Origin of the sequence: Streptomyces sp. NPDC016469, assembly GCF_040632905.1 — a bacterium.
Taxonomy (GTDB): domain Bacteria; phylum Actinomycetota; class Actinomycetes; order Streptomycetales; family Streptomycetaceae; genus Streptomyces.
On the sequence record NZ_JBEYCQ010000016.1, the window covers coordinates 97,420 to 154,676 of the forward strand.

Consider the following 57,257-nt stretch of genomic DNA (forward strand, 5'->3'; position numbering starts at 1 on the left):
GCACCGTGCGCGCCGCCGAGGGCGGCACCCCGGTCGCGGACGCCATGGTCATCGTGACCGATGTCCGCGGCGATGTGCTGGCCACCGGGAAGTCCGCCGAGACGGGCGACTTCACCTTCGGCGAGCTGGTCCCGGGCGCGGTGACCGTCGCGGTCAACGCGGCCGGCTTCCGCCCGCTGGCCCTGCCGGTCGAGATCGGCGGCCAGGGGGTCACCCGGGTCGACGCCGCGCTCCAGGCCGGTGCGCTGGTCCAGGGCGTCGTGCGGGCCGGTGCGAGCCGCCGCCCGCTGCCCGACGCCCGGGTCACGCTGGTCGACGCGGCCGGCAACGTGATCGCCACCTCGACGACCGGGGAGGACGGGGCGTACGCCTTCGCCGACCTGGACGCGGGCGAGTACACGGTCATCGCGACCGGCTACCCGCCGGTGGCCGGTGCCCTGACGGTGGCCGGTCGCGGGGTCGACGGCCACGACATCGAGCTCGTCCACCCGGGCGAGTGACCCACGCGGGCCGGGGTGGATCCCCGGCCCGTACAAGACCCCCGGCGGGGCGGCGCTCTTCGAGCGGAGGCGCCGCACCGCCCGGTGGAAATGGGCCCCGGCGGCGGGGACGGCAGGCAGGGGACGGCCTGCCGTCCCCGCCCCGGGGCCCGACTCATTGAATGCCCCGGTCCGGTGGACGGACGGGTCATGAGCAAGGAGAGAGAACGGGATGGGACTTCGCGCACAGGTACGGACGCGGGACGGCTGGGCCGTGCAGCACGCGGTCGTGACGGTCACCGACATGACCGGCACGCAGGTGCTGCGCGCCGCCGCCGACGAGGCCGGGGCGGTACGCGCCGACACCCCGCTGTCCGCGGGCGCGTACACGGTGATCGTGACCGCGGTCGGGTACGCCCCCGCCGCCTCCACCGCCCTCGTCACGGCCAGCGGCACGGTCGAGGCGGGCACGGTGGTGCTCAACCGCCAGGGCGGCGTCGAGCTGCCGCCGCCGGGCACCTGGTCGCTGGACCCGGCGCACTCCTCGGTGGGCGCGGTCGCCCAGCACCTGGGGATCTCCAGCGTGCACGGCCGGTTCACCGCGTTCGGCGGGCGCGTCGAGATCTCCGAGGACCTCCAGAGCTCCCGGGTCGAGGCGGTCATCGACGCGGCGAGCATCGACACCGGCAACGGCATGCGGGACAAGCACCTGCGCTCCCCCGACTTCCTGGACACCGACCGGTTCCCCGAGATCACCTACCGCTCCGGCGGACTGACGCCGGCCGGGCCCGACCGCTGGACCGTGCACGGCGAGCTGACGATGCGCGGCGTGACGCGCCCCATCGACCTCGACCTGAGCTACCTCGGCACCGGGCCCGACCCGTGGGGCGGGGTGCGGGCGGCGTTCCGCGCGACCGCCGAACTGCGCCGCGAGGACTTCGCCATGAACTACAACCAGGTGGTCCAGGCGGGCATCGCGGCGATCGGCACCACGCTCCGCGTCGAGCTCGACATCCAGGCCGTGCAGGGCGATTCCCTGCCCGCCGCCTGACGGCTCCCCGCCGTAGGGTCGGTTCCATGGCACCCAACATCGCGACCAACACCGCCGTGGACATCGACGCACTGCTGGACTTCGTACGGCCCCGGCACCGGGCGATCCTGCTGACCACCCGGGCCGACGGCCGCCCCCAGGGCTCCCCGCTCACCTGCGGCGTGGACGACGCGGGCCGGATCGTGGTCTCCACGTACCCCGAGCGCGCCAAGACCCGTAACGCGAAGCGCGACGCACGGGTCAGCGTGATCGTCCTGTCGGACGACTGGAACGGGCCCTGGGTCCAGATCGACGGGTCGGCCGAGGTCATCGACGCACCGGACTCCGTCGAACCGCTGGTCGAGTACTTCCGGAACATCTCCGGCGAGCACCCCGACTGGGACGAGTACCGGGCGGCGATGGTGAAGCAGGGGAAGTCGATCATCCGGATCACCCCGGAGCGCTGGGGCCCCGTCGCCACCGGCGGCTTCCCGGCCCACCTCGCCCCGTGATCTCCCCCGCCCTGCTCGACCGGGCCCGGATCGTCGCCGGGCCCGAGGTCGGCGAGGCCGCCGTGCGCGGGCTGTCGTCGGCCACCGGGCGGCCCGTCGTACGCGGCCCCGGTGAGGGCCCCTTCGTGTACGTGGGTGCCACGCTGCCCGACGCGGTGCGCGGGGCGGACCTGGTCTGGTTCCACAGCGTCAACGCGGGCACGGACGCCCTGCTGCGCGCACGGCCGTGGCCGGACGGCGTGCCGCTGACCCGGACCGTGGGCCGGATGGGCGAGCGGATCGCGCAGTACGTGCTGGGCTGGGTGCTCGCGGAGTGCCAGTCGGTCCCGGAGTTCGCCGCCCAGCACGCCCGCGCCGAGTGGCGCCGCATCGACTCCGAACTCGTCGCCGGACAGACCGCCGTGGTGCACGGGATCGGCCGCATCGGCTCCGCCGTCGCCACGCTGCTCCGGGCCTGTGGCATCCGGACCGTGGCCGCCGCCCGCACCCCGCGTCCGGTGCCGCCCGGCTTCGACGCGGTGGTCCCGGCGGACGAACCGGTCGCCGCCCGCTGGGTGGTCGCCGCGCTCCCGCTGACCGGGGCGACCAGCGGCTACTTCGGGGCGGACCGGTTCGCCGCGATGGGCGGGGCGACGTTCCTCAATGTGGGGCGGGGCGCGACGGTGGACCTGGGAGCACTGGAAGGGGCGTTGCGTTCCGGGGCGGTGGGGCGGGCGGTGCTCGATGTGCTGGCCGACGAGCCGGCGGCGCCCGGGGACGCGTGCTGGCGGCTGCCGCGTACGGTCGTCACCTCGCACTCCGCGGGGATCACGGCGGACGAGGACATCGTCACGGACTTCGCGGCGTGCCTGCGGGAGCTGGCTGCGGGGCGGGTCCCGGCCCTCGCCGTGGACACCTCCCGGGGCTACTGAGCGCGCTCCCGCATCGCGTCGATCCCCGCGATCAGCAGGTCCAGCGCGAAGGCGAAGTCACGCTCGCGCGTCTCCTCCACGGTGGCCCCGCCGCGCGCCGCCGTCAGGCCCGGCGAGTCCTCCACGAAGCCGTCGAGCCGGGGCTGCTCCTGGATCGCCGCCACCGCCTGCCGGACGTACTCGTCCTGGGTGAGCCCCGCCTCCGCGCTCCGCCGCGCGAACCGGCCCTCGGCCGTGCCGAATCCGTACACGAACTGGAAGACCGCCGACAGCGCGCCGCCCCGGTCCTCCGGCGGCAGCCCGGTCGCCCGGATCACGTCCTGCACGGTGCGGGTCACCAGCAGCGCGTGCGGGCCGAGGTTGAGGAACCGGCCCGCGAGCGGCGAGACCCAGACGTGCCGCACCAGCAGCCCCCGGTACGCCGCCGCCACCGCGCGCAGCCGGTCCTGCCAGGGGGCGTCACCGGGTGGCGGCGCGATCTCGCTGTAGACCGCGTCGAGGGCCAGTTCCAGCAGGTCGTCCTTGGTGTCCACGTACCAGTACAGGGACATCGCCGTCACGTTCAGCTCGGCCGCCAGCCGGCGCATGGAGAACTTCGCCAGGCCCTCGGCGTCCAGCAGCCGGACCGAGGCCGCGGTGATCCGGTCCCGGTCGAGCCCGGCCGGCTGGTCCGTGCGGCGGGAGCGCGCGGGCTGCCGGGTCTCCAGCCACACGCTGGACCGGACAGGGTTCTTCCTGCGGTCGGCCGCGGACACCATGGCGCACTCCCTCGTCTCGCCGGCGGGACGGACGGGCCGGCCGCGTACCGCGTGTGCCCCTGAAGCGGAGGCGTACGGTCCGGCGGGCCCGGCCCGATGCTATGCCGCTGTCGTGGCCTGATCGGCCGGGGATCGGGGTGGTTGGGGCGTACAAGTGTCCGCTCATGGGTACGGTGCCGGTCGCCGCATCGGATACGACCTGCCCCGGAAGCTGGAGTGATATGTCACTGCGTCGTCGTACGGTGGAAGTCCTGGTAGCCGCTGGGTTGTCGGTGGCCGCGCTCGCGCCTCCCGCGACGGCGGCGGGGCACGGGCAGGCGCCCGGGCAGTCGGTCCCGCTGCGCGTCGCCACGTACAACATCCATGCCGGGTCGGGCATGGACAACGTCTTCGATCTCGACCGGCAGGTGGCCGCGCTGCGCGCCCTGGACGCGGATGTGATCGGGCTCCAGGAGGTGGACGTCCACTGGGGCGACCGCAGCGAGTGGCGGGACCTGGCGGCCGAGCTGGGCCGGCGCCTTCGGATGCACGTGTCCTTCGCGCCGATCTACAGCCTCGACCCGGTGCAGGAGGGCGGGCCGCGGCGGGAGTTCGGCGTCGCCGTGCTGTCCCGGTACCGGATCGTGAGCGCCGAGAACCACGATCTGACCCGGCTCTCCACGCAGGACCCGAACCCGGTCCCGGCGCCCGCGCCCGGCTTCGGCGAGGTGGTGCTGAAGGTGCGCGGGCTGCCCGTCCATGTGTACGCGACGCACCTCGACTACCGGGGCGACCCGTCCGTACGCGTCGCCCAGGTCGCGGACACGCGGCGGATCATGGCGGAGGACCAGGCGCACGAGCGGCGGCCGGTGCGGCAGATCCTGCTCGGCGACTTCAACGCGCCGCCGACCGCGCCCGAGCTGGCGCCGCTGTGGAACGAGCTGACCGACATCGAGCCGGGCGGCCCGACCTACCCGGCGCGGAATCCGGTGCAGCGGATCGACTACGTGGCCGTTTCGAAGGACACCGTGCGGGTACGCGGCGCGGCGGTGGCCGAGACTCTTGCCTCGGACCACCGCCCTGTCGTGGCCGATCTGTTGCTGCGGCGCTGAGTTCGCGAACCGTCAGCCGGCCGTCTTCGGCTGGGTGAGGTCGTAGAAGGTGGCGCTGCCCGCTGTCACCTCCTTGTAGTTCTTCTCCACCCAGGAGGAGATCTGCGAGGCGGTGCCACTGCCGCCCATGCCGCCTCCGCCCATGCCGCCGCCCGAGACGAAGTAGTGGATGCGGCCGTCCTCGACGTACTTCTTGAACTCCGCGAGCGTCGGGGACGGGTCGCTTCCGTTGAAGCCGCCGATCGCCATGACGGGCTCCTCGGTGGCGAGTTGGTAGCTCGCGGCGTTCTGGGAGCCGATGGCCGCGGCGGCCCAGGTGTAGTCACCGGCGTTCTTCTCCAGGAGCGCCTTGGCCTCGGAGTCGACGGACGCGCCGTTGAGGAGACCGCCCATGCCGCCGCCCGGGCCGCCGCGTTCGCCCATGCCGGGGAAGGTGCCGCGACGGCCGTTCTGGCTGGAGCCGCCGGTCTGGGCGTTTCCGCCGTTCTGCGTGGGGGGCTGGTCCTGGTTCCGGCCCGTCCCCTGGCCGGGCGGGGTGCCGGTGGGGGGTTGGCCCATGCCGGTGCCCTGATTGGTGCCGCCCTGCCCCGGGGGCATGCCGCCGGGTCCGCCGCCTCCCGGGCCGCCTCGGCCGCCCCCGCCGCCCGGTCCGCCGCCCATGCCGCCCGAGGACGGGCCGGCCGTGACGATGGAGCCCTGGTGGCCCGTGTTCAGGGTGCTCATGGTGTACGCGGCCGGCCCGGCGAGCGACGCGGCGAAGCCCAGCACCACGGTGAGCAGCGCCAGTTGCCGGCCGAGCCGCCCAGCGAGCAGCAGGCCCACCGCCGCCACGAGGCCGGTGACGAGGACGGCCGTCCGCAGCCACGGCTGGTAGTCCGGGGTGCGGCCGAGCAGGACGTGAGCCCAGTACGCCGTCACCGCGACGGTCCCCGCGAGCACGGCGCCCGCCCACCAGCGGGCCCGCTCCTCCCACAGGACCGTGACGCCCATGCCGATCAGCGCGGCCAGATAGGGGGCCAGGGCCACCGTGTAGTACTGGTGGAAGATCCCGGCCATGAAGCTGAACACCGCGGCCGTCATCAGCAGCGAACCGCCCCACGCGAGGAACGCCGCCCGGGCGGTGTCCGTCCGCTTCACTCGCCAGGTCAGCCGGATTCCGGCCACGAGCAGGATCAGGGCGGCGGGCAGCAGCCAGGAGATCTGGGCGCCCACCTCGGAGTCGAACATCCGGCCGATGCCGGTCTCACCCCACTGACCACCGCCGCCCCGGCCGCCCCCGCCACCGACGCTGCCGGTCTCCTCGCCGTTGATCCGGCCGAGCCCGTTGTAGCCGAAGGTCAGCTCCAGGAACGAGTTGTTCTGCGACCCGCCGATGTACGGGCGTGAGGAGGCGGGCCACAGTTCGACTGCCGCCACCCACCAGCCGCCCGCGACGACCATGGCGAGCGCGGAGAGACCGAGCTGCCCGAACCTCTTGCGTACGGACACCGGTGCGAACACCGCGTACAGCACGGCCAGCGGCGGCAGGATCAGGAACGCCTGGAGGGTCTTCGACAGGAACGCGATTCCCACCGCGACGCCCGCCCACACCAGCCACTTCGTGCGGCCCTTCTCCATCGCGCGCAGCACGCAGTAGACCGTGACGGTCATCAGCAGCGCGAGCAGCGCGTCCGGGTTGTTGAAGCGGAACATCAGCGCGGCGACGGGCGTCAGCGCGAACACCGCCATGGTGATGAGCCCGGCGGCGGCACCGAACCTGCGGCGCACGGCCGCGTACAGCACCCCGGCCGTGGCGGCGGCCATCACCACCTGCGGGGCGAGGATCGCCCAGGAGCTGAGCCCGAAGAGCCGCACCGACAGGGCCATGGGCCACAGGGTGGCCGGCGGTTTGTCGACGGTGATGGCATTGGCCGCGTCGAGCGAGCCGAAGAAGAACGCCTTCCAGCTGCGGCTGCCGGCCTGCACGGCGGCGGAGTAGAAGGAGTTGGCGTAGCCGGAGGCGCTGAGGTTCCAGAGGTAGGCCAGCGTGATGACGAGCAGCAGGGCCAGGAAGGCGGGGCGTACCCAGGGCGCGTCCTCGGCCCGGCCGCGCCAGATCCGGCGGGGCAGGGAGGCACCGGCCCGTGCGTGCCCCGGGGGGGTGTCCGGCCGGGCGGCCGGAGCGTAGGCAGGATCGAGCGTGGTCATCGGGCGTCCCTCGGGTCGGGGGTGGTTTCGGTGGGAAGGGGTACGGGAACGGCGGCGTCGTGCGCGGGGTCTGCCGGGTACGACGCGGTCGGCCCAGGAGCCGTCGCCGCGTTTCCCCGCTCCCGGTCCGGGAAGACCCAGGCGCGGAAGAGCAGGAAACGCAGCACCGTCGCCGCGAGGTTCGCCGCGATGAGCACCGCGAGCTCGGTGCTGTGCGAGGGCGAGCCGGAGGCCGCGCCCAGGGCCGCCAGCGAACCGCTGGTCAGGGCGAGCCCGATGGCGAACACCACGAGTCCCTGCGCCTGGTGACGGACCGCGCCGCCCCGGCCACGTACCCCGAAGGTGAGCCTCCGGTTCGCGGCGGTGTTCGCGACGGCCGAAACGAGGAGCGCGGCCCCATTGGCGAGCTGGGGACCGGTGCCGAGCCGGAAGAGGGAGTACAGCGCCAGGTAGAACAGCGTGGACAGGGCGCCCACGACACAGAACCCGACGAGCTGCCGGGCGAGCCCGCCCGGCACCCCGCCGATCGCCCGGTCGCGCGGATCGTCCCCGAAGGGCCGCGCCAGCCGGTCCAGCGGAAGCGCGCCGACTGCCAGCGCCCGCCCCACCCGCCACACGCCCTTCAGGTCCTCGGTGGCGGTCCGGACGATGTGGACCGTGGAGTCGGGGTCGTCCACCCAGTCGACGGGCACCTCGTGGATGCGCAGCCCGGCCCGTTCGGCGAGCACCAGCATCTCGGTGTCGAAGAACCAGCCGGTGTCCTCCACCATCGGCAGCAACCGCTGCGCGACCTCCCGCCGGATCGCCTTGAACCCGCACTGCGCGTCGCTGAACCGCGCGGCCAGCGACGAACGCAGGATGATGTTGTACGCCCGCGAGATGAACTCCCGCTTCGTCCCCCGCACCACCCGCGAACTCCGCGCGAGCCGCGACCCGATGGCGAGGTCGGAGTGCCCGGAGATCAGCGGCGCCACCAGCGGAAGCAGCGCGTTGAGGTCGGTGGACAGATCGACGTCCATGTACGCGAGCACCGGCGCGTCCGAGTGCGTCCACACGGTCCGCAGCGCACGGCCGCGCCCCTTCTCCTCCAGCCGGAAGGACCGCACACCCGGCAGCGACCGCGCGAGCCGCTCCGCCACCTCGGGCGTCCGGTCGGTGCTCGCGTTGTCGGCGACGGTGATCCGGAAGGCGTACGGGAAGGTGCGGGCCAGGTGCTCGTGCAGCCGCAGCACGCACGGTTCGAGGTCCTTCTCCTCGTTGTAGACGGGCACCACCACATCGAGCACGGGCACACCCGCCGCACCCCCCACCCCGGCCAGGACGTGGTCCCGGGCCGGCAGGGCGCTCCAAGGAGTCTCAGTTCGCATGCCGTCGACAGTCGCGAACGGCGCTGTCACAGGCGTGTGGTGAGGCTGTGGCGCGCCTGTGGAACCGGCGGACGCATGCGTCGGCGGCGGCTGCGGGCGCAGCCGCCGTGGGCGCGGGCCGCACGCCGGCGGAGGCCACAGCGGCAGCGGTGAACAGCAACGAGTCCGGGGCGCTGGGCCTGATCGTGACGTACTGCGGTGACAACGGCTTCGAGACGCTGACCCGCTGGACGGGAGCCACGGATGTCCGGCGCCCCGCCTGCCCGGCCCTGGTCATCCGGCGGGAGCCGTCCACGCCCCCGCCACCGGCAGCCGCACCGCGAACACCGTCTCCCCCGGCACCGACCGCACCTCCACCGCGCCGTCGTGGGCCGTCACCACCGCCTGGACGATCGCGAGGCCGAGGCCCGTGGAGCCGGCGTGGCGGGAGCGGGAGGCGTCGCCCCGGGCGAAGCGTTCGAACACGTGGGGGAGGAGGTCCGGGGGGATGCCGGGGCCGTCGTCCTGGATCTCCAGGGTGACCCAGGGGGCGGCGGGGCCGGCCAGGACGCGGGCGGTGACCGTGGTGCCCGGCGGGGTGTGGGTGCGGGCGTTGGCCAGGAGGTTGACCAGGACCTGGTGGATGCGGGTGGGGTCGGCGCGGACCGTCGCCGGGGCGTCCGGGAGGTCCAGGCGCCAGTGGCGGGCGGGCTCGGCGCGGTCCGCCGCGCGGGCGTCGCTCACCGCGTCCACGACCAGCGGCGAGAGATCGGTGCTCTCGTACGAGAGCGGGCGGCCCGCGTCCAGGCGGGCGAGCAGGAGCAGGTCCTCGACCATGCCCGTCATCCGCTGCGCCTCCGCCTCGATGCGCCCGAGCGCGTGCCGGGTGTCCGGACCGGGGTCCTCGCCGCCGCGCCGGGTGAGTTCGGCGTAGCCGCGTATCGAAGCCAGCGGGGTCCGCAGTTCGTGACTGGCGTCCGCGACGAACTGGCGCACCCGTGTCTCGCTGCGCTGCCGCGCGTCCAGGGCCGAACCCACATGCCCCAGCATCCGGTTCAGCGCCGCGCCGACCTGGCCCACCTCCGTGCGCGGGTCCGCCTCGGCTCCCGGGACGCGTTCGAGGAGGGCCACCTCTCCGCTGTGCAGGGGCAGTTCCGAGACCCGGGTCGCGGTCGCCGCCACCCGGCGCAGCGGCCGGAGCGCCACACCGACCATCGCCGCGCCCGCGATTCCCGCCGCGACGAGCCCCGCGCCGGTCACGCAGACCTCCACCAGGATCAGGGTGCCCAGCGCGCGGCTCACCTCGGTGGTGGGGATGCCGACGAGGACCGTGCCGCCGTCGCTCGTGGGCACCGTCCGCACCCGGTAACCGCCCAGGCCGGGCAGCTCCACGTCGTGCGCACGGTCGTCCGCCGCGACACCGGCCGCCACCACGGCGTCCCGCTGGGCGGCGGTCAGCGGTTCGGTGTTCTCGCCCGCGTCGAACCCGCCGTCCTTCACGACGGCCGAGTCCGTGATCTCCCCCCGCTCGACCAGCGCGCCGAAGGTCTCCAGCGGCTGGCCGCCCATGCCGATGAAACCGAGCGGATCATGCGCCGGGGACGTTTTCGGCCCCCTGGGCGCGGGAACACCCGGCACCCGCTGCGCCCGGACCGCGATGTCCCGCAGCTGGTCGTCGAGTTTCCCGTACATGTAACTGTGGAACGCGATCGCGGTGACCGAGCCGATCACGGCGGCCACGACGGCGATCAGTGTCACCGCCGAGACCACGAGGCGGGTACGCAGGGTCCACGGCCGCCGCACTCCGCTACTCACCGGGCTTGATCAGGTACCCCGCCCCGCGCCGGGTGTGGATCATGGGTGTGCGGCCCGCGTCGATCTTCTTGCGCAGGTAGGAGATGTACAGCTCGACCACGTTCGCCTGGCCACCGAAGTCGTAGTTCCAGACCCGGTCCAGGATCTGCGCCTTGCTGAGCACCCGGCGCGGGTTGCGCATCAGGAACCGCAGCAGCTCGAACTCGGTCGCCGTCAGGTGGATGTTCCTCCCGCCCCGGCTCACCTCGTGGCTGTCCTCGTCCAGCATCAGGTCGCCCACGACGAGCTGCGACTCGCTGCGCGCCGCCGCCGTCCCCGACCGCCGGATCAGGCCGCGCAGCCGGGCCACGACCTCCTCCAGGCTGAACGGCTTGGTGACGTAGTCGTCGCCGCCCGCCGTGAGCCCGGCGATCCGGTCCTCCACGGAGTCCCGCGCGGTGAGGAACAGCACCGGCACATCGGACAGTTCCCGCCGCAGCCTGCCGAGGACGGCGAGTCCGTCCATGTCGGGCAGCATCACGTCGAGGATCACCACATCGGGCCGGAAGGCGCGGGCCGTACGCACGGCCGCCGCACCGTCCCCGGCACTGCGCACATCCCAGCCCTCGTAACGAAGCGCCATCGACAGCAGCTCCGTGAGCGAAGCCTCGTCGTCCACGACCAGCACCCGCACAGGGGTACGGTCCGGCCTGAGCAGTTCGGTACGCCCCTGGGGCGAGGTCGTCGTCGTCATGACGCCAGCCTGTGAGACGGCTCTGAGAGAGTTCTTTTCCGTTTCTGTGAATTCCCTGAGAAAGCCGCGGCGGGGATCTCAGACGCCGAACAGCGCCTTCGCGTTGTCGTGACAGACGGCCCGCAGCCAGTCGTCACCCAGGCCGAGCCTTTCCAGGGCGTGCAGTTGATGGGCGTACGGGTACGGGATGTTCGGGAAGTCCGTGCCCAGCAGCACACGGTCGCCGAGGTCCGCGAGGCGCCCGTGCTCCGCCGGCGGGAACGGGCTGAACTCCTCGACGAAGTCCGTGAACGCCATCGTCGTGTCGAGCCGGACCTCCGGGTACGTCTCCGCGAGCGCCAGGAACTCCGCGTACTCCGGCATGCCCATGTGCGCCACGATCAGCGGCAGCCGGGGATGACGGGCGAGGACGCGGCCGATGGGACCGGGACCGGTGTGCTTGCCGGGGGCCGGGCCCGAGCCGCAGTGGGTCACGACCGGGATGCCCGCCTCCGCGAGCAGGCCCCACACCGGGTCGAGCAGCGGGTCGTTCGGGTCGTACGCGCCGACCTGGAGGTGCGCCTTGAAGACCCGGGCCCCCGCCTCGACGGCCTCTCGTACATAGCGCCCGGCGTCCGGCTCGGGGAAGAACGTCGCGGTGTGCAGGCAGTCCGGCGTCCGGGCGGCGAATCCGGCCGCCCAGTCGTTCAGCCAGGCCGCCATCCCCGGCTTGTGCGGGTACAGCATCGACGTGAAGCGGAGCACCCCGAACGAGCGGAGCAGGGCGAGCCGTTCCGCCTCCTCGTGCCGGTAGGCGATCGGCCACTCCATCCCGGTCAGCGGGCCCGCCGAGTCGAAGTACGCCCACACCTTGCGCAGGACCCGCTCCGGCATGAAATGCGTGTGCACGTCGATGAGTCCGGGCAGCCCGAGCCGCTGCCGGAACCGCATCACGTCGTCGTGATCGTCACCCATGCGGCCGACCCTCTCAGAACAGCCCGTCCTGCGCCGCGCCACCCCCCACCACGACGGTCGGCACGCCGACCCCGGCGGCGCCCGCCCCGGCCGCCGTCAGCGTCCAGCCGGTCATCAGCCGCGTGTCCACGATGACGACGCCCTGACCGCCCGCGTCCAGGTGGAGGTCGGGGCCGGCCGCCGCGACGAGCCTCCCCGCCACCGCGCCGCCGTCCACCAGCCCGGCCACCGCGCGGACGGGGCCGGACCCCGCCCCCAGCCCGAACACCCCCGCGTGGTCGACCGCCGCGAACGGCAGCCGCTCCAGCGCCTCCGGCCACCCGGCGCCCTCCAGGGCCGCCGCCTCGCCGTACAGCTCCGCGACCTCGGCGGCCCGCTCCGCCGGGTCCGGCAGGGACGCCCGCACCTCCCGCTTGCGGGCGTACGGGATGCGGTCCGGAACCCCGAGCGCCGCCCGCAGCACCTCCTCGGCCCGGCGCGCCGCCATCAGCGGCCCCCGGCCCAGCCAGCTGAAGACCACCGCGCCCTGCTCCCGCAGCCGTGCCGCGCCTCGCTCCTCGGCGGTGATCCCGACCTTCACCATGCCGGGCCCGAACCACGCGAGGTACACCCGGTACGTCCGGGGGTCGTCCGGGATCGTGTCGGCGGCGACCGAGTGCGCCCGGTCGAGCCGCCCGCACTCCGGGCAGCGCCCGCCCGTGGAGCCCGCCGGGACCACCGCACCCAGCGGGCACGCGTTGCCCCGGGCCCCGGAGCAGCGCCGCTCGCCGGACGCCCGGAAGCCGAACTCCTTTCCGTACGCCAGGACGCTCGCCCGCGTCCGCGTCCCCTTGCGCCAGCCCAGCGCGGGGCCGTCGGAGCCCTCGGGCCAGCGGAGGCCGGTGCACTGCCATTCCATACGCGGACTCCCGGGCTGATGGAAACGGTCGATTGCGAACCGGGCAACGGTCCCACACCTGGGTCCGGGACGTGATGTGGGTCACACTGGAGGCAGTGGGTGCGCGATCTGCATCCCTCCGAGGTGTTCCCCCATGACCAGCATCGACAACACTGCCCTCGACAGCCTGCGTACGACTCTCCGAGGAACAGTCACCACTCCGGCGGACGCGGACTACGACGAGAGTCGCAGCCTGTACAACGCCATGATCGACCGGCGCCCCGCCGCCATCGCCCGGTGCACCGACGCGGCGGACGTACGGGCCACGCTCGCCTTCGCCCAGGACGCCGGACTCGAACTGGCCGTCCGTGGCGGCGGACACAGCGGCCCCGGCCTGTGCCTGGTCGAGGACGGGCTGACCCTCGATCTGTCGCCGATGCGCTCGGTGCGCGTCGACCCCGAAGCGCGGACGGCACAGGTGGGCGGAGGCGGTCTGCTCGGCGATCTCGACCACGCCACGCACACGTTCGGCCTGGGCGTACCGGCCGGAATCATGTCGACCACCGGCGTGGGCGGCCTCACGCTGGGCGGCGGCCACGGCTATCTGACCCGCGCGTACGGCCTCACGATCGACAGCCTGGTGTCCGCGGACGTCGTCTTGGCCGACGGCAGCTTCGTGACCGCCTCCGAGACGGACCACCCCGATCTGTTCTGGGCGCTGCGGGGCGGCGGCGGCAACTTCGGCGTTGTCACCTCGTTCACCTACCGGCTGCATCCGGTGGACACGGTGGGCGCCGGAGTGACCGTGTGGCCGGTCGAGCGCACGGGCGAAGTACTGCGCTGGTATCGCGACTTCCTGCCCGCGGCGCCGGAGGATCTGTACGGGTTCTTCGCCCTCCTGACCGTTCCGCCGGCTCCTCCGTTCCCGGCGGAGATCCATGGCCGGAAGATGTGCGCCGTGATCTGGTGCAGCACCGGTGACCTCACGGACGACCGGCTGGAGGAGACCCTCTCGGTGGTCGGCGATCCGGCACCACCGGCCTTCCACTTCACCAGCCCCATGCCCTACCCCGCGCTCCAGTCGATGTTCGACGACCTGATCCCCAAGGGACTCCAGTGGTACTGGCGCGGCGACTTCTTCGACTCGATCTCCGACGCGGCGGTCGAGGTGCACGAGAAGTACGGCCGCGCTCTTCCCACCGGCCTGTCGACCATGCACCTGTATCCGGTGGACGGTGCGGCCCACCGGGTCGCCTCCGACGCGACGCCATGGGCCTACCGGGACGCCGAGTGGTCCGGCGTCATCGCGGGTGTCGACCCCGACCCCGCCAACGCGGAACCGATCCGTCAGTGGTGCGTCGACTACTGGACCGAACTGCACCCCCACTCCATGGGCGGTGCCTACGTCAACTTCCTCGGCGAGGCCGAGGAACCGGACCGGGTCCGCTCCACCTACCGCACCACGTACGAGCGCCTGGCAGCCGCCAAGCGCACCTACGACCCGGACAACTTCTTCCGCGCCAACCAGAACATCGCGCCGGCCACCATGTGACACCCCGCGCGTGGCGGCCCCGCCCGGCGGCACCGTTCCCCGGCGCTCTCACACCCGGCCGCTACGATCCTGGCATGACCCCGACCATGCAGGACGTGGACCGGTTCGAGGCGGCCAGGCCCCGGCTGGAGGCCATCGCCTACCGCCTCCTGGGCTCGGCGAGCGAGGCCGAGGACGCCGTGCAGGACACCTACCTGCGCTGGCAGGCCACCGACACCGGGCGGATCGAGGTCCCCGAGGCGTGGCTGACGAAGGTCCTCACCAACCTCTGCCTCAACCAGCTCACCTCCGCCCGCGCCCGCCGCGAGACGTACGTGGGCGCCTGGCTGCCCGAGCCGCTGCTCACCGGGGACCCCATGCTCGGCCCCGCCGACACGGTGGAACAGCGCGAGTCGGTCTCGTACGCCGTGCTCACGCTCATGGAGCGGCTGACACCGGGCGAGCGGGCCGTTTACGTGCTGCGCGAGGCGTTCGGCTATCCGCACCGGGAGATCGCGGAGATCCTGGACCTGAGCGAATCCGCCGTGCAGCAGGTGTACCACCGGGCGAAGAAGCACATCGCCGACGGCCGGACGCGCACCGAGGTGGACGAGGCCGCCGCCCGCCGGGTCATCGAGGAGTTCCTGCTCGCCGCCGCCGGCGGCCGTACCGAACCGCTCGTGGAGCTGCTGACCGCCGACGCGATCTCCATCGGCGACGGCGGCGGGAAGGTGCCCGCCCGTGCCAAGGCGTTCGAGGGCGCGAAGGCCGTCGCGACGTTCATGCGCGGCCTGCTCAAGCCGGGCAAGGCGAAGACCGCGTTCACCGGCGGCTCCGTCGAACTGCACATGACACACGCCAACGGTTCCACCGCCGTTCTGGCGGTCGTCGGCGAACGGATCATCGGCGTCATGTGTGTAGAAGTCACTCCGGAGGGAATCGCCTCGTTCCGCAACCAGGTCAACCCGGACAAACTGGAACGCGCGACCCGGCAGTGGGCCGCCATGGAACACGGAAAGCCGCTGCTCACGGCCTTCTGAGTACGTAGTGACGCGGGTCACATCACTCTCCTGTCAGGAAAGCGCGGGCTACCCGGTTCAAGGGGCGAGAAACCACCCCGCAGGGGCGAACCCGCGCGAGACAGGAGCAGGCACATGCAGCAGCACCGCATCATCGTCCTCGGAGCCGGATACGCCGGAGCCATCGCGGCGGGCCGCGTCGCCAGGCGGCTGCGCCGCGAGGACGTCACCGTCACCCTCGTCAACGCGGAGCCCGACTTCGTGGAGCGCGTCCGCATGCACCAGCTCGCGGCGGGCCAGGACCTCAAGCTCCGCCCCTTCACCGAGATGTTCGCCGGGACCGGCGTGGAGCTGAAAGTCGGCCGCGTCACCGCCGTGGACGTCGACCGCAAGGCCGTCACCGTCGAGAGCGCGGACGGCGAGGAGGAGTTGGCGTACGACTCCCTCGTCTACGCCCTCGGCAGCGCCTGGAACACTCAGGGCGTCCCCGGGACCGCCGAGCACGCCCACGAGATCGCGAGCCGCCCGGGCGCGCTCCGGCTGCGCGACCGGCTGGCCGCCCTCGCGCCCGGCCAGTCCGTGCTGATCGTCGGCGGCGGCCTGACCGGCCTTGAGGCGGCGACCGAGTTCGCCGAGGCCCGCCCGGACCTCGACATCGCCCTCGCCGCGCGCGGCGGGCTCGGCGACTGGCTCTCGCCCGCCGGCCGCCGCCACGTCCGCAAGGTCGTCGACCGGCTCGGGATCACCGTCCACGAGCACACCGCCGTCGCGGAAGTCGGCGCCGGTTACGTCACCACGGCCAAGGGCACCTCGTTCCCGGCGGCGGTCACCGTCTGGACGACCGGCTTCGCGGTCCACCCGCTGGCGGCGGCCACCGCCCTGGAGACCTCCGAGACCGGCCAGATCGTGGTCGATGCGACCATGCGCTCGGTCTCGCACCCCGATGTGTACGCGATCGGGGACGCGGCCCTCGTCGCCGGCCCCGGCGGCAAGCCGCTGCGGATGTCCTGCGCCTCGGGCGTCCCCACCGCCTGGCAGGCGGCCGACGCCCTCGCGGCCCGCCTCACCGGCACCAAGATCCCGTCCACCCCGCTGCGCTACTTCAACCAGTGCGTCTCGCTGGGCCGCAAGGACGGCCTCATCCAGTACGTCACCGCCGACGACCGCGCGGTCAAGGCGGCGCTGAAGGGCCGGATCGCCGCCGTCTACAAGGAGCTGATCTGCAAGGGCGCCGCCTGGGGCGTGGCGAACCCGACGACCGGCATCCCGGTCCGCCGCCGGCCGGTCACGGTCGCGCAGCAGCCCGGAACGGCCTCCCGGGTGGCGGCCGCGGAGCGGTGAGGTGCGGGAGCGGGCGGCTCCCCCTCGGGCCCTCCGCGCATCGCACTGCGCGACCCTCTGGCCGAAGTCAGCCGGGGGCCCGAGGGCCCGGGGTCTGTTGCCGAAGCCGCCCCTCCGGACTCAGACCAACCCGTCCCATCCCCACCGAGGGGTCGGCCCGGGGTTCCCGAGGTCGGTGCCGACGGGATCGGCGGAGACGTCTCGGGCGATCCGGGTCCCCCGGTCGAAGTACTCGATGACGCGCCGCCGGAGCAGTTCATCGTCCGGCAGCTCCTTGGCGACGGCCTCGCTCATCAGCTCCATCCAGCGCACCCGCTGTTCCTCGGTGATGGCCATGCCCAGGTGGGACTTCAGGAGCGCCTGGTGCCCGCCGAGATCATCCGTGTACCGGGTGGCGCCCCCGAAGACCTCGTCGAGCCAGACGGCGACATGCTCGATATGCGTACGGCTGAAGACGGCGAACACGGGCGCCAGCAGCGGATCGCTCAGCACCCCGTCATAGAACGCGTTGCTCAGCCGCCGGAGCCCTTCGATCCCCCCGACGGCCTCCGCCAGCGTTTCCGCCCGCACCGCGTCGCCCCTTCCCCCGGAGACGACGGCGGTCCGCTCGTAGTGCTTCATCTCCTCGATGTCCCCGATGAAAGGCCGCACGGACGCCAGGAAGGACGGAAACCACGGGCCCCCCCGGAACCCCTGCTCATGGCCCTCCAGGGAGGTCCACTCGATCCGCAGGATGTACCGCTCCGGCTCCTCCACCCCGTGGCCCAGCTCGTACGCCAGGCACTCCGGCGCCCTGTCCAGCTCCCCGGCAGCCCTGGCACAGGCCCCCTCGAAGGCAACCCGCCGCTCCGGCTCCGCAATGCGATACCGGATGTACTCGATGACCACGAAATCCCCCAGCCACGTCAGCGAAGGATCCAGTCTCCGTCGCGCCGCCGACGACCCGGAGGGCTTCCCCCGAAAGGTAACTCCGCAACCAGTGAGGCGAGTTGGAGTACTGGGGCCACTCACCGGAGCCAGAAGTCCGAGCCGGCTGCCAAGCGGCCGGGGTTCCGCACCCGCAAACGCCGAAGGCCCTCAGGATTTCTCCTGAGGGCCTTCGGGCTGCTGTGCACTCGGCAGGATTCGAACCTGCAACCTTCTGATCCGTAGTCAGATGCTCTATCCGTTAAGCTACGAGTGCTTGTGCTTCCGGGGTTTTTTCTGCCCCGTCGGCGTTGCGAGAACAACATTACATGACCTGCGCCGGGACGCGAAATCCATTAGCCGCACCCGGCCTGAGCTGGGCAAACGCCGGGAGCCTGGCCGGGAACGGCCGAAGCCCCGGTCCTGGGGACCGGGGCTTCGGTGTGGAGCGGAGGCGGAGGGATTTGAACCCTCGATGGGGGGTAAGCCCCAAACCGCATTAGCAGTGCGGCGCCATAGACCGGACTAGGCGACGCCTCCATCCGCAACGCCCGCGCGAGCGCGAGTGGTGCGTGCAGATGATGACACAGCTGCACGCCGCGCCACCAATCGCGGCCTACGGTACTAGGCGGTCGACCGCGAGGGCAAAGCGGTTGCCGTGCGCAACGCCGGGGCGGGTGGCGCGTTAGGCAGGGCGGGGGCGCCGCCCCCGCAGGTTCTTCCGCCACAGGAGTCCGCCATGATGCGCCGTCTCGCCCTGACCGCAGTCGCGTCCCTCGCCGCACTGTCCGCCGCCGCGCCCGCCGCCACCGCCGCGTCCGGGCCCTTCCCGCTGCCGCTCTCCCTGCCGCTCCTCCAGGACGACGGCGACGGAACGCGGCTCACCGTGGTCGTCGCCGGGTCTGGGAACCCGGAGGCCGACGGCCGGTACGAGCTGGAGTGCGGGCCGGCCGGTGGGAGCCACCCGGTCGCGGCGCAGGCGTGCGAGCGGCTGGATCAGCTGGAGGGGGAGGGCGCGGACCCGTTCGCGCCGGTTCCCCGGGACGCGATGTGTACGCAGCAGTACGGCGGGGAATCCACCGCCCGGGTCACCGGCACCTGGCACGGCCGTCACGTCGACGCCTCGTTCAGGCGTACCAATGGGTGCGAGATCGCCCGGTGGAACGGTCTGCGGCCGGTCCTGCCGAACGTGCGGTGAGCGGGCCCGAGGCCCGCCGGCGGGTCGCCGCGGGGCGCGCTGCGAGTCGGAGCCGTACAACGTACGCACCAAACCTTGGTGAGAGCTCCCCCTCATCCGCAGCCCCACGCCCCTCCCCTGCCTTTAGACTCCTTCAGTGACAGCCTGAGGCCCGAGGGGCAAGATGGGGCCGCTGTCGGCAAGGTGCAGTAATCAGGGAGGAAGCGTCGTCGTGAGCAGCAGGCCATCCCGAGGCGCTGCTCGCCTCGCAGCCATACTCGACGCCCTTCCGGACGGGCTCCTGCTCGTCAACTGCAACGGTACGGTCGTCAACGCCAACACCATCGCCCTCGAAATGTTCGAGTCGCCGGGCACCGCGCTCGTCGGCCGCGGACTGCTCGATCTGCTGCCGGAGTTCGACTCCAAGCTGATCCCGGGGTCGATGCGCCGGCCAGAGGCTGCGGACGAGCGAGGCCGTACCAAGCCCACGCGCATGGTCGCGCGCCGTACCGACGGCCACGAGTACCCCGTCGAGGTGACCAGCGCCAGCCTGGAGGACGGGCAGGCGGCGTACAAGGACGTCCAGGGCTCTTACGGGGGCAGCTACACCGGTGACGAGCTGCTGATGCTGGTCGTGCGCGACCTGTCCGGCACCGTCGACACCGAGGCCGAGCTGGCCCGCTCGCAGCGCCAGACCGAGATGATCCTGCGCGCCGCGGCCGAGGGCGTCGTCGGGACGGACACGGACGGCCGGGTCGTCCTGGTCAACCCCGCCGCCGCGCAGATCCTCGGCTTCCGGGCCAGCGATCTCGGCGGCCAGGAGCTGCACCCGCTGATCCTGCACTCACGCGCGGAGGGCGAGCCCTTCCCGTACGAGGAGTCCCCACTCGCCGACACGCTGAAGTCGGGACGCAAACATCGGGTGCGCGGACAGGTTCTGTGGTCCAAGAGCGGGGAACAGGTGCCGGTCGACCTGACCACCGCGCCCGTCCGCGACGGCGACCAGCTCGTCGGCGCCGTGATGACGTTCACCGACCGCCGGCCCTACGAGGAGCTGGACAAGCGGCGCAAGGACGAGATCGCCGAGCTGACCGCGAGCCACACCACCGCGGTCAGTGAGCTCACCGAGCGGCACACCGCCGAGCTCGCCGCCCTCAAGGAGGCCCACGCCTCCGAGCTGGCCGACCGCACCGAGCGTTACGCCTCCGGGCTGGAGGAGCAGGCGGAGCGGCTGGCCGACCTCACCGCCCGGCACACCCAGCTCACCGCCGTGCTCGGCGAGTCGCTGCGCGGCCCCCTGGAGGAGCTGCGCGGCGAGCTCTCCACGCTCGCCGCCGACCCCGCCGGCCAGCTGTGGCCGGAGGCGAACCAGATCCTGCACCACCTGGCCGCGGGCTACGCGCGCATGACGACGCTCATCGACAACGTGCTCGGCTACCAGCGCCTCGACGCCGGCGCCGAGGCGCTGGTCAAGACGCGGGTGCTGCTCGACGGCGTCGTCACCGCCGGAATCGACGCCTCGGTCGAGCTGATCGGTCCCGGCCGCGCCCAGTTCGCGGTGCACGCCCCGCCGATCGAGGCCGAGGTCGACGCCGGACGTCTGGTGACCGCCCTCGCCCACCTCGTCGCGGACGTCGCCGGCGTCGACTCGACCGGCAAGGCCCGTCTCGTGCCCGGTGGCGGTTACGTCGACTCGACCGTCGTGGTCGCCGCCGCCCAGCGCGGTGACGTCGTACGCATCGAGGTGCGCGGACCGTTCGCCGGGGGAGACCCCGTGCACGTACCCATCGTGAGCGGCATCGTCCGCGCGCACGGCGGTGTGCTCCAGACGCACGAGATGCCGGGCATGAGCGGCAGTGCGTACGTGCTCGAGGTGCCGATCGGCGCGGGTGCGGGGACGGTGACGACGCCGGAGGTGGAGGCAGCTCCCCCGGTGGCGCCCGAGCCCCTTCCCCTCGGGGAGACCGGTCATGCGGGCCCTGCGCCGGTGGCGCCGGTGGTGTCGGACGCGCCCGAGGCGGGTAGGGGCCGGCGCCGTGCGCGGCGTTCCTCCACCGACGCCTTCCTGGACAGCCCCATGGGCGGCTCCGACGGCAGCGGCGAGTTGGAGGCGGCCCCCGGGGACACCGGCGCGGCCGCCCCGACCGGGCGGCGGCGTGCGCGCCGTGCCGCCCCCGCCGCCGAGGTGGCGGGCCCCAACGAGCTGATCCCCGCCCAGCAGGCCGAGGGCTCCGGACGCCGTCGTGGGCGGCCCAGCCCCGCCGAGACGGGCGCGCAGGCGGCTCAGCCCGTCCCGGGTCAGGCTCTCGCGCTGCCTGCGGCCGCTCCGTCGGAGGGGTCCGTGGTGACCGCCGCGGAGGGTGCGCAGGGTGGCCGGCCGCAGCGCGGGCACACGGTGCCCCCGCAGGGCGTTCCGGCCGGGGCGCAGGTCCCGGTCGCGGTCGGCGGGCACCGGGGGAGCCCGGGGGACGAGGGCCGCCTAGCCCTTCCCCCCGTCGTGAACGCCGTCGAGTCCACGGCCCCCGCGGCCTTCTCGAACCTCGATGACGCCGCCCGACCGGCTCCCGGCCCGGTGGCCCCCTCGCCTTCGCCGGGGCTGCCCGCGCCCGCACCGCAGCCGACCGGGCGGCGCCGCCGCGCCCTGGCGGCCGCCCAGGAACGGGCCGCCGCCGCCGAGGCCGGACCGCGCGTCCCCTTCGCCCTCCCGCCCGCCGACGCGGACCGGGTGGACCCGGGTGCCGGGGGGCCGGACGGGTCCTTGGGCGCGGGGGTCGCGGGTGCGGCCGGGGTGCCGGGGGGCGCGGGGGGAGCATCGGCTCCTGTCGGTACGCATGAGGGCGGCGCGTCCGGTTCGTACGACTTCGGCGCGGGTACGCGCGAGGCCCCCGACTCCGGTTCGTACGACCTCGGCGCGGGTACGCGCGAGGCCGGGCCCGCTGCGTACCAGCCCGGGGCCGGGCTGAACCGCACGCCGGGCGCCGTCCCCGGAGCCCCCACCGTCCCCGCGCAGACCGGCGCCCCGGCGAGTGCCCCGGCCGACGCGCCGGCCGACGCGCCGGAGCACGCTCCCGTGCCGCCGCAGGCCCAGTCCGCCCCCAGCGGTCGGCGCCGCGCCCGCCACGGGGACACGGGCCCGCAGGAGGTGCAGCCCGCACCGTTCGCGCTGCCCGCCCCGGCCGCACCGCCGGCCCCCGCCGCACCGTCCGCGCAGACCGCGCCGCCCGGCCCGCCCGCCGAAACCGCGCCGCCCGCCCCCGCCGACCCCAGGCTCGGCACCCCCGGCACCCCCTTCGCGCCCGCCGCCCAGCCGGAGCAGCCCGCCTCGGGCGCCGACCGGCCCACGCCGCCCGCGCACCCCGGCGGCTGGGGAGACGACGACGCCTCCGGGCAGGGGCCCGCCGCACCCGTCGCCGCGCCGGAAACGCAGAGCACCGGACGTACGACCCACACCACCGGGACGGCCGCCCCCGCCGGTCCCCCGGCCCGCCCCCGTACGCTGGCGCCCGCGCCCGACGCTCGGCGGCAGCCGCTGCCCGCCGAGGCGCCGATGCCGGGGGCGCCGGACTCGACGCAGGGGCGCGCGTTCAGCGTGCGCACACTGGGCCAGGGCGTGCCGTTCGCCCAGCACATCGCCCACCAGCAGAACCAGACCCTGGGCGGCGGCAGCAGCGTCGGCCGGCGCCGCAAACTGGCCGCACCGCCGGAGCCCCAGCCCGGACAGGACGAGCGCCCCGCGCCGCCCACCCCGGCCCCCGCGCCCCCGCAGCCCGGGCCAGCGGCGCCCGCCGCCACACCCCCCGCCCCCACCGTGCACGGGCAGGGGTCGGGGCAGCTGCTCTCCGCGCCCGCGGCCGAAGGGCGCGCGTACGCCATCGGCGCGCCCGACGAGGACGCGGCCGAGGGACCGGAGCCGCTGGACGGCCCCGGTGGCGCGGTCGAGGTCGCCAACCGCCCGTCCCCGCAGCCCGTTGACGACGAGCTGCCCCCCGAGCCGCTCGACAACCCGCGCCGGCTGCTCGTCTGGCCCGCGCCCGACGTCTCCACGCAGCAGGCGCTCAGCGACCGCGGTTACCGGCCGGTGATCGTGCACTCGCGCGAGGAGGTGGACGCGCAGATCGCGGCCTTCCCCGCCGCGCTCTTCGTAGACCCGTTGACCGGGCCCATCACCCGAAAGGCGCTCCAGTCCCTGCGGCAGGCGGCCGTCGCCGCCGAGGTGCCCGTACTGGTGACCGCCGGCCTGGGGCAGGCGTCACGGGAGGCGGCGTACGGTGCCGACCCTGCCGTGCTCCTGAAGGCGCTCGCGCCGCGCGACAGCGAACAGCACCCGCCGCGCGTCCTGCTGATCGAGGAGCACCAGGACATCGCCGCCGCGCTGACGGAGACGCTGGAACGGCGGGGCATGCAGGTCGCCTGCGCCGCGACGGACAGCGAGGCCGTCGCGCTGGCGACCCGGATGCGGCCGAACCTGGTGGTGATGGACCTGATGCAGGTACGCCGCCGCCGGGCCGGGATCGTGGACTGGCTGCGCGCCAACGGCCAGCTGAACCGCACCCCGCTGGTCGTGTACACCTCGGCCGACATCGACCAGGCGGAACTGCCGCGCCTCGGCTCGGGCGAGACCGTGCTGTTCCTCGCGGAGCGCTCCACGAGCGACGAGGTGCAGTCCCGCATCGTCGACCTGCTCGCGAAGATCGGCACGAACTGACCGGCGTACAGAGGCATATGACGAGGGCGGTACGGGAAGGCACCCGTACCGCCCTCGTCCTTTCCGCACAGAGCCTCAGAGCTGCGTGATGTCCAGCTCGCCCTGCGCGTACTGCTTGCGGATGACCTTCTTGTCGAACTTGCCGACGCTCGTCTTCGGCACGGCCGGAATGACCGACCACCGCTCCGGCAGCTGCCACTTCGCGATGCCGGACTCGGCGAGGAACGCCCGCAGCGCCTCGTAGTCGGCGGTGGCGCCCTCCTTGAGGACGACCGTGGCGAGCGGACGCTCACCCCACTTCTCGTCCGGGACGGCCACGACCGCGGCCTCCGCGACGTCCGGGTGGGCCATCAGCGCGTTCTCCAGCTCGACGCTGGAGATCCACTCGCCACCGGACTTGATGACGTCCTTCGCCCGGTCGGTCAGCGTGAGGAAGCCGTCCTCGCTGATCACTCCGACGTCACCGGTCTTCAGCCAGCCGTCCTCGCTGAACTTGTCCGCGGGCCGCAACGCCTCGCCGTCCGCGCCGCCGTAGTAGGCACCGGCGATCCAGGCGCCGCGCACCTCCAGCTCACCGGCCGACTCGCCGTCCCACGGCAGCTGCTCGCCGGCCGGGCCGACCAGGCGCGCCTCGACGCCGGCCGGGAAGCGGCCCTGGGTGACGCGGTAGGGCCACTCCTCCTCCGGGGTCAGTCCGGCTGGCGGGTTGGCCATCGTGCCGAGCGGCGAGGTCTCCGTCATGCCCCAGGCGTGACAGAGGCGGACGCCCAGCTTGTCGTACGCCTCCATGAGGGAGGGCGGGCAGGCGGCGCCGCCGATCGTGACGTTGGCCATGGAGGTGAGGTCGCGCGGGTTGGCGGTGACCTCGGCGAGCAGGCCCTGCCAGATGGTGGGCACCGCGGCAGCGTGCGTCGGGCGCTCGCGCTCGATCATGTCGGCGAGCGGGGCGGGCTGGAGGAAACGGTCCGGCATCAGCATGTTGACGCCGGACATGAACGTCGCGTGCGGCAGTCCCCAAGCGTTTACGTGAAACTGCGGGACTACGACAAGGGTGGTGTCCTTGTCGGTCAGGCCCATCGACTCGGACATGTTGACCTGCATGGAGTGCAGGTAGATCGAACGGTGCGAGTAGACGACGCCCTTCGGGTCCCCCGTCGTGCCGGAGGTGTAGCACATCGCGGCGGCCTGGCGCTCGTCCAGCTCCGGCCAGTCGAAGCTGGTGGGACGGCCGGCGAGCAGCTCCTCGTAATCGTGCACGCGCACCGTCGCGCCGTCCAGGACGGAACGGTCGCCGGGACCCGAGACGATCAGGTGTTCCACCGACGTCAGCTGGGAAAGCAGCGGCGCGATGAGCGGCAGCAGGGAGCCGTTGACGATGACGGCCTTGTCGTCGGCGTGCTCGACGACCCAGACCAGCTGCTCGGCGGGGAGGCGGAGGTTCAGCGTGTGGAGAACGGCACCCATGGACGGGATGGCGAGGTACGCCTCCACGTGCTCCGCGTTGTTCCACATGAGCGTCGCGACACGCTGGTCGGCGTCGATGCCGAGCTCGTCGCGCAGGGCGTTGGCGAGCTGGGTGGCGCGACGGCCGATCTCCGCGAAGCTCCGCCGGTGCGGCTCCGGCTCTCCAGTCCAGGTCGTGACCTGCGACTTCCCGTGAATCGTCATCCCATGCGTCAGGATGCGGGTGACAGTCAGCGGTACGTCCTGCATGGTGCTGAGCACGGCGTCCTCCCGGTGGGCGCTACGCGGCAGTAGGGTTCCGCTGATTCTGCGCACATACCGCTTGGTATGTCACTACTCCCGGGAGTACGAATCGGTGTCGCCCCGCAATGTCACACCGCTCGGGGCCAGGTCGGAACACTCCGTTCCGCCGCTACGGAGGCCAACGCTCAGCGGTCCGAGATCAGCTCCGGGTCCTGGCGGAGCTTGCCGAGCGCCCGGGAGACCGCGCTCTTGACCGTGCCGACGGACACCCCGAGCACCTCGGCGGTCTGCGCCTCGCTCAGATCCTCGTAATAGCGGAGGACGACCATCGCCCGCTGACGGGCCGGCAGCTTCAGGACCGCGCGCCACATCGCGTCGTGCAGCGACTGCCGCTCCGCGGGGTCGGGGCCCGGAACGGCCTCCTGCTCGGGCAGCTCGTCGCAGGCGAACTCGTCGACCTTGCGCTTGCGCCACTGCGAGGTCCTGGTGTTGAGCAGGGCCCGGCGGACATAGCCGTCGAGGGCACGGTGGTCCTCGATCCGGTCCCAGGCGACGTAGGTCTTGGTGAGCGCGGTCTGCAGCAGGTCCTCGGCGTCGCTCGGGTTGGCGGTGAGCGAGCGCGCCGCCCGCAGCAGCACCGGACCGCGCGCCTGCACGAACGACGTGAACGAGGGGTACGGGAGGTGCGGCGCCGCCGGCGTGCGCGCGGCGTGCGCGGCACAGCCGGAGGCGCCCGGCGTGCGCACCGACGCGTGAGCGCGTACCGGTGCGGCTCCCCTGTGGGTGCGCGTACGGACTGGCGTGGTCATGGCTCCACGCTAGAAGCGGGGCCCGCCTCCCAAATCGCCCCCAGGTCCCGAAACCGCGTCCGCCTCAGGGTGTAGGACCGGGTCCCCCTCCACCTCCTGTAGGTGGAGGGGGACGTACCCGGTCCTCAGGGTCGGCCCCGAGGCAGACGGCGGACGGCCCGCCCGTTCGCCGGAGTGGCGTACGGGCGGGCCGCCGGGTGCGTCCGTCGCGGTCCGGCCCCCCGACCGGGCTGCGAACGGTGCGGGCTCACCAGAGGTTCGTGAAGTTCACCGCCAGGTTGTACGTGGACTGGTCGATGTCGGTGAAACCGGACCCGTTCACCTGCGCGGAGTTGCTCTGGTTCGACGCCCCGGCGCCCGTCGCCTGCTGCTGCGAGGTCGAGGAGTTGCCCGCGTTGTCCCGGCCGACCCCGCTGCCGCTGATCGTGGCCACGCCCGCGTTCGACCCGCTGCTCGCGAACGAGCCGTTGTCCGCCTGGGCCACTCCGCCGAGGAGAACGGCGGCCAGAGGCAGCGCGGCAACGACGGCGAGGGCACGAGCGGTACGGATGCTTGCCATGTCTGTTCCTCCAGGAACCGGAAGTAGGGCTGAGGCTGAACCCGGGCCGGCGGCCGACCGCCCGGTGCTGATCACGACGTCGCGGACGAAAGCTGCCCACCGCCGTCCCGGCGAACCACCCAACGCTTCCGGTTCCCCCGCAAGCGTGAGGAACCCGAACCAAACCCCTGACCTGGGGCGAACTATGCGCCCAGCGCCCGCATGAGCGACTTCGGAAGAGGGAAAGGCGGAGGCGGACCCGACCGGATTCGAACCGGCGTCCTCACGGTTTTGGAGACCGCGCGCGACGACCTCTGCGCTACGACCCCGCCCCCTCCGGCCATCCTAGAAGTCCCCCACCCATACGAACGGCCCCCGACCGATTCGCCCGGTCGGGGGCCGTTCACTGCGGTGGGTGTGGGATTTGAACCCACGGTGACTCGCGCCACGACGGTTTTCAAGACCGTTCCCTTAGGCCGCTCGGGCAACCCACCCCGCGTCGGTGCGGTCGGTGAGGACCGGTCCGGCGCGGGAACAGCCTAGCCGGTCAGCTGTCGCCCTTGCGCTCCCCCAGGGTGACTTCGGCCGTCGCCGTCTTGCCGTCGCGCTCGTAGGTCAGGGTGACCCGGTCGCCCGGCTTGTGGGTCCAGATCTCGCCGATCAGTGTGGGGCCGCTGTCGACGACGGTGTCGTTGAACTTCGTGATGACGTCGCCCGCGCGCAGCCCCGCCTTGTCTGCCGGGCCGCCCTTCGTGACCGCGTCCGTGCCGCCCGTGCCCCGCTCCGCGATGACCGCGCCGCCGCTCTGCTCGTCCATCGTCACCGTGGCGCCGATGACGGGGTAGACCGGCTGGCCGGTCTTGATCAGCTGCTGCGCGACGGTCGTCGCCTGGTTGATCGGGATCGCGAAGCCGAGGCCGATGGAGCCCGCCTGGCTCTGGCCGGAGCTGCCGGTCGACTGGATCGCCGAGTTGATGCCGATGACCGCGCCGCCCGAGCTGAGCAGCGGGCCGCCGGAGTTGCCCGGGTTGATCGAGGCGTCGGTCTGCAGGGCGCTCATGTACGAATTGCTGCCGCCGTTGCCGTCACCGGAGGCGACCGGGCGGTTCTTCGCGCTGATGATGCCCGTGGTGACCGTGTTGGACAGGCCGAACGGGGCACCGATGGCGATCGTGGAGTCGCCGACCGCCACCTGGTCCGAGTTGCCCAGCGGCAGCGGGGCCAGGGACTTCGGCGGGTTCTTCAGCTTGATGACGGCCACGTCGTAGCCCTGGGCCCGGCCGACCACCTCGGCGTCGTACTTCTTGCCGTTGGAGAACGTCGCCGTGAGCTGGCCGCTGTCCGCCGCGGAGGCCACCACGTGGTTGTTCGTGAGGATGTGGCCTTCCTTGTCGTATACGAAGCCGGTGCCCGTACCGCCCTCGCCGTCACCGCCCTGCGCCTCGATCGTCACGACGCTCGGCAGCGCCTTGGCGGCCACACCGGCGACCGTGCGCGAGTCGCGCTTGAGATCCTGCGGGTTCGCCGAGGCGGAGACCGTGGTCGAGCCCGAGTCGTCGTTGCGGTCCGCGGCCCAGTACCCGAGGGCCCCGCCGATGCCGCCCGCCACGAGCGCCGCCACCACCACGGCGGCCACCAGACCGCCCGCACCGCGCTTGCGCGGCGCCTCGGGCGTGTGCGTTCCGCCGGGCGGGCCCCACACCGGGCCGCCGCCGCTGCCGTGCGCCCCCTGGGCGTACGCCGGAACGGCGGGCGGCGGCGGAGGCCAGCCCGCGTCGGCCGCGGACTGCGGCGGGGGCGGAGGCGCGTACTGCGGGTTCGTCGGGAAGGCGGCCGTCTGCGCGGTCGCGGGGTCCGGCGACGAGGGGACGGGGGCGGGCGGCTGGTCCGGCGCCTGCGTGACCGGCTGCTGCCGTGTGACCGTCTCGTCCGGGTGGGAGGCGGCGGGGGGCGCGTCCTCGGGGCGCGCCTGGGGAGCGTCGGCCGGCACGGGAGGTACGGACGGGGCGGCCTCGGCCGCGTTGCCCTCGTTGCCCTCGTTCTCGGTGCTCACAGCTCTTTACTCCTCGGTTCCACATCAGTCATTCGGCAAGAGATCCGCTGTGTACGTGTCAGCACTCAGCTTTTCCCATGACACGTCAGGCCACTGTAAGCAGGACCTGTGCATCTGCGCACGACCCTTACATCGGACAAAACGGCCTCGCGTCGCAAGGTGTGCACACCCGTGTTCCCGCGGTGACACCATGACCCGGGTGAACCGAGCACGGCAGCAGCACCCCATGCGCCATCCCATCCAGGTCATCGCCCACCGGGGCGCGTCCGACGACGCCCCCGAGCACACCCTCGCCGCTTACCGGAAGGCGATCGAGGACGGTGCCGACGCCCTGGAGTGCGACGTACGCCTCACCGCCGACGGCCACCTCGTCTGCGTACACGACCGCAGGGTGAACCGTACGTCCAACGGCCGCGGCGCGGTCTCCGCCCTGGAACTGAACGCCCTCGCCGCCCTCGACTTCGGCTCCTGGAAGGACCGCGACGACACGGAGTCACCGGACTGGGACCCGGTGCCCGGCGAGCTCACCTCCGTACTCACCCTGGAACGGCTGCTCGAACTCCTCGTGGAGACGCGGGCGTCCGGGAGGCCGCTCCAGCTGGCCATCGAGACCAAGCACCCCACCCGCTGGGCGGGCCAGGTCGAGGAACGCCTGCTGCACCTGCTGAAGCGCTTCGAGCTCGACGTACCGCCGCCGGACGGCACCCCTTCGCCGGTACGCGTCATGAGCTTCTCGGCCCGCTCGCTGCACCGCGTCCGGGCGGCCGTACCCCATCTGCCCACCGTGTACCTGATGCAGTTCGTGTCGCCCCGGCTGCGCGACGGACGGCTGCCCGCGGGGGCGCGCATCGCCGGACCCAGCGTCCGGATCGTGCGCAGCCACCCCGGCTACATCGAACGTCTCCACCGGGCCGGGCACCGGGCGCACGTCTGGACGGTCAACGAGCCGGAGGACGTCGAGCTCTGCGTACGGCTCGGTGTCGAAGCCATCATCACCAACCGCCCCAAGCAGGTCCTGGCCCAGCTCGGCCGTTCGTGACATCGGCGCACCCGGGCACGCCTCGGCGTATCTGCGTATGAACGCATCAGCCCATCTGCCCATCAGGAGATCAACTACAGGGAGTACACCGGCGCACTCGGACTGTGCCTGTTCGTGACGAGTGCGTCACTGACAGCCCCTTCGCCGGTTTCCGGCACAGCTGGGGAGGGCATCCACTCCGTGGCGTGGGGGCAAAGGAGGTCTCGGGGGTGGCGTTGGTGGTGGCACAGGAGGTGCCCACGTCGTCGAGCATGGCCGTTCCCCATGGCCCTGCGGGCGTGGGCCAGGCGCGGCACCGGATGCGCGAGCAGTTGCGCAGCCACGGGGTGTCGGATTCGGTCGTCGACGATGCGGTGCTGATTCTTTCCGAGCTGCTCAGTAATGCCTGCCGGCACGGCAGGCCGCTGGGCCGGCAGACCGAGACGGGAGACGGCGACGTGCGCGCCGCCTGGCGCGTCGACAGGACGGGCGGACTGACCGTCGAGGTGACGGACGGCGGCGGCCCGACCCGGCCGGTTCCGGCCACCCCCTCGGTGACCGCTCGCGGCGGCCGGGGACTCAACATCATCAGCGCCCTGGCCCAGGAGTGGGGCGTACGGGACGACGCGCCGGGCGAGGTCACCGTCTGGGTGCTCGTCGACGGGGGCCATGGCCGCCACGGCGACCGCCCGGGCGGGCGGGGCAGCGGGCGGCCGGCCGGGATGACCGGATTGCCGAGCCCACCGAAGGCCACTGTCGTGCCGGGGCTCGAAGGGCTGGATTTCACCGGTGCGTTCGACGACGCATTCGATGATGCGGGCTGAACACCCTCGCGAGGCCACGCGGTTCGCCTACGTGGCCTGAGCCGGCGGGCACGGCGGTGGTGCCCCGGCAGGCGGCGGGGCGGTTAGGCTCGCGGGCCAGACCGCACTGTCGCAATCGGGAGTAAGCCCACCATGGCGAAGAAGCGCCCTCAGACCAAGGCCGGGAAGCAGCAGCTCAAGGACGGCGAGATCCCGGTGGTCGGGGCTCGTGAGCCCTGCCCGTGCGGTTCGGGCCGCCGGTACAAGGCGTGCCACGGCCGCGCCGCGGCACAGGCGGTGACCGAGCTGGTCCAGCGCCCGTTCGAGGGCCTGGCCGGGGAGTGCGACTGGGTCGCGCTGCGCGAGCTGGTCCCGGCCGCCACCGCCGACCTGACGCTCAAGGGCGGCCTGCCCGAGGGCGTGCCGTCGGTGACGCTCGCGACGGTCCTGCCGATGGCGTGGCCGGCGCTGCGCCGCGACGACGGCTCCGTCCTGCTCGCCCTGCAGAACGACACCTCCTCCGGCGACCTCAGCCGGGACCTCGCGGACACCCTGAGCCGCGCGCTGGAGGCGGAGCCCGGTTCGCCCGTGGCCGCCCGCCGCGTGCCGGCCGACGGGCCCCGGCTCCAGGACCTCCTGGACAACGACGCGCCCTTCGAGCCGGTCGTGCACTCCGGCTTCGAGTTCTGGGTGCCGGACTCGGAGAACGCCACGGCCGAGGTGTCCGCCTCGCTCGAACGTGCGAACGAGGCGGCGATCCCGACCGCCCTGCTGTCCGGCGTGGACGCCGCCTACTGGTGCGAGACGCCGGAGAAGAACCACCTGCGCTGGGTCATGCCGCACGCCGAGGAGCAGCTCCTCGACGCGCTCGCCCGGCTGCACGCCGCGGGCGAGTCCTCGCTCGGCGAGGGCACCCGGCTGGTCGGCTCGTTCCGGGCGCACGGGCTGATGGTCCCGGTGTGGGACCTGCCGAGCGCGATGGGCGCCGAGGACTGCGAGAAGCCCGCCGCCGCGTTCGCGGAGCGGCTCGCGACGGCCCTCGCGTCGGACGCGCCGCTCACCGCCGAGGAGCGGCGGGCGCGCGGCGGGCTCACCAACCGCCAGGTGACGCTCAGCTGACCGTGACCGCCGCTCCGCCCGGACGGTGACTCCCGTCACAACTCGCCGTACTGGCAGGTAAATCGCTGTCCGAATACATGAGATCAAATTTGCGAACGGCAGATCTCTTGTTACGGTTCAAGAAGCCCGGTCGCTGGTGCATCCCCCGTCGCCAGCGATCGGGCATCCTCATTTCCGGGTACGGAGCGCTCCGCGCACCCGGGGCGCACAGACCCGCGTACGGGTCCCGCCCGGACCGCTCGCCCCTCACTCACCGCCCCAGCTCCCCCATGCGATGGCCCGGCGTCAGCCCTGTGGCCCGAGAAGTCGGTTGGACCTGCGCCGGGGCGGGAAGAACGCCGAGGCGCCATCAGAGAGCATCGCCCCGCCGGGATTTGCGGCGGGGCGAATTTCCGCGGCATCAGCGACACCACCGGACAAACGGATGCGCCACAAGCAACCCCGCCGTTTAACCCGGAAATCGTGAAGCAAGGCGGAAGGAAGTGGGCGGGAGCGAGGAAGAACGGAAGGGATTCACCGGAGACCGGACAGGGAAGCGACAGAACTCTGTAATGAATGCCCCTTGAAAGAACACGCGCGCATCAGAATCTGGCCAACCGTGCCCCCGACCGCTCAGTGCGTAAGTCTGCTACCGCCGTCCGGGGCACTCACGCTCGCCGCGACCAAGGCGTCCAGCACGGCCTCGACATCCGGCAGCCAGGGCGACACGGCCGGCGCGGCGGCGCCCTTGGGGCGTGAAACCGGAGCGCGCTCCGGCGCGCGCTCCCAGCGGACCTGCCCCGTGCCGATCTCCGACGGCGGCAGGACGATGTAGCCGCCCTCCCCGTGGAACCGCAGGGAGCCGGGCACCCGGTCCTGCGCGTACAGCAGCTCACCGAGCCGTTCCAGGGTGTACGGGGCGACCAGCAGCGCCCACCGGGTGGGCGTCGCCACGACGGGCCCCAGGCGCAGGCCCGCCCGGTCGAGCGCGACCAGGGCGCGGGCGCCGGCCGGCGCCGGCAGGCTCAGGGCGCACGGCGCACCGCCCCCGGTGGCGAGCAGCACCGGTGCGGTGGGCCGGTTGGTCCACCACCAGCGCACCATCCGGGCATCGGTGGTCGCCGCGAGCAGTCCGGGGTCGAAGGGATGCGCGCCGGGCACCGGGCACTCGGGATCGGGGCACGCGCAGCGACGGCCGCGATCACCACCCCCGCGCAGCCCCACTCCGGGGACCACGGGCCACTGCCACTGCGTGGCACAGGTCAGGGCCGCGTCGAGCCGGGCGGAGCCGCCCCTGCGGCCGAGCCTGCGTCGCCTTCCGAGGATCTCGCGCATGAGCCGCTCGTTCCTTTCCGTTGAACGCCGAGGGTCCGCCTCGCATCGTGCGTGTCACACCATGCCTGCGGATCTTCTGGGTGTACGTGCTCGTCGAGCCTGCGGTACGGGTCGTTCGTCGGTACCGAGCGTGAGCCGTGCTGAGCCGGATCGAGCTGCTTGCGGTCGGCATCGTGGCGAGGTGCGGGGCGCACGGCGCGCCTGCGGTCCGTTGCGTGCGGCCTCACCACTCGGGGGTGGGGCGCGGCCGTCACAGGTGAGGACGTCCGGGCCTGCTGCCAGGTTCCGGGGGCGGGCGGGGCCACCCCTGGCCATCCAAAGAATTACGTACCCAGCATGCCCGGAATGACGCGCCCCTGGGACTTCACCCGGAGGTGCTCCCCGCCGGGCAGACCCAGTCGACCGCTAATGCGTACAGCGAGGTGCGGTTTTTAGCCAAGTTGATGAGGGCGTGGACACCGGGTTTTCCGGGGGGACAATGCTGGACATCGCCGCACTTGTGCGTGTACATGTGGATGCACTGGTAGCGGCGCAGAATGACATGGGGGTTTGCGATGCTATTCGACGGAACACACCGCTCGGAAAGCCGGCGACCATGAGCGCTCCGCACCTGCCAAAAGTGGCTGGAATCGATCCCACGGTTCCGGTTTCGGACGAGACTGCCGGGCCAATCGAGGCGGTGCCCGCCCCGCCCGGCGCCTTCATCCAGGACCGGCTCGCCGGTTGGGTCTCCGACCTCACCACGCTCCACGAGCTCACCGAGCGCCTGGCCGGAACCCGCACCCTGAACGACGCACTGCACGAGTTCCTCGAAGCCGGGGCCGCCCTGGTCGGTGCCCGCCGAGGCCTGGTGGCCTTCGAACCGTCCGACCGCCGCGGCCCCGTCAGCACCATAGGGCTCGGGCTGGCCCACGCCGAACTGGGCCAGATCGAGACCGTGCCGCGCAGCGCCACCTCGTACGGACGCGTCCTGGAGGGCCTGCCCAACCCGGACTCCCCGCTGACCACCCCCGATCTGCTCGGCGACAGCGGCCTGGACCCCCGCAGACGCGAGGTCGCCGCCCGTCTCGGATACGCCGCCAGCTACGCACTGCCCCTCGCCACCGCGACGACCGGACGGCTCGGCGCCGCCGTCTGGCTCTACGACGAACCCGCGGAACCCCTGGAACGCCAACGCCACCTCGTCGGCCTGTACGCCGGATACGCCTCCGAACACCTCGCCCGCCTGCTGGAACTGGAACGGGCCAGGACGGATGTCGCCACCGTGACCGAGGAGCTGCTGCCCACCCGGCTGCCCCGGATCCCCGGCGTCCAGCTCGCCGTACGCCACGAGGTGGCCCCGCAGGGCGGCGGCGACTGGTACGACGCGCTGGCCCTGCCGGAGGGCGCCCTCGGCCTCGCCGTCGGCTCGGTGGGCGGCTCGGGCCCCAGCGCACTGGCCGCCACGGGACGGCTGCGCGCCGGGCTGCGCGCGTACGCGGTGATGGAGGGCGAGGACCCGGTCGCCGTGCTCTCCGACCTCGAACTGCTGCTCCGGCTGACCGAGCCGGCCCGTTCGGCGACCGCCCTCTTCGCGTACTGCGAACCGGCCCGCCGCAAGATCCTGTTCGCCGGGGCCGGGCACACGCCGCCCCTGATCATCGGCGAGCGCCGCACCGCGTACGTGGAGACCACGCTCTCCGCCCCGCTGGGCATGCTGTCCTGCTGGGAGGCGCCCAGTGTGGACATCACGCCCGCACCCGGCGAGACGGTTCTGCTGTACACCGACGGGCTGCTGCGCCGCGCCGGCGACTCGATGGACCGGGCGTACGCGCGCCTCCACTCGGCGGCGGCGAGCGTCCCGAGGGCGCTGCGCGGGGACGCCGCCTCGGTGGCCGGCCATGTGGTGCGCACCGTGCTGCCGGACGGGGCCGGCCGGGCGGACGGCGCCGAGGACGTGGTCGTGCTCGCGGCCCGGTTCGACTGAGCCGGGCCCCTCCTGTGTAAGAGGTCTTCCGGCCCTGGGCCCCCTTCCGTACGCCCGTACGATGGAAGAGGTCCAGTGTCGTATCAAGGAGAACAGTCGTGTCTGAGGAGTTCCCGGAGACCCCGGAGACCGAAGAGACAGAGCCGGTCAAGCAGCGGAAGAACGGCCTGTACCCGGGCGTGTCCGACGAGCTCGCCGCCAGCATGAAGTCCGGCTGGGCCGACACCGAGCTGCACGGCCTGGAGCCGATCGCCCAGGCCGGTCACACCGCCGACCGCCGCGCCGCGCTGTCCGCGCGCTTCCCCGGCGAGCGGCTGGTCATTCCCGCCGGCCGGCTGAAGACCCGTTCCAGTGACACCGAGTACGCCTTCCGCGCCTCCACCGAGTACGCGTACCTCACCGGTGACCAGACGCAGGACGGCGTCCTCGTCCTGGAGCCGACGGACGACGGCCACGAGGCGACCGTCTACCTGCTGCCCCGCTCGAACCGGGAGAACGGCGAGTTCTGGCTCGACGGCCAGGGCGAGCTGTGGGTCGGCCGCCGCCACTCCCTCACCGAGGCCGAGCAGCTGCTGGGCATTCCCGCCAAGGACGTGCGCGAGTTGCCCGCCGCACTGGCCGAGGCCACCGGCCCCGTCCGCAACGTACGCGGTCACGACGCCGGCATCGAGGCCGCCCTCACCGACAAGGTCACCGCCGAGCGCGACGAGGAGCTGCGGGTCTACCTCTCCGAGGCGCGCCTGGTGAAGGACGCCTTCGAGATCGCCGAGCTGGAGAAGGCGTGCGACATCACCGCACGCGGCTTCGAGGACGTCGTGAAGGTCCTCGACAAGGCCGAGGCCACCAGCGAGCGCTACATCGAGGGAACGTTCTTCCTGCGCGCCCGCATCGAGGGCAACGACATCGGGTACGGCTCGATCTGCGCCGCGGGACCGCACGCGACCACCCTGCACTGGGTGCGCAACGACGGCGCCGTGCGCTCGGGCGAGCTGCTGCTGCTGGACGCCGGCGTGGAGACCAACGACCTCTACACGGCCGACGTGACCCGCACCCTTCCCATCAGCGGCACGTTCACACCGCTCCAGCGCAAGATCTACGACGCGGTGTACGAGGCGCAGGAGGCGGGTATCGCCGCGGTCAAGCCCGGCGCCGACTTCCGCGACTTCCACGACGCCGCCCAGCGGGTCCTCACCGAGAAGCTCGTCGAGTGGGGCCTGCTCGGCGACCTGTCGGTGGAGAAGGTCCTGGAGCTGGGCCTCCAGCGCCGCTGGACCCTGCACGGCACCGGCCACATGCTCGGCATGGACGTCCACGACTGCGCCGCCGCCCGCACCGAGGCGTACGTGAACGGCACGCTGGAGCCGGGCGTCTGCCTCACCGTCGAGCCCGGTCTCTACTTCCAGGCCGACGACCTCACCGTGCCCGAGGAGTACCGCGGCATCGGCGTCCGGATCGAGGACGACATCCTCGTCACCGAGGACGGCAACCGGAACCTCTCGGACAAGCTGCCCCGGCAGGCCGACGAGGTCGAGGCGTGGATGGCCCGGCTCAAGGGCTGATCCGCCGCCCGCCGTACGGACGGAAGGGCGCCCCGCTCAGGACACCATGAGCAGGGCGTCCTTCCGCCATTTCAGGACCTTGTCGAAGCTCACGACCGCGCCGGGGCACCCCGGGCGGTTACCGAAGTGGACGTGGTCGGCGAGCTGTTCGATCAGGCACAGGCCCCGTCCCTCCTCGGCGGTGACGGGCGGATACGACGCGTACTGCGGGTCCGGCAGTCCGCTCCCGGACTGCCGCTCCACCGTGTACGGCCCTCCCCCGGCGGGGAACCCGGGCCCCGAATCGGCGACTTCGATGCGGCACTTCTCGCCGTCCAGATACGCGGTGACCCGGTACTGGCCACTGGCCGTGGCCGACGGGTCCTCCCAGGCGTCCCGGGCCTTCCCCGTGCCGTCGGAGGTGCCGTCGTGCTCCCCGCCGTGCTCGACCGCATTCGCACAGGCTTCGCTGAGCGCGAGAGACAGGTCGAAGGAGATGTCCGGGTCCACGCCCGCGGATTCCATCGTGCCGAGCAGGAACCGACGGGCGAGCGGGACGCTCGCAGCATCGCGCCGCAAATGGAGTGACCACCAGATGCTCATGCTCCGGCCTCCTGGCTGCGGCTAGACATACCGCTACGTATTGCCGCACCGGGGCGGTCGTAAGCACGTACGCGCTCTGAACCCGCCCATTCGGCGGATAGCCGGACGCACCACACCGGTGTAGCCCGGCCCTCCACGCCCGGCCCCGGAGCTGCCGGAACCGCGCGAACGGCCCTGCTCACACCCAATCCGCCCGGAAGACGACCTTCCGGACCTGCCGTACGGCGACGGGGGCCCGGGTGCGATGATGGCCCCGCCATGTCTGTGTCTGTGGGACGCGCCGGAGCCGGTCTACGGCTACTGAGGGCCGCGGTGTTCGCCGCGGTCTGCGTCGCGTTGTCCGCGGCCGGGCATGCGCTGGCCGCCTGTGCGACGGTCCCCTGGTGGACACTGCTCGCCGGTTTCCTCGGCGTCCTCGCGGTGGTCGTCCCCCTCGCCGGACGCGAACGCTCACTGCCCTCCATCGCCGCGGCCCTGGCCGGCGGACAGCTCGCCCTTCACACCCTGTTCGGGCTGGGCACGCACACCACGGCTCCCGTGGCGACGGGCGGCGACGACGCGCTGATCCGGTTCGCGGCAAGCCTCGTCTGCGGCGCCGGACCCCAGCAGCTGGACGCCGCCGACGCGCGGCACATCGTCGGCACCGCGGGCATCGACCCGGCCGCGGTGTCCGCTCAGGCGCACCAGCATCTGGCCGCGGCCCCTTCCGGCCCCGCGTGGGCCACCCCGGCCGACCTCCTCCACATGCTTCCCAGCCTGCCCATGCTCCTCGGGCACCTGCTGGCCGCCCTGGCCACCGGATGGCTGCTCCGGCGGGGCGAGGTCGCCCTCTTCCGGCTCGCCCGGCTGTCGGCGCACGGCGCCCAGCAAGTCGCGGCCGGGGCGCGGCTCCGGGCGTTGCGGGACGCGTTCCGTCTCGTCGCCGCCCTGCGCTCGGGCCTGGCCGGTGAACCCGCGACCGGGCCGCGCACCCCTCGTACCGCCGTGGACGCAACGCGCCCGGCCACCGGGGATCCGTTGCAGCACCTGGTGATCAGGCGCGGGCCCCCCTCCGTGCTCGCTCTCGCAGCCTGACGCGACGCCCTCCACGCGATGCGCACCGGCCTGGCCCCCTTCGGGGCGGTCACGGTCCCGGCGCGCATTCGGCCCGTACGGAAGTGGCGTCGCGATGCCGGTGCGCACCCGTGCGCCGGAGCACCTTCCCTTCGTGCCCCGCGGAGTGATCCCTGTCATGAACGTTTCCCGCATCGCCCTCGCCGGCGGCGTCGCCGCGTCCACCGTGCTGCTGCTCGCCGGCACGGCCTCCGCCCACGTCAGCGTCCAGCCTCAGGGCGAGGCCGCCAAGGGCGGTTACGCCGTCATCAACTTCAAGGTGCCCAACGAGCGTGACAACGCCTCGACGACCAAGCTGGAGGTCAGTTTCCCGACCGACCACCCGCTGGCGTCCGTCATGCCGCAGCCGGTGCCCGGCTGGGACATCGAGGTGACGACGAGCAAGCTGGCCAAGCCGCTGCAGATGCACGGCAAGACGATCAACGAGGCCGTCTCCAAGGTCACCTGGACCGGCGGCAAGATCGAGCCCGGCCGCTTCCAGCAGTTCCCGCTCTCCGTCGGCCAGCTCCCCGAGGATGCCGACCAGTTGGTGTTCAAGGCCGTCCAGACGTACTCCAACAAGGAGGTCGTCCGCTGGATCGAGGAGCCCAAGGAAGGCGCCGACGAGCCGGAGACCCCCGCTCCCGTCCTCAAGCTGACGGCCCCGGCCGATGACGCGCACGGGGCGGCCGGCGCGGACGCGAAGTCCTCGGACTCCTCCGCGGACCCCGCCGAGAAAAGCGGTAAGACCACCGCCGCTTCGTCGTCCTCCTCCGAGGACAACACCGCCCGGGTGCTCGGCATCGTCGGCATCGTGATCGGCGTCGCCGGCGTGGCCTTCGGCGTCCTGGCCGGGCGCCGTCGTACGGCCTGACAGGCCCCGCGGGGGCCAGGCGCTTCCTGGCCCCCACCCGCTCCACCGACCCCTCAGGAACAGTGCTCCATGGTTAAGAAGATCGTTCCGGCCGCGGCGCTCGTCGTCGCGGCCGCGCTCACCCTGTCCGCCTGCGGCGGCAGTGACAACGACAGCAAGAAGCCCGTCGCCGACGTGTCGATGCAGACGAAGACACAGGCCGCGACGGTGCTCGACCAGCCGTTCACCAAGCCGGACCTCGTGCTGACCGACACGCACGGCAAGAAGTACGACCTGCGCGAGGAGACCAAGGGCAAGCCGACGCTCATCTACTTCGGCTACACCAACTGCCCCGACGTCTGCCCGCTCATCATGAGCAACATCGCCATCGCCAAGAAGGCCCTGCCCAAGGCAGACCAGGAGAACCTCCGGGTCGTCTTCGTCACCACCGACCCGGAACGCGACACCCCGGCCTCCCTCGGCAGCTGGCTCAAGGCCCAGGACCCCTCCTTCATCGGTCTCACCGGCGACTTCCCGGCCATCCAGGCGGGCGCCCGGCAGATCGGCATCGGCATCTCCGCGCCGAAGAAGGAGAAGGACGGCACGGTCGTCTCGATGCACGGCTCGCAGGTCATCGCCTTCTCCCCGAAGACCGACAAGGGCTACCTGCTGTACAGCGAGGACACCACGCCCGACGACTACACCAAGGACCTCCCCAAGATCGTCAAGGGGGAGAACCCGTGAACCACCGCACCACCCTCGCCGCCGTCGTGGCCGTGACCGCGGGCCTGACGCTGGCGGGGTGCTCGGCCTCCTCGGACGAACCGGAGCTGAAGGTCGTCGGCGGGTTCATGCCGCAGCCCGTCAACGACATGGCGGCCGGCTTCCTCGTCGTGCAGAACAACGGCACCGGCGACGACCGCCTCACCTCGGTCACCAGCCCGCTCTCGGACGACGTCACGATCCACGAGACGAAGAACCAGGTCATGCGGAAGGTGACGTCCTTCGACGTGCCCGCGGGCGGTGAGCTGGATCTCGAACGTGGTGGCAACCACATCATGTTCATGAAGCTCAAGAAGCAGCCCAAGCAGGGCCAGAAGGTGTCCGTGGAACTGCACTTCGAGAAGGCCGGCGCGATCGAGGTCGACCTTCCCGTGAAGGAGACCACCCACAACCCGAAGAAGCAGTGAGGGACTGACCCGCCATGACAGCCACCGCCCCGCCCTTCGGGCCGCCCCCGTCCGCCCGGCGCCGGCCGCTCGCCGCGGCCGGACTGCTCACCGCGCTGCTCGGCGCGGTGCTCGGTCTGCTGCTGGCCGTCGCGGCGCCCGCGTCGGCCCATGCCGCGCTCACCGGGAGCGATCCGCAGGACGGGGCGGTGGTCGCCACGGCACCCACGGAGGTCACCCTCACCTTCTCCGAGCAGGTCGCCCTCGGTGCGGACTCCATCCGCGTCCTGGACCCCTCGGGCAAGCGCGCCGACACCGAGACCGCCCCGCGCGACCTGCACAGCGGGTCCACCGTGAAGTACGGCGTCACCCTGCGCGGCGGTCTCGGCGACGGCACGTACACCGTGGCCTGGCAGGCGGTCTCCGCCGACAGCCACCCGGTCTCCGGCGCCTTCACCTTCTCCATCGGGGCGCCCTCCGAGACCACCGTCGCCCTCCCCGGCAGCGAGGCGGGCGGCGGGCTCGTCGGCACGCTCTACGACATCGCGCGCTACGCCGCGTACGCCGGATTCATCGTGCTCGCGGGCGGCGCCGCCTTCGTCCTGGCCTGCTGGCAGCGTGGGGCGGGGGCGCGGCCGCTGCAACGTCTGGTCGTACGAGGCTGGTTGACGCTCACCGCGGCGACCATCGCGATGCTGCTCATGCGCAGCTCGTACACCGGCTCCGGGAAGCTGGGAGACATCCTCGACCTCGACGGCCTCAAGGCGGTCCTCGACACCAAGCCCGGTGCCGCCCTGGTCTCCCGGCTCCTGCTGCTCGGTGCCGCCGCGCTGTTCGTCGCGGTGCTGTTCGGCACGTACGCCAAGCGCGAGGACCCCCGCGAGAAGAGGGACCTCACCTTCGGCCTCGCCATCGGCGGCGCGGTCATCGCCGCCGGTATCGCCGGCACCTGGGCACTCGCCGAGCACGCCTCGACCGGTGTCCAGCCCGGCATCGCGATGCCCGTGGACGTGCTCCATCTGCTGGCCGTCGCCGCCTGGCTGGGCGGGCTCGTGACCCTGCTGACCGCGCTGTACCGCACACCCGACCTGACCTCGGCGGCTGTACGCCGCTTCTCCATGATCGCCTTCGTCAGCGTGGTCGTCCTCGTCGCGACGGGGGTCTACCAGTCGTGGCGGCAGGTCGGCACGTGGTCGGCGCTGACCGGTACGGGTTACGGACAGCTGCTGCTGGTCAAGGTGGGGCTCGTCGCCGTCCTGGTGGGGGTCGCGTCGATGTCGCGCCGGTGGACGGGGAGGCTCGCGGAGGGCAGCGGTGCCGCGACGGCGCCCGGAGCCGAAGAGGAGCCCGAGGCCGAGGCGGAGACCGAAGAGGACCCCGCCCGGGCCGCTCAGCTCGCCCGGCAGCGGGCCGCCGTGGCCACCGCCGAGAAGAAGCGGATACGCGACGCCGACCCCGGCCGCTCGGGGCTGCGCCGCTCCGTGCTGGCCGAAGTCGGCGTCGCCGTGGCCCTGCTCGCGGTGACCACGGTCCTTACGTCGACCGAGCCGGGCCGTACGCAGGAAGAGGCGGCACGCTCCTCGTCGGCGGCGGCCGGTCCCGTGGACAGCGGGCCCGTCAACCTCGCGCTGCCCTTCGACACGGGCGGCGCGAACGGCAAGGGCACGGTACGGATGGACATCGACCCGGGACGCACTGGTGCCAACGTGATCCACCTGTGGGTCGAGGACCCCGCCGAGAAGCCCATGGACGTCCCCGAGGTGAAGATCGCCTTCACTCTGGAGTCCAAGGGCATCGGCCCGCTGCCGGCCGTCCCGGTCCGGCTGACCGAGGGCCACTGGACCGCCACCGGCCTTCAGCTCCCGATCGCGGGCGACTGGAAGGTCGCGGTGACGGTACGGACCTCCGACATCGACCAGACGACGGTCGACGAGAACGTGAAGATCGGCTGAGCAGGACCGTGAGCGGAAAAAACACGAGCAGCGACACCAGTAACACCCATGCCCTCTCCCGGCGGCGGCTTCTCGGCACCGCGGGCGCCGCCGGCGCGGCCGGGCTGGTCCTCGGAGCGGCAGGCGGCGCCACCGGCTATGCGGCGAGCCGTGACGAGGAGCCGGCCGCGCTGACCACGGTCGGCTCCACCGAGGTGATGTTTCACGGGAAACATCAACCGGGGATCACCACTCCGCTTCAGGCATCCGGCCATCTGATCGCCTTCGACCTCGCCCCCAAGGCCGGGCGCAAGCAGGCCGCCGCCCTGATGCGCCGGTGGTCCGCGCTGGCGCAGCGACTGATGGCCGGCGAACCCACCGCGGGCGCGGCGGACGGCCCCGGACACGACACCGGTGTCGCGCTGGACGCGGGCCCGTCCTCGCTCACCGTCACCTTCGGCTTCGGCGCCACCTTCTTCGAACGCACGGGCCTCACCGCGCACCGCCCGCCGGGACTCGACCCGCTGCCGCCGTTCTCCTCCGACCACCTCGACGCCGGCCGGTCCAACGGGGACCTGTGGGTGCAGATCGGTGCCGATGACGCGCTCGTCGCCTTCCACGCACTGCGGGCCGTGCAGAAGGAGGCCGCCTCGACGGCCACCGTGCGCTGGCAGATGAACGGCTTCAACCGCACGCCCGGCGCGACCGCGAAACCGATGACGGCCCGCAACCTGATGGGCCAGATCGACGGCACCGGCAACCCGAAGCCCACGGACGACGACTTCGCGAAGCGCGTGTTCGTCCCCGGCGGCCAGGACGCGGCGTACGACTGGCTCGCGGGCGGCTCCTACGCGGTGGTCCGGCGGATCCGCATGCTCCTGGACGACTGGGAGAAGCTTCCGGTGGAGCGCCAGGAGCGGGTCATCGGCCGGCGCAAGGCAGACGGCGCCCCCCTCAGCGGCGGCACCGAGACCACCGCGATGGACCTCGACAAGGCGGGCCCGGACGGCACGTTGCTGATCCCGGACAACGCGCACGCCCGGATCTCGTCGCCCGAGCGCAACAGCGGTGCGGCGATGCTGCGCCGGCCGTTCTCCTACCACGACGGGATCGCCCCGGACGGCACCCCGGACGCCGGACTGCTGTTCATCTGCTGGCAGGCCGACCCGCTGCGCGGCTTCGTCCCGGTGCAGCGCAAGCTCGACCGGGGGGACGCGCTCTCCCCCTTCATCCGCCACGAGGCGAGCGGGCTGTTCGCGGTGCCGGGCGGAGCGGCGGCCGGTGAGTACGTGGGGCAGCGGCTTCTGGAGTCCTGAGCCCGGGCGGCCTTCCCGTCCGGGCCTTCCGCGCCGCCACCGCGCATTAGGGTGACGGTATGTCCGCCACGCGCTACGCCTATCTCGGCCCCGAAGGCACCTTCACCGAGGTCGCTCTCCGTACGCTCCCGGAAGCCGCCACCCGCGAACTCGTCCCGATGGTCTCCGTACCGGCGGCTCTGGACGCGGTGCGCAACGGAACGGCCGCCGCGGCTCTCGTACCGATCGAGAATTCCGTCGAGGGCGGCATCACCACCACCCTCGACCAGCTCACCAGCGGCGAGCCGCTGATGATCTACCGCGAGGTGCTGCTCTCCATCACCTTCGCGCTGCTCGTACGGCCCGGCACGGAGCTGTCCGACATCAAGACGGTCACCGCTCATCCGGCCGCGCAGCCGCAGGTGCGCAACTGGATGGCCGCCCATCTCCCGCAGGCGGTATGGGAGTCGGCGGCGTCCAACGCGGACGGCGCGCGGCTCGTGCAGGAGGGCCGCTACGACGCCGCCTTCGCGGGGGAGTTCGCGGCGGAGAAGTACGGGCTCGAACCTCTGGTGACCGAGATCCACGACGCGGAGAACGCACAGACCCGCTTCGTGCTCGTGGGGCGTCCGGCCCGGCCCTCCGCGCCGACCGGTGCGGACAAGACCTCCGTGGTGATCTGGCTGGGCGACGACCACCCCGGTGCCCTGCTCGAACTGCTTCAGGAGTTCGCGGTGCGCGGGGTGAACCTGATGCTGATCCAGTCGCGGCCGACCGGCGCCGGCATCGGCAACTACTGCTTCGCGGTGGACGCTGAGGGCCATATCTCCGACCGCCGGGTGGGCGAGGCCCTGATGGGGCTCAAGCGCATCTGCCCGAGTGTGCGCTTCCTCGGCTCCTACCCGCGGGCCGGGGTGAGTCCGGAGGACGTACGGCCGCTGCGCGCGGGCACGTCCGACGCGGAGTTCACCGAGGCGTCCGACTGGCTGGCACGCAACCAGGACGGGCGAGCCTGACCGAGCCCTGGGCCTCCCGGCCCAGGCCGCTTTGTATCCACAAGGCCGGTGGGACCAGAGGATTGTCTGCGTCGGGAAAAGTTATCCACAGGCAGGGGTTGCGCCTGGGGACAAGTCGACACCGCAATCCGACATGGTCGACAAACCGACACAGCCCGCTCACACCCATCCACAGGGCATCTGTTCGCCCCGTGTCAGCCCAATTCCGTTGATCAACTCTTTAGGGCTAGCAATTCCCACCCGAACGAGCGCGTAAAACGGGTTTCACCCTTGAACCCACGCGTTTTCACCGGACCCCCGGAATGATCTCCTCCGCGTCCACAGACTTCCCCCACAGCCTGTGGATAACTTTGACGAGTCGGCCACTCCTGTGGAAAAGCGCTGCCCAACTGCCCCAGCACACAAGCCCCGTGACCCACTCGCTCCACAATGCCAAATACCGGCAATTCGGGCAAAGCGCCACGCTTGCTCCTATCGGTTCAAGTGGGCGAAGCCGGCACCGGTAGCCTGGAGGAGTGATTGACCTTCGCCTGATTCGTGAGGACCCCGACCGTGTTCGCGCCTCCCAGCGCAACCGGGGAGAGGACGTCGCGCTCGTCGATGCCCTGCTCTCCGCCGACGAACGGCGCAGGTCGTCCGGGACCGCTTTCGATGAACTCCGTTCCGAGCAGAAATCGCTCGGCAAACTCATCCCCAAGGCTTCTCCCGAGGAGCGCACCGAACTCCTGAAGCGTGCCGAGCAGCTCAAGGCCGACGTCAAGGCGGCCGACGCCGCCCAGGACGAGGCCGACGCGGAGACCAGGAACCTGCTCCTGCGGCTCGGCAACATCGTCCACCCGGACGTGCCGGTCGGCGGCGAGGAGGACTTCGTCGTCCTGGAGACGCACGGGACGATCCGCGACTTCGGCGCCGAGGGATTCGAGCCCAAGGACCACCTGGAGCTCGGCGAGGCGCTCGGCGCGATCGACATGGAGCGCGGCGCCAAGGTGTCCGGCTCGCGCTTCTACTACCTGACGGGCGTCGGCGCACTGCTGGAGCTCGCCCTCGTCAACGCGGCGATCGCCCAGGCCACCGAGGCCGGCTTCACCCCGATGCTGACCCCGACCCTGGTCCGCCCCCGCGCCATGGAGGGCACCGGCTTCCTCGGCCAGGCCGCGGAGGACGTCTACCACCTGGACAAGGACGACCAGTACCTGGTCGGCACCTCCGAGGTACCGCTCGCCGCGTACCACATGGACGAGATCATCGACGCGGAGAAACTGCCGCTGCGCTACGCCGGCTACTCCTCCTGCTACCGCCGCGAGGCGGGGACGTACGGCAAGGACACCCGGGGCATCTTCCGGGTGCACCAGTTCACCAAGGTCGAGATGTTCTCGTACGTCGACCCGGCGGACGCGGAGGCCGAGCACCTGCGCCTCCTGGACTGGGAGAAGCAGTGGCTCACCGGCCTCGAACTGCCTTTCCAGGTCATCGACGTCGCCAGCGGCGATCTGGGGGCGTCGGCCACCAGGAAGTACGACTGCGAGGCGTGGATCCCGACCCAGGGCAAGTACCGCGAGCTCACGTCGGCGTCCAACTGCGGTGAGTTCCAGGCGCGCAGGCTCTCGGTCCGGATGCGGGACAACCGCGACGGCAAGAAGGCCATGCGGCCCCTGGCCACGCTGAACGGCACGCTCTGCGCCGTCCCCCGCACCATCGTGGCGATCCTGGAGAATCACCAGCTGGCCGACGGTTCGGTGCGGGTGCCCGAGGTGCTCCGCCCCTACCTGGGCGGACGCGAGATTCTGGAGCCGGTCGCCAAGTGACCTTCCCCTACAAGCTGGTCGCGACCGACCTCGACGGCACCCTCCTGCGCGACGACGAGACCGTCTCCCCGCGGACACGCGAGGCCCTGAAGGCCGCCGCCGGTGCCGGTGCGGCGCACATCGTCGTCACGGGTCGCGCCGTCCCGTGGACCCGGCACATCCTGGACGACCTCGGCTACGAGGGACTGGCCGTCTGTGCCCAGGGCGCCCAGGTCTACCACGCGGGTGAGCGCAGGCTGCTCACGTCGCTCACCCTGGACCGGCAGCTCGCCGGGCTCGCCCTCTCCAAGGTCGAGGCGGAGGTCGGCCCGCTGGCGCTGGCCGCGAGCCGCGACGGGCTCGACGGCGAGGTGCTGGTCGGGCCGGGCTACCGCGTGCAGGAGGGGCCGCGGCCGGCCGTCTTCGTCCAGGACCCGGCCGAGATGTGGGCCGCGCCGCTGAACAAGGTGTACATACAGCACCCGGATCTGGACGACGACGCACTGGCCAAGGCCGCGCGGGCTGCGGTCGGGAACCTGGTGGACGTGGTCATGGCGGGCGCGGGAGTCGTGGAGATCCTGCCGCTGGGACTGAGCAAGGCCACCGGCCTCTCGCTGGCCGCGCGCCGGCTGGGCGTGAAGGCCGCGGACACGATCGCCTTCGGCGACATGCCCAACGACATCCCCATGTTCGCCTGGGCCCGGCACGGCGTGGCCATGGCCAACGCCCACGCCGATCTGAAGGCCGTCGCTCAGGAGACGACCGCGTCGAACGAGGACGACGGGATCGCGGTGGTGCTGGAGCGGCTGCTGCGGGAGTCGTAGGCGGTCGCGTTCCGCTGCTCGTCGCGCGGCGCAGGGACCGGGGCACTCGGCCTCGGTCCCTGCGCCTTTTTCACGCCTCCGGTCTCCTCGCGGACCTCGCGGACCTCGCGGTCCCGGGTCAGCGCTTGTTGCGGCGGTTCAGCTCCTTGAGATTGCGCGCCAGGACGTCCATGCGGTCGTCGAGCCGGACGACGTCCGCGGAGACTCCGCCGAGCCTCACGCTCATGGCGCCCACGACCTGGTGGGTGGCCTCCAGCCTCCGGTCGAGGCTGTCCAGCCGGTGCGACATCCTGCTGAGGACCGGGCCCAGCTCCTGGAGGGCGGTGCCCACGCCGGCCAGGTGGCTTTCGACCCGGGTGACGCGGTGTTCGAGCGACGCATATCCCGCGCGCAGGTCCTGCTCGGCGTCGAGCAGATACGTACGCACGCACCGGGCGACGTCGCTGTCGCGAAGAAGCATGGCGACGTTGAGGACGGCCCGACGGGTGTAGAGGCGGAGCTGAGTGGCTGCCTGTGGATAACTTCCGGCCCCTTCACCGGCCCATAGGGACACCATGTCCCTATGGAAGGCTTCCAGGTCAGAGCCTCGAAGCGTCCTGAGCCCGTTCTCCTCCAGCTCGCTTCGATGGCGGAGGGTCACCTTTTTGACCACCTCTGTGGATACTTCGAAGTAACGAGCCACGTCCTCTGTGCGCACGTGAATTCCATCCGGGAGCATGACAAGGCACTTCACCTTGTCCAGGACGTCGACGCGCCCCATCTGTTCGACGCGCAGCGCGCGCGATTCGAGTAGAGCGACTTCCGTCGGCATGAGCTGCCTTCCGTTCGTGAAAGCTTCGCGGAAATGGACAGCCCTCTCCCCGGGCTTCAGGGGCGGAGGACGCTCACGGTTGCCACTCACTCAGGGAACCGACCGGCGGGTGCTCCCTCGCCGTATCGGCCATCTGCTCTTTCACGAACGCTACGACGCCACGGATTCCAGTTGCCTCCACGCACCGTGAACAACGCACCGATAACCGTACAGTTACGCGTAAGACTGTCCGACATGTGACAACCCCCGGCCGATGACCGGGGGTTGTCACATGTCGGAAGGCCCTCTGCTCACTCCTCGCCGGCCAGCTTCAGCGTGCGCAGCTTCTGCCCCGCGTACCAGGTCGCCGCGACGGTCACCACGGCCAGCAGAACCGTGGCGAGCGGCAGACCCACGTCCGAGGTGATCACACCGTTGCCGCCGGTCTTCTCGGCCAGCGCCAGAGACCACTGCTGCACGCTGAGCGTGCGCGCGCCCGGCACCAGGCTGCCGAACAGGGCCTCCCACACCAGCGCGTAGACGAGACCCAGCACGACCGCGTGCCGGCTGACCGTGCCCAGCAGCAGGAACAGCGCGCTGTAGGCGATCGAGGCCACCAGGGCGGCGATGGTGTACGCCACCGCGATCTGCTGGCCGTTGCCGTTGAGGACCAGGCCCGCGATCATCGTCGGCACCGCCGAGAAGACCATGGTCACCGCGATCGCGACGATCAGCTTGGTGAAGATGATCGTCGGCCGGCTCACCGGCTTGGACAGCAGGTAGACGATCGAGCCGTCATCGATCTCCGGTCCGATGGCGCCCGTGCCGGCGATCACACCGATCAGCGGCACCATGGTCGCGATGGCGAATCCGCCCAGGACGTCCGAGGCCACCTGGTCGTCGGCCCCCGCGAACATCCGTACCGCCACGGCGATGACGATCAGCAGTGCGGGCAGCACGAAGAGGATGGCGGCCCGGCGCCGGCCGAGCAGCGCCCGGTAGGTGAGCCGGGCGACTGTGGGGTCGTACATGACGTCACAGCTCCTTGTCGGCCTCAGGCCGCTACGAGATAGGAAAAGACCGATTCGAGGGACTCGTCGGACGGTGAAACGGTCAGCAGACGAATGCCCTGCTCGCGTGCGACCTTGGGCAACAGCGTGGTGAAGCGGGCAAAATCGATCGCCTGGATACGCAGAGCGTTCTCGGTCAGGTCCACTTCGATCCCCGCTGTCGACGGATCGGCGATGAGCGCGGCGGCCAGGGCCCGGTCGTCGCTCGACCGTACGAGATAGCGGTGCGGGCGGTCCGTCATCAGCCGGCGGATGCGTCGGAAGTCACCGGACGCAGCGTGCCGGCCCGCGACGACGACCTCGATGTGCGAGGCGAGCTGTTCGACCTCTTCGAGGATGTGCGAGGAGAAGAGGACCGTCCGGCCCTCCGCGCCCATCCGCCGCAGCAGGTCCATCAGCTGCATCCGCTGGCGCGGGTCCATCCCGTTGAACGGCTCGTCCAGCAGCAGCACGGACGGGTTGTGGACCAGCGCGGACGCCATTTTCACGCGCTGGCGCATGCCCTTGCTGTACGTCGCGATCTTGCGGTCCTGCGCGTACTCCATCTCGACCGTGGCCAGTGCCGCGGCGGCCTCGGCGGCGCCCAGTCCGTGCAGCTCGGCGTTGGCCACCACGAACTCGCGGCCGGTCAGGAAGTCGTACATCGCCTCGCGCTCCGGGACGATGCCGATCTCCCGGTACACGGCCTCGTTGCGCCAGATCGCCTTCCCGTCCAGCGTGACCGTACCCGTGGACGGAGCGAGGAATCCGGCCATCATGTTGATCAGCGTCGACTTGCCCGCGCCGTTGGGGCCCAGCAGACCGGTGACACCGGGTCCCACGGTCATGCTGACGTCGTTGACGGCGACCACGTTGCCGAACCAGCGGGAGGTGTGGTCGATCTCGATGGTGGTCACAGCCCGACCTTCCGGTAGCGGCGCATCAGTACGGCGTACGAGCCGGCGACGAGCGCGAGAACAACGAGCAGGTAGACGACCCCGGTGCCGGCGCCCGGTCCGTTCCCGCCGGGGAAGGCCGAATTGGCACCGAGGAACGCGGTCTGGACCCCGTCGACCAGCGTGAGCGGGGAGAACAGCCCCAGCCACGGCACCGCGCCCTCCGAACCCGTGGACCAGGCGATCCCCTGGACGGTCGAGACCGCCCCGTACGTAATCATCAGCAGCGCGATGACGGCCGCCACACCGAAGCCGCGGCGCGGCGTCAGCGCGGCCATCACCAGGCCGAGTCCGGCGAACAGTACGGAGAGCAGCAGCACGGAAACCATCCCCTGGGCGAACCACTCGGTCTGGTCGCCGAAGTCGAACTTCCCCAGCAGCGCACCGATGTAGAGGATCACGACCGGCGCCCCGGTGAGCACGAAGACCGCGGAGGCCATGGCGGCGAACTTGGCGAGGACGTAGTCCCCGTGCTCGATCGGCCGCGAGAAGTACAGCGGTACGGTCTTGAACCGCAGGTCCCTGGAGACCGCCTGCGGTGCCTGCGCGGCGATGAACAAGCTGATGACGGGCTGCAGATAGATCGCGAACGACGTGTACTTGATGGGCAGCTTCGTCGTCCCCGGAGTGGCAATGGCGACGGCGACGATGATCGCAGCCACGAGGCACATCACGCCGAACAGCAGCATGGGCAGCACCTTGGACTTGGCCGACCGGCCGAGCCCGAAGGAGCCGCGCAGGGTCTGCGAGTACAGCGAGCGGCGGGCGTACGCACGCCCGAGCCGCGGGCCGTCGTAGGCGCGGTAGCCGATGTTGTGGATCCGGGAGGTCTCGTTCCCGGTCGCGGCGCCGGTCTCAGTGCTCATCGCGTCCGCTCTCCTTCTGCAGTACGGCTCCGGCCGGCACGGCCGCGGGCCGCGCCTCGTCGCTGCGGAACACCTCGGCGATGTGGTGACGGCGCTGTTCCATCCGTACGAGGCCCAGTCCGAGCCCCGCGACGCTGTCGCGCACGAGGTCGTACGTCTCCTCGCCGGTCGCCTCGACCAGCAGGATGTGACCGGCACCGGGCAGCCCCTCGGTGTCCAGTCCGTCGAGACCGACGAGTTTGACGCCCGCCTCGGTGAGGGAACGGCGCAGGGCGCCCGTTCCGTCCGGGTGGGCGTCGCTGTCGGTGACCTCGACCGCAAGGGTCGTCGTGGTCTGGGTGAAGTCACTGGTGGAGCTGGAGCGCAGCAGCTTTCCGCCGTCGACGACGACGACGTGGTCGCAGGTACGTTCCAGCTCGCCGAGCAGGTGCGAGGTGACCAGGACCGAGATGCCGAAGTCGCTGTAGATCCGGCGGATCAGGCCGAGCATCTCGTCGCGCCCGACCGGGTCGAGCCCGTTGGTCGGCTCGTCGAGCAGGACCAGCTGGGGGTCGTGCACCAACGCCTGGGCCAGCTTCACCCGCTGCTTCATGCCCGTCGAGTAGCCGCCGATGGGGCGGTAGCGCTCCTCGTACAGACCGACGTGGCGCAGGGTGTCCGCCGTGCGTTCACGGGCGGCGGTCGGTGGAAGACCGGACATGCGCGCCATGTGGACGACGAACTCGGTGGCCGAGACGTCGGGGGGCAGGCAGTCGTGCTCCGGCATATAGCCGACCCGCTCGCGGATGGCGGGACCGCTGGTCGAGACATCGAGCCCCAGCACGGCGGCCCTGCCCTCGGTCGCGGGGGACAGCCCCAGCAGGATCTTGATCAGCGTGGACTTGCCGGCCCCGTTGGCGCCCACCAGCCCGGTCACACCCGGGCCGATGTCCAGGGTGAGCCGGTCAAGCGCGGTCACCCGGGGGAACCGTTTACTCAGACCTTCGGCAGCGATGACATTCACGGATACGACGGTAGTGGCGCGGACCACAGCGGTCGTCAGACCTGACGGCTGGATCGGCGTCAGCCTCGAGTTGTAGGGGACCCGTAAGGGGACCTCATTGAGGACCACGGCAGCCCCGGCCGAAAGCCGTCATGGCCTGCGCGGAGAGTTGTCCACAGGCCGCACCCACCCCTTGACGTAGCCGCCGGTCATTGTCACATTCATCAGTGTCACGTTACGAGCACGTACCGCACACAGCAGCGAACGGACGGTGGCATGACGTCACGAGGGAAGAGCGAACGGCCCGTGGGCAGGAGGCAGTCCGCGGAAAACGGCGACCCGCGGCTGCGTGATCTGCCGGGCGCGCGCGAGCGCCGGGTGGCCACGGGCGGCATCGAGCTGTGCGTGGTCGAGCTGGGGGACCCGGAGCGGCCGACGATCGTGCTGGTGCACGGATATCCGGACAGCAAGGAGGTCTGGACGCAGGTCGCCGCCCGGCTGGCCGACGAGTGGCACGTCGTGCTGTACGACGTGCGCGGACACGGCGGCTCGACGGCGCCGAAGCCCCTGCGCGGTGGTTTCACGCTGGAGAAGCTGACCGACGACTTCCTGGCCGTGGCCGACGCGGTGAGTCCGGACCGTCCCGTGCATGTGGTGGGACACGACTGGGGTTCGGTCCAGTCCTGGGAGTTCGCCACGGTCAGCCGCACGGAGGGCAGGATCGCGTCGTTCACCTCGATGTCCGGCCCTTCCCTGGACCACTTCGGGCACTGGATCAAGCGCCGGGTGAACCGGCCCACCCCGCGCCGGGTCGGCCAGCTTCTCGGACAGGGCGCCAAATCCTGGTACGTGTACATGCTGCACACCCCGGTCCTGCCCGAGCTGGCCTGGCGCGGGCCGCTCGGCAAGCGGTGGCCGGGCATCCTGGAGCGTCTGGAGAAGGTGCCCCCGGGCGACTACCCGACGCCCTCGCTGCCGAGCGACGCGGCGCACGGGGCCTGGCTCTACCGGGACAACGTCCGTTCCCGGCTGCGCAGGCCGCGTACCGACGCGTACGCGCATGTGCCGGTGCAGCTGATCACGCCGACCGGCGACGTGTTCCTCTCGGAACAGCTCTACGACGACCTCGAGTCCTGGGTCCCCCAGCTGACCCGCCGCTCGCTGCCGGCCAAGCACTGGGTGCCGCGCACCCGCCCGGACCAGCTGGCTTCGTGGATCGGTGAGTTCGTGGCGACCGTCGAGTCGGCCCGGGAGACCGGCGCTCCGGTGGAGTCCCGTGCGAGTGGGCCCTACGCGGAGTGGTTCGGCGGCCGGCTCGTGCTGGTGACGGGTGCGGCGGGCGGGATAGGGCGCGCCACGGCGCTGGCCTTCGCGGAGGCGGGCGCCCGGGTGGTGGCCGTCGACCGGGATGCCGAAGGGGCCGAGCGGACCGCGGAGTCGGCCCGGCTGGCCGGGGCTCCGGAAGCCTGGGCCGAGGCGGTGGACGTGAGCGACGAGCAGGCCATGGAGAAGCTTGCCGCCCGGGTGGCCGATGAGTACGGCGTGGTCGACGTGCTGGTCAACAACGCCGGCATCGGGCTGTCGGGGCCGTTCCTGGAGACGACGTCCGAGGACTGGCGGAACGTCCTCGATGTGAACCTGTGGGGGGTCATCCACGGCTGCCGGCTCTTCGGGCGCCAGATGGCGGAGCGTGGCCAGGGCGGCCACATCGTCAACACCGCGTCAGCGGCGGCCTTTCAGCCGTCCCGCGCCCTCCCCGCGTACAGCACGTCGAAGGCGGCCGTGCTGATGCTCAGCGAGTGCCTGCGCGCCGAGCTCGCCGAGAAATCGATCGGGGTCAGCGCGATCTGCCCCGGAATCGTCAACACCGGCATCACCGACACGGCGCGGTTCGTCGGAAAGGACGCGGCGGAGGAGCAGCGGCTGCGGAGGCGCGCCGGCAAGCTCTACGGCGCGCGCAACTACCCGCCGGAGAAGGTCGCGGAGGCGGTTCTCCGTGCGGTCGTGCGCAATCAGGCCGTTGTCCCGGTGACGCCGGAGTCCCATGCCGTGCGCTTCCTGTCCCGCGTCGGCCCAGGTGTGCTGCGGGGCATCGCCCGGCTGAAGCCGCCACTGTGAGCCGGGCGAGGGCCGGGAGGCCCGGGAGCGACCCCGGGGCGGCAGCGGGACCGTTGGCGCCCGAGTACCGGATCGAGGATCTCGCGCACACGAGTGGCGCCACGGTTCGTACGATTCGCGGCTATCAGGACCGCGGACTGCTGCCCGCCCCGGAGCGACGGGGACGGGCCAATGTGTACGGATCCGCCCACCTCATCCGTCTCCGGCAGATCGCCGATCTGCTGGACCGGGGCTACACCCTTGCCAGCATCAAGGAGTTGCTGGACGCCTGGGACACAGGGCGCGGGCTGGGGGGCGTGCTGGGCCTCGTCGCCGAGGTGCACGGCCCGTGGACCGACGAGCGAGCCGGCCGCATCACCCGCACCCAACTGATGGCGAGATTCGGGGGAGAGGCCGATGACCGAGTCATCGACGAGGCGGTCGAACTCGGCGTACTCGAACGCCTGCCGGGAAGCGGCGACGAGTTCGGTGTGCCGAGCCCCCAGGAACTGGCGGTCGCGGTCGAGTTGTACGCGGTGGGCGTCCCGCTGTCCGCAATCGGCGCGCAGCTGAGGGAACTTCGCGGCCAGGTCGAACAGATAGCCTGCCGCCTTCTGGAGTTCACGACCGAGCACATCTGCGCCCGGTACCTGGGCCACCGGCCGCCGAGTGACGCGGACGCCGACGACGCGGCGTCGATGGTGCGGCGCCTGAGGCCGCTCGCCCAACAGACCGTGGACATCGAACTGGCCCGCGCGATGAGGATGTTCGCGACGCGGCACCTTGAGGTCCATCTCGCGGCCGATGTGCCCGCCGAAGCGGAGTCCGCTGCCCGGAGCGAGGTATCCGTGATCTTGCCGGCCTCAACAATCGAGGCGGTCGGCAGCCTGGTTGGTCCGAGCGGCGTCGGCGCCTTCATCGCTGCGGCAACCGAACGAGAGGTGAACAAACGGACGTTGGACTCGCTTGTCTCACCCCTTCGCGACAACTGACAACTTACGCAAAACGCCTATGTGGGACGGCCGTTGTCCACAGAGGCGGCAATTCGCCTGTGGATAAGTCGAACTGACTGTCGATCAAACCTCTGGCCTTAAATCGTTCCGGTGAAGCGCGAACGAAATGGGGATGCATCGAGGACGAGGCAGGGGCACGCTGAAGCGATGGACGAAAGACGCACCGTCAAGGTGTCCAAATACCTCTCCAAACACCTGCGGCACCAGCCCGAACGGATCGGCCTCGCGCTCGACGCACACGGCTGGGTGCCGATCGAGGAACTGCTGAGTGCGGCGGCTCGCCATCATTTTCCGATCAGCAGGGCGGAGCTCGACCACGTGGTCGCCTCCAACGACAAGCAGCGCTTCGCCGTGGACGCCGACCGCATCCGGGCGAGCCAGGGCCACACCGTGGCCGTGGACCTGGGGCTGCCGCCGGCCGAACCGCCCGCTTACCTCTACCACGGCACGGTCGGCCGGTCCCTGGACGCGATCCGTACCGAGGGGCTGCGCCCGATGAACCGTACCCACGTCCACCTCTCACCCGACCGCGAGACCGCTGCCCGCGTGGGGGCCAGGCGCGGGCGCCCCGTCGTGCTGTCCGTGGACGCGGGCGCCATGCACCGCGCGGGCCACACGTTCTGGGTCAGCGCCAACGGGGTGTGGCTCACGGATGCCGTGCCCGCCGAGTTCCTTCGCCTGCCGGGCTGAGCCCGGGCCCGAGCGCGTACGGCCCCGGCCCGCCGTCAGCCGGCCAGCTGGGCCGCGCCCCGCGTCGCGATCTCCTCGAACAACTTCTCGTCCGGCACCGCCGCGTCGAACCCCGGCCCGTCGGCGGGCACCGGCGCGTGGACGACGATCTCTGTGAACCCCAGCTCCGCATGCCTGCCCGCGAAGTCCACGAACGCGTCGACGGAGTCGAAGGGCCGGCCTCCGCCCGCGGCGAGGCCCGGGTTGAACTCCGGCGTGAATCCGGTGAGCAAAACCTTCTCCAGCTCAGCCACGTCCCGCCCGGCCTCAGCGCACGCGCGCCCGAGCCCGTCCACCTGCCGGCCGAGGGCCTCGACCGACTGCGCACCGCTGCCCGCCTCGTACAGCTTCGGATCCCCCGTGGTCACCCACGCCTGACCGTGGCGCGCGGCCAGCGCCAGACCGCGCGGCCCCGTGGCGGCGACGGCGAAGGGCACGCGGGGCCGCTGCACACAGCCGGGCAGGTTCCGCGCCTCGGTGGCCGCGTAGAACTCCCCCTCGTACGACGTGTCGGCCGGCTCCCGCAACAGGGTGTCCAGCAGGGTGACGAACTCCCCGAAGCGGTCGGCGCGCTGCCGCGGCGTCCACGGGATCTCCCCGCTCCGCAGCAGGGTCGTCGCGTCGAAGCCGTTGCCACCCGCGCCGATGCCCAGCGTGATCCGGCCCGCCGAGATGTCGTCGAGCGAGATCAGCTCCTTGGCCAGGGTGACCGGGTGGCGGAAGTTCGGCGAGGTGACGAGCGTGCCGAGCCGGAGCCGGCCGGTGGCTGCCGCGGCTGCCGTGAGCGTCGGCAGCGCCCCGAACCACGGGCTGTCCCGGAAGGCCCTCCAGGACAGGTGGTCATAGGTGTAGGCGGCGTGGAATCCCAGCTCCTCGGCGCGCCGCCAGCGCTCGCGCCCGCCCTGGTGCCAGCGGTGGATCGGCAGAATCACAGTGCTCAGTCGCATGGGGCGACCCTACGAGAGGGCGAGGAGGTGCCGCATCGCCTGGGCCGAGCGGACGGCGGCGTCGCCGCAGCAGTTGTTGAAGAGCACGTGGACCTCGTGCGCCTGCTCGGCCATCTCGCGGACGCGCGGTACCCACTCGGAAAGCTCTTCGGTCGTATACGCGTGACGGAACCTCTCCTCCTTGGTACCGGTTCCCCAGGCGCTGTTCCGGCCGTGCAGGCGCACCAGGGCGAGCCCCGGGTGGGTGACCCGCACGACGGGAGGCACGGAGGCCGGCAGCGTCTGGACCATGTCCACGGCCACGGCGGCCGCGTCCAACTCCGTCAGCAGGGCGGCCGTCGCATCCGCCCGGTCCCCGTGCCACCAGCCCGGATGCCGGAACTCCACCGCCACCGGCCATCCCGACGCACGCGCACGGCACCGCCGCAGGAACTCCTCCGCCGGCCTCCCGGGTACGAGCCGGGCGGGGAACTGGAAGACCAGCGTGCCCAGCCGGCCGGCGGCCCGCAGCGGTTCGAGTGCCGCGCTGTACCGCTGCCACACCTCGTCCAGCAGACCCGGATCGGCTCCGGCCCGCCCGCGCAGGAAGGCCGGGCGCAGGTCAGCCGGGAGTGCCTCCGGACGGGTCGGGTGACCGGTGAACAGGGAGAACGCCTTCACGTCGAACCGGAAGCCGTCCGGGGTGCGGTCCGCCCACAGGTGGCTGTTTCGGGTGCTGGGCAGCCCGTAGTACGTGGAGTCCACCTCGGCCACCGGGAACCGCGCGGCGTAGTGCCGGAGCCGGCCCTCCGCGTCGCGGCTGCCCCGGGGGTACCAGCCGCTGGCCACCAGGGCCTTGTCCGTCCATGAACAGGTGCCGATCCGGATCTCTCCCATCCCGCCCGTCTTCCCCGTCCTCACCTCACGACTCCGGGGCCTCACCTCACGACTCCGGGGCGACACTTCACGGCTCCGGGGCGACTCGGACATATGCCGGAGGAATGTTTAGAGGTCAGAGGCGCGGGCTCTCAAATGTGCGACCCTC

At 72.0% G+C, this 57,257-nt stretch carries 48 protein-coding genes and 3 tRNA genes (1 of these 51 running past the window's edge); 27 read left to right on the top strand and 24 right to left on the bottom strand.

Going from position 1 to position 57,257, the window contains the following annotated elements:
* The 4 genes from ABZ565_RS19900 to ABZ565_RS19915 all read left to right on the top strand — a co-directional run.
* A protein-coding gene (locus tag ABZ565_RS19900; RefSeq protein ID WP_361028206.1) for an MFS transporter crosses the window boundary here: on the top strand, positions 1 to 500 show its 3' end. It extends 1,996 nt beyond the left edge of the window; only the last 500 of its 2,496 coding nucleotides appear in the window; its start codon lies off the left edge, out of view; it ends in the stop codon at positions 498 to 500.
* A 211-nt stretch (positions 501 to 711) separates the two neighbouring features.
* Positions 712 to 1,530: a YceI family protein gene (locus ABZ565_RS19905; RefSeq protein WP_361028209.1), complete on the top strand. Its 819-nt coding sequence runs from the start codon at positions 712 to 714 to the stop codon at positions 1,528 to 1,530.
* 26 nt (positions 1,531 to 1,556) lie between these two features.
* Positions 1,557 to 2,021, top strand: coding sequence for a PPOX class F420-dependent oxidoreductase (locus tag ABZ565_RS19910; protein ID WP_361028212.1), 465 nt, complete (start codon positions 1,557 to 1,559; stop codon positions 2,019 to 2,021).
* A complete protein-coding gene (locus ABZ565_RS19915) occupies positions 2,018 to 2,932 on the top strand; it encodes an NAD(P)-dependent oxidoreductase (protein ID WP_361028214.1) in 915 nt (304 codons plus the stop codon). The genes ABZ565_RS19910 and ABZ565_RS19915 overlap by 4 nt, the downstream gene beginning before the upstream one ends.
* Here ABZ565_RS19915 and ABZ565_RS19920 read toward each other — a convergent pair.
* Complete coding sequence (locus ABZ565_RS19920; protein ID WP_361028217.1) at positions 2,926 to 3,690, bottom strand: TetR/AcrR family transcriptional regulator; 765 nt, start codon at positions 3,688 to 3,690, stop codon at positions 2,926 to 2,928. The genes ABZ565_RS19915 and ABZ565_RS19920 overlap by 7 nt on opposite strands.
* A 221-nt stretch (positions 3,691 to 3,911) precedes the next feature.
* Here ABZ565_RS19920 and ABZ565_RS19925 point away from each other — a divergent pair, with 221 nt between their 5' ends.
* Positions 3,912 to 4,781 carry an endonuclease/exonuclease/phosphatase family protein gene (locus ABZ565_RS19925; protein ID WP_361028220.1) on the top strand — a complete coding sequence of 290 codons (870 nt, stop codon included), beginning with the start codon at positions 3,912 to 3,914 and terminating at the stop codon, positions 4,779 to 4,781.
* Between the two features lie 12 nt (positions 4,782 to 4,793).
* Here the strand turns inward: ABZ565_RS19925 and ABZ565_RS19930 are convergent, their stop codons facing one another.
* The 6 genes from ABZ565_RS19930 to ABZ565_RS19955 form a co-directional block, all read right to left on the bottom strand.
* Positions 4,794 to 6,968 carry a glycosyltransferase family 39 protein gene (locus ABZ565_RS19930; protein ID WP_361028223.1) on the bottom strand — a complete coding sequence of 725 codons (2,175 nt, stop codon included), beginning with the start codon at positions 6,966 to 6,968 and terminating at the stop codon, positions 4,794 to 4,796.
* A complete protein-coding gene (locus ABZ565_RS19935; RefSeq protein WP_361028226.1) occupies positions 6,965 to 8,335 on the bottom strand; it encodes a bifunctional glycosyltransferase family 2/GtrA family protein in 1,371 nt (456 codons plus the stop codon). Before ABZ565_RS19935 ends, ABZ565_RS19930 begins: the two co-directional genes overlap by 4 nt.
* A 273-nt stretch (positions 8,336 to 8,608) precedes the next feature.
* Positions 8,609 to 10,117 (bottom strand): HAMP domain-containing sensor histidine kinase, encoded by a 1,509-nt coding sequence (locus ABZ565_RS19940; protein WP_361028460.1) that lies wholly within the window; start codon positions 10,115 to 10,117, stop codon positions 8,609 to 8,611.
* 4 nt (positions 10,118 to 10,121) lie between these two features.
* A complete protein-coding gene (locus ABZ565_RS19945) occupies positions 10,122 to 10,862 on the bottom strand; it encodes a response regulator transcription factor (protein WP_361028229.1) in 741 nt (246 codons plus the stop codon).
* Positions 10,863 to 10,940: 78 nt separating this feature from the next.
* Complete coding sequence (locus tag ABZ565_RS19950; RefSeq protein WP_361028232.1) at positions 10,941 to 11,816, bottom strand: amidohydrolase family protein; 876 nt, start codon at positions 11,814 to 11,816, stop codon at positions 10,941 to 10,943.
* A 13-nt stretch (positions 11,817 to 11,829) separates the two neighbouring features.
* Positions 11,830 to 12,714 (bottom strand): DUF2797 domain-containing protein, encoded by an 885-nt coding sequence (locus ABZ565_RS19955; protein WP_361028235.1) that lies wholly within the window; start codon positions 12,712 to 12,714, stop codon positions 11,830 to 11,832.
* Between the two features lie 133 nt (positions 12,715 to 12,847).
* Here ABZ565_RS19955 and ABZ565_RS19960 point away from each other — a divergent pair, with 133 nt between their 5' ends.
* The 3 genes from ABZ565_RS19960 (at position 12,848) to ABZ565_RS19970 (ending at position 16,584) form a co-directional block, all read left to right on the top strand.
* Entirely contained in the window at positions 12,848 to 14,245 is a 1,398-nt protein-coding gene (locus ABZ565_RS19960) for an FAD-binding oxidoreductase (protein ID WP_361028238.1), read from the top strand.
* A 74-nt stretch (positions 14,246 to 14,319) separates the two neighbouring features.
* Positions 14,320 to 15,264, top strand: a complete 945-nt coding sequence (gene sigJ / locus ABZ565_RS19965; protein ID WP_361028241.1) for an RNA polymerase sigma factor SigJ — start codon at positions 14,320 to 14,322, stop codon at positions 15,262 to 15,264.
* A gap of 114 nt (positions 15,265 to 15,378) precedes the next feature.
* Positions 15,379 to 16,584, top strand: coding sequence for an FAD-dependent oxidoreductase (locus tag ABZ565_RS19970; protein ID WP_361028244.1), 1,206 nt, complete (start codon positions 15,379 to 15,381; stop codon positions 16,582 to 16,584).
* Between the two features lie 120 nt (positions 16,585 to 16,704).
* Here ABZ565_RS19970 and ABZ565_RS19975 read toward each other — a convergent pair whose 3' ends face one another.
* From ABZ565_RS19975 to ABZ565_RS19985, 3 genes are all read right to left on the bottom strand, one after another.
* Positions 16,705 to 17,472 carry an antibiotic biosynthesis monooxygenase gene (locus tag ABZ565_RS19975; protein WP_361028247.1) on the bottom strand — a complete coding sequence of 256 codons (768 nt, stop codon included), beginning with the start codon at positions 17,470 to 17,472 and terminating at the stop codon, positions 16,705 to 16,707.
* 222 nt (positions 17,473 to 17,694) lie between these two features.
* Positions 17,695 to 17,767 (bottom strand) — tRNA-Arg (locus tag ABZ565_RS19980).
* Between the two features lie 172 nt (positions 17,768 to 17,939).
* A tRNA-Ser gene (locus ABZ565_RS19985) sits at positions 17,940 to 18,030 on the bottom strand.
* A 199-nt stretch (positions 18,031 to 18,229) separates the two neighbouring features.
* Between ABZ565_RS19985 and ABZ565_RS19990 the strand changes: the two genes are divergently transcribed.
* Positions 18,230 to 18,688 carry an SSI family serine proteinase inhibitor gene (locus ABZ565_RS19990; protein WP_361028250.1) on the top strand — a complete coding sequence of 153 codons (459 nt, stop codon included), beginning with the start codon at positions 18,230 to 18,232 and terminating at the stop codon, positions 18,686 to 18,688.
* Positions 18,689 to 18,899: 211 nt separating this feature from the next.
* Entirely contained in the window at positions 18,900 to 23,372 is a 4,473-nt protein-coding gene (locus ABZ565_RS19995) for a PAS domain-containing protein (RefSeq protein WP_361028253.1), read from the top strand.
* 75 nt (positions 23,373 to 23,447) lie between these two features.
* On the opposite strand, the gene ABZ565_RS20000 is transcribed toward ABZ565_RS19995, so the two are convergent.
* The 5 genes from ABZ565_RS20000 to ABZ565_RS20020 all read right to left on the bottom strand — a co-directional run bounded on the left by ABZ565_RS20000 (position 23,448) and on the right by ABZ565_RS20020 (position 28,479).
* Positions 23,448 to 25,097, bottom strand: coding sequence for a long-chain fatty acid--CoA ligase (locus ABZ565_RS20000; protein ID WP_361028256.1), 1,650 nt, complete (start codon positions 25,095 to 25,097; stop codon positions 23,448 to 23,450).
* Between the two features lie 167 nt (positions 25,098 to 25,264).
* Positions 25,265 to 25,825, bottom strand: a complete 561-nt coding sequence (locus ABZ565_RS20005; RefSeq protein ID WP_361028463.1) for a SigE family RNA polymerase sigma factor — start codon at positions 25,823 to 25,825, stop codon at positions 25,265 to 25,267.
* Positions 25,826 to 26,135: 310 nt separating this feature from the next.
* Complete coding sequence (locus tag ABZ565_RS20010) at positions 26,136 to 26,447, bottom strand: hypothetical protein (RefSeq protein ID WP_361028259.1); 312 nt, start codon at positions 26,445 to 26,447, stop codon at positions 26,136 to 26,138.
* A 388-nt stretch (positions 26,448 to 26,835) separates the two neighbouring features.
* Positions 26,836 to 26,920: transfer RNA gene (locus ABZ565_RS20015), tRNA-Ser, on the bottom strand.
* Positions 26,921 to 26,973: 53 nt separating this feature from the next.
* Positions 26,974 to 28,479 (bottom strand): trypsin-like peptidase domain-containing protein, encoded by a 1,506-nt coding sequence (locus tag ABZ565_RS20020; RefSeq protein WP_361028262.1) that lies wholly within the window; start codon positions 28,477 to 28,479, stop codon positions 26,974 to 26,976.
* Between the two features lie 190 nt (positions 28,480 to 28,669).
* Here ABZ565_RS20020 and ABZ565_RS20025 point away from each other — a divergent pair, with 190 nt between their 5' ends.
* The 3 genes from ABZ565_RS20025 (at position 28,670) to ABZ565_RS20035 (ending at position 31,419) form a co-directional block, all read left to right on the top strand.
* Positions 28,670 to 29,518, top strand: a complete 849-nt coding sequence (locus ABZ565_RS20025) for a glycerophosphodiester phosphodiesterase family protein (RefSeq protein WP_361028265.1) — start codon at positions 28,670 to 28,672, stop codon at positions 29,516 to 29,518.
* Positions 29,519 to 29,727: 209 nt separating this feature from the next.
* On the top strand, positions 29,728 to 30,321 hold the full coding sequence (locus ABZ565_RS20030) for an ATP-binding protein (RefSeq protein ID WP_361028268.1): 594 nt from the start codon (positions 29,728 to 29,730) through the stop codon (positions 30,319 to 30,321).
* Between the two features lie 132 nt (positions 30,322 to 30,453).
* Entirely contained in the window at positions 30,454 to 31,419 is a 966-nt protein-coding gene (locus tag ABZ565_RS20035; protein ID WP_361028271.1) for a DUF5926 family protein, read from the top strand.
* Positions 31,420 to 32,031: 612 nt separating this feature from the next.
* Here the strand turns inward: ABZ565_RS20035 and ABZ565_RS20040 are convergent.
* Entirely contained in the window at positions 32,032 to 32,733 is a 702-nt protein-coding gene (locus ABZ565_RS20040) for a bifunctional DNA primase/polymerase (protein WP_361028274.1), read from the bottom strand.
* Positions 32,734 to 33,211: 478 nt separating this feature from the next.
* Between ABZ565_RS20040 and ABZ565_RS20045 the strand changes: the two genes are divergently transcribed.
* Together ABZ565_RS20045 and ABZ565_RS20050 are read left to right on the top strand one after the other, a co-directional pair.
* Positions 33,212 to 34,699: a PP2C family protein-serine/threonine phosphatase gene (locus ABZ565_RS20045; protein ID WP_361028277.1), complete on the top strand. Its 1,488-nt coding sequence runs from the start codon at positions 33,212 to 33,214 to the stop codon at positions 34,697 to 34,699.
* Between the two features lie 98 nt (positions 34,700 to 34,797).
* Positions 34,798 to 36,258, top strand: a complete 1,461-nt coding sequence (locus ABZ565_RS20050; protein WP_361028280.1) for an aminopeptidase P family protein — start codon at positions 34,798 to 34,800, stop codon at positions 36,256 to 36,258.
* 36 nt (positions 36,259 to 36,294) lie between these two features.
* Here the strand turns inward: ABZ565_RS20050 and ABZ565_RS20055 are convergent, their stop codons facing one another.
* Positions 36,295 to 36,840, bottom strand: coding sequence for an ATP-binding protein (locus ABZ565_RS20055; protein ID WP_361028283.1), 546 nt, complete (start codon positions 36,838 to 36,840; stop codon positions 36,295 to 36,297).
* 258 nt (positions 36,841 to 37,098) lie between these two features.
* On the opposite strand from ABZ565_RS20055, the gene ABZ565_RS20060 reads away from it, so the two are divergent.
* From ABZ565_RS20060 to ABZ565_RS20100, 9 genes are all read left to right on the top strand, one after another.
* Positions 37,099 to 37,914, top strand: a complete 816-nt coding sequence (locus ABZ565_RS20060) for a hypothetical protein (protein ID WP_361028286.1) — start codon at positions 37,099 to 37,101, stop codon at positions 37,912 to 37,914.
* Positions 37,915 to 38,071: 157 nt separating this feature from the next.
* Entirely contained in the window at positions 38,072 to 38,806 is a 735-nt protein-coding gene (locus ABZ565_RS20065; protein ID WP_361028289.1) for a YcnI family protein, read from the top strand.
* Positions 38,807 to 38,875: 69 nt separating this feature from the next.
* Positions 38,876 to 39,529 (top strand): SCO family protein, encoded by a 654-nt coding sequence (locus tag ABZ565_RS20070; protein ID WP_361028292.1) that lies wholly within the window; start codon positions 38,876 to 38,878, stop codon positions 39,527 to 39,529.
* Positions 39,526 to 39,975: a copper chaperone PCu(A)C gene (locus ABZ565_RS20075; RefSeq protein WP_361028295.1), complete on the top strand. Its 450-nt coding sequence runs from the start codon at positions 39,526 to 39,528 to the stop codon at positions 39,973 to 39,975. Before ABZ565_RS20070 ends, ABZ565_RS20075 begins: the two co-directional genes overlap by 4 nt.
* Positions 39,976 to 39,989: 14 nt before the next feature.
* Positions 39,990 to 41,906, top strand: a complete 1,917-nt coding sequence (locus tag ABZ565_RS20080) for a copper resistance protein CopC (RefSeq protein ID WP_361028298.1) — start codon at positions 39,990 to 39,992, stop codon at positions 41,904 to 41,906.
* 8 nt (positions 41,907 to 41,914) lie between these two features.
* Positions 41,915 to 43,201, top strand: coding sequence for an iron uptake transporter deferrochelatase/peroxidase subunit (efeB, locus tag ABZ565_RS20085; RefSeq protein WP_361028302.1), 1,287 nt, complete (start codon positions 41,915 to 41,917; stop codon positions 43,199 to 43,201).
* 59 nt (positions 43,202 to 43,260) lie between these two features.
* On the top strand, positions 43,261 to 44,196 hold the full coding sequence (pheA, locus tag ABZ565_RS20090) for a prephenate dehydratase (RefSeq protein ID WP_361028305.1): 936 nt from the start codon (positions 43,261 to 43,263) through the stop codon (positions 44,194 to 44,196).
* Between the two features lie 515 nt (positions 44,197 to 44,711).
* On the top strand, positions 44,712 to 46,001 hold the full coding sequence (gene serS, locus ABZ565_RS20095; protein ID WP_361028308.1) for a serine--tRNA ligase: 1,290 nt from the start codon (positions 44,712 to 44,714) through the stop codon (positions 45,999 to 46,001).
* Positions 45,998 to 46,804: an HAD family hydrolase gene (locus ABZ565_RS20100; protein ID WP_361028311.1), complete on the top strand. Its 807-nt coding sequence runs from the start codon at positions 45,998 to 46,000 to the stop codon at positions 46,802 to 46,804. The genes serS and ABZ565_RS20100 overlap by 4 nt, the downstream gene beginning before the upstream one ends.
* 118 nt (positions 46,805 to 46,922) lie before the next feature.
* Here ABZ565_RS20100 and ABZ565_RS20105 read toward each other — a convergent pair whose 3' ends face one another.
* The 5 genes from ABZ565_RS20105 to ABZ565_RS20125 all read right to left on the bottom strand — a co-directional run bounded on the left by ABZ565_RS20105 (position 46,923) and on the right by ABZ565_RS20125 (position 51,423).
* Entirely contained in the window at positions 46,923 to 47,615 is a 693-nt protein-coding gene (locus ABZ565_RS20105; protein WP_361028314.1) for a hypothetical protein, read from the bottom strand.
* 290 nt (positions 47,616 to 47,905) lie between these two features.
* Positions 47,906 to 48,625, bottom strand: coding sequence for an ABC transporter permease (locus tag ABZ565_RS20110; protein ID WP_361028317.1), 720 nt, complete (start codon positions 48,623 to 48,625; stop codon positions 47,906 to 47,908).
* A 23-nt stretch (positions 48,626 to 48,648) separates the two neighbouring features.
* A complete protein-coding gene (locus tag ABZ565_RS20115; RefSeq protein ID WP_361028320.1) occupies positions 48,649 to 49,560 on the bottom strand; it encodes an ATP-binding cassette domain-containing protein in 912 nt (303 codons plus the stop codon).
* A complete protein-coding gene (locus ABZ565_RS20120; protein WP_361028323.1) occupies positions 49,557 to 50,465 on the bottom strand; it encodes an ABC transporter permease in 909 nt (302 codons plus the stop codon). The genes ABZ565_RS20115 and ABZ565_RS20120 overlap by 4 nt, the downstream gene beginning before the upstream one ends.
* Entirely contained in the window at positions 50,455 to 51,423 is a 969-nt protein-coding gene (locus tag ABZ565_RS20125; protein WP_361028326.1) for an ABC transporter ATP-binding protein, read from the bottom strand. The genes ABZ565_RS20120 and ABZ565_RS20125 overlap by 11 nt, the downstream gene beginning before the upstream one ends.
* Positions 51,424 to 51,792: 369 nt before the next feature.
* Between ABZ565_RS20125 and ABZ565_RS20130 the strand changes: the two genes are divergently transcribed.
* From ABZ565_RS20130 to ABZ565_RS20140, 3 genes are all read left to right on the top strand, one after another.
* Complete coding sequence (locus ABZ565_RS20130) at positions 51,793 to 53,565, top strand: SDR family oxidoreductase (RefSeq protein WP_361028466.1); 1,773 nt, start codon at positions 51,793 to 51,795, stop codon at positions 53,563 to 53,565.
* A gap of 53 nt (positions 53,566 to 53,618) precedes the next feature.
* Positions 53,619 to 54,536, top strand: coding sequence for a MerR family transcriptional regulator (locus tag ABZ565_RS20135; protein WP_361028328.1), 918 nt, complete (start codon positions 53,619 to 53,621; stop codon positions 54,534 to 54,536).
* Between the two features lie 168 nt (positions 54,537 to 54,704).
* Positions 54,705 to 55,247, top strand: coding sequence for an RNA 2'-phosphotransferase (locus ABZ565_RS20140; protein ID WP_361028331.1), 543 nt, complete (start codon positions 54,705 to 54,707; stop codon positions 55,245 to 55,247).
* A 35-nt stretch (positions 55,248 to 55,282) separates the two neighbouring features.
* On the opposite strand, the gene ABZ565_RS20145 is transcribed toward ABZ565_RS20140, so the two are convergent.
* Both ABZ565_RS20145 and ABZ565_RS20150 read right to left on the bottom strand, forming a co-directional pair.
* Positions 55,283 to 56,233, bottom strand: coding sequence for an LLM class flavin-dependent oxidoreductase (locus ABZ565_RS20145; protein ID WP_361028334.1), 951 nt, complete (start codon positions 56,231 to 56,233; stop codon positions 55,283 to 55,285).
* 9 nt (positions 56,234 to 56,242) lie between these two features.
* Complete coding sequence (locus ABZ565_RS20150) at positions 56,243 to 57,109, bottom strand: DUF72 domain-containing protein (protein WP_361028337.1); 867 nt, start codon at positions 57,107 to 57,109, stop codon at positions 56,243 to 56,245.
* Positions 57,110 to 57,257: the final 148 nt, after the last annotated feature.

Excerpts from the sequence above, each read along its gene's own strand:
- ABZ565_RS19945 (WP_361028229.1), bottom strand. The coding sequence starts at position 10,862 with ATGACGACGACGACCTCGCCCCAGGGGCGTACCGAACTGCTCAGGCCG.
- ABZ565_RS19990 (WP_361028250.1), top strand. The coding sequence starts at position 18,230 with ATGATGCGCCGTCTCGCCCTGACCGCAGTCGCGTCCCTCGCCGCACTG.
- ABZ565_RS20080 (WP_361028298.1), top strand. The coding sequence starts at position 39,990 with ATGACAGCCACCGCCCCGCCCTTCGGGCCGCCCCCGTCCGCCCGGCGC.
- ABZ565_RS19960 (WP_361028238.1), top strand. The coding sequence starts at position 12,848 with ATGACCAGCATCGACAACACTGCCCTCGACAGCCTGCGTACGACTCTC.
- ABZ565_RS19950 (WP_361028232.1), bottom strand. The coding sequence starts at position 11,816 with ATGGGTGACGATCACGACGACGTGATGCGGTTCCGGCAGCGGCTCGGG.
- ABZ565_RS20055 (WP_361028283.1), bottom strand. The coding sequence starts at position 36,840 with ATGAGCATCTGGTGGTCACTCCATTTGCGGCGCGATGCTGCGAGCGTC.
- ABZ565_RS19920 (WP_361028217.1), bottom strand. The coding sequence starts at position 3,690 with ATGGTGTCCGCGGCCGACCGCAGGAAGAACCCTGTCCGGTCCAGCGTG.
- ABZ565_RS20070 (WP_361028292.1), top strand. The coding sequence starts at position 38,876 with ATGGTTAAGAAGATCGTTCCGGCCGCGGCGCTCGTCGTCGCGGCCGCG.
- ABZ565_RS19905 (WP_361028209.1), top strand. The coding sequence starts at position 712 with ATGGGACTTCGCGCACAGGTACGGACGCGGGACGGCTGGGCCGTGCAG.
- ABZ565_RS19910 (WP_361028212.1), top strand. The coding sequence starts at position 1,557 with ATGGCACCCAACATCGCGACCAACACCGCCGTGGACATCGACGCACTG.
- ABZ565_RS20060 (WP_361028286.1), top strand. The coding sequence starts at position 37,099 with ATGTCTGTGTCTGTGGGACGCGCCGGAGCCGGTCTACGGCTACTGAGG.
- ABZ565_RS19955 (WP_361028235.1), bottom strand. The coding sequence starts at position 12,714 with ATGGAATGGCAGTGCACCGGCCTCCGCTGGCCCGAGGGCTCCGACGGC.
- sigJ (WP_361028241.1), top strand. The coding sequence starts at position 14,320 with ATGACCCCGACCATGCAGGACGTGGACCGGTTCGAGGCGGCCAGGCCC.
- ABZ565_RS20105 (WP_361028314.1), bottom strand. The coding sequence starts at position 47,615 with ATGCCGACGGAAGTCGCTCTACTCGAATCGCGCGCGCTGCGCGTCGAA.
- ABZ565_RS20040 (WP_361028274.1), bottom strand. The coding sequence starts at position 32,733 with ATGCGCGAGATCCTCGGAAGGCGACGCAGGCTCGGCCGCAGGGGCGGC.
- ABZ565_RS20110 (WP_361028317.1), bottom strand. The coding sequence starts at position 48,625 with ATGTACGACCCCACAGTCGCCCGGCTCACCTACCGGGCGCTGCTCGGC.
- ABZ565_RS20010 (WP_361028259.1), bottom strand. The coding sequence starts at position 26,447 with ATGGCAAGCATCCGTACCGCTCGTGCCCTCGCCGTCGTTGCCGCGCTG.
- ABZ565_RS20145 (WP_361028334.1), bottom strand. The coding sequence starts at position 56,233 with ATGCGACTGAGCACTGTGATTCTGCCGATCCACCGCTGGCACCAGGGC.
- ABZ565_RS20120 (WP_361028323.1), bottom strand. The coding sequence starts at position 50,465 with ATGAGCACTGAGACCGGCGCCGCGACCGGGAACGAGACCTCCCGGATC.
- ABZ565_RS19925 (WP_361028220.1), top strand. The coding sequence starts at position 3,912 with ATGTCACTGCGTCGTCGTACGGTGGAAGTCCTGGTAGCCGCTGGGTTG.
- ABZ565_RS20045 (WP_361028277.1), top strand. The coding sequence starts at position 33,212 with ATGCTGGACATCGCCGCACTTGTGCGTGTACATGTGGATGCACTGGTA.
- ABZ565_RS19930 (WP_361028223.1), bottom strand. The coding sequence starts at position 6,968 with ATGACCACGCTCGATCCTGCCTACGCTCCGGCCGCCCGGCCGGACACC.
- ABZ565_RS20140 (WP_361028331.1), top strand. The coding sequence starts at position 54,705 with ATGGACGAAAGACGCACCGTCAAGGTGTCCAAATACCTCTCCAAACAC.
- ABZ565_RS20035 (WP_361028271.1), top strand. The coding sequence starts at position 30,454 with ATGGCGAAGAAGCGCCCTCAGACCAAGGCCGGGAAGCAGCAGCTCAAG.
- ABZ565_RS20150 (WP_361028337.1), bottom strand. The coding sequence starts at position 57,109 with ATGGGAGAGATCCGGATCGGCACCTGTTCATGGACGGACAAGGCCCTG.
- ABZ565_RS19970 (WP_361028244.1), top strand. The coding sequence starts at position 15,379 with ATGCAGCAGCACCGCATCATCGTCCTCGGAGCCGGATACGCCGGAGCC.
- pheA (WP_361028305.1), top strand. The coding sequence starts at position 43,261 with ATGTCCGCCACGCGCTACGCCTATCTCGGCCCCGAAGGCACCTTCACC.
- ABZ565_RS20025 (WP_361028265.1), top strand. The coding sequence starts at position 28,670 with ATGACCCGGGTGAACCGAGCACGGCAGCAGCACCCCATGCGCCATCCC.
- ABZ565_RS20065 (WP_361028289.1), top strand. The coding sequence starts at position 38,072 with ATGAACGTTTCCCGCATCGCCCTCGCCGGCGGCGTCGCCGCGTCCACC.
- ABZ565_RS19935 (WP_361028226.1), bottom strand. The coding sequence starts at position 8,335 with ATGCGAACTGAGACTCCTTGGAGCGCCCTGCCGGCCCGGGACCACGTC.